Source organism: Rhodococcus sp. BE178, assembly GCF_050433545.1.
Taxonomy (GTDB): domain Bacteria; phylum Actinomycetota; class Actinomycetes; order Mycobacteriales; family Mycobacteriaceae; genus Prescottella.
The window spans coordinates 227,888-278,178 of the sequence record NZ_JBNPXA010000006.1 but is presented as its reverse complement, the minus strand read 5'-3'; the positions used below and the strand labels follow the sequence as shown (position 1 = coordinate 278,178).

Here is a 50,291-nt window from a genome sequence, read left to right as displayed (position 1 = left end):
ATCGACGAAAGCTGGAAGTGCGGCTGGATCCCCGCCGCCTGCAGACGACGCAGGTGCTCCTCGACCCACTCGGGGCCGGCGGGAACCGTCATCTCGCGGTAGGTCGAGGCGAGCTCGGCGTTCTCCAGCGAGGTGCCCTTGATGTCACCCGGCGTCATCAACTCCATGATGTTCATCTGGCTGGTGTTGATCGCGATCGTGACCTGGTCCGGCTTCGGATCCAGCTCGGCGAGCATGTGCCGGACATCATCCGAGAGCCACTTCGCATCCGCGCCTTCACCTTCCGGCGCGAACGAGATCGAACCGCCGACCTGCAGGATCATGTCCGGCACCGCCTCGCGCAGGCGACCGAGGAGCTCGTTGAACTTCGACAGCCGCTTGGAGCCCTTACCGTCCTCCTCACGGACATGGATGTGCAGCACCGTCGCGCCGGCCTCGTAGCAGTCCACCGCCTGCTGGACATGCTCGTCCATCGTCAACGGCAGATCCTCCGGGAAGTCCTCCACCGCCCACTCCGGGCCGTACGGCGCGACAGTGATAACCAGCTTCTCCTGGTTCTCCGGGAACAGTGCGTCATCGTGGAAATGCATTGTGTAACTCCGTTTCTGGACAGATGTGAGGTAGGGAAAGCGGATATCAGAAAGTGCGGTCGCCGATGATCCCGGCGCGTTCCATCTTTCGAACGGCGGGCCAGTAGTCCTGGACCGCGTAGTGCTGGGTCGATCGGTTGTCCCAGATCGCGACGCTGTTCTTCGTCCACCGCCAGCGCACCTGGTACTCCGGGATCGTCGCCTGGCTCTGCAGGTACCGCAGCAGATCACCGGCGCCCGGGGCGTAGTCGATGCCACACCGGACGTTGTCGGCGGTGTGGTAGTTCGTCAGGTGCGTGGTGAAGCTGTTGACGAAGAGGATCTTCTCCCCCGTCTCCGGGTGGGTACGGACCACCGGATGCTCGGCGTCCGGGAAGCGTTCCTTGAGCTCGAGGCGCCTCTCCATCGGCAGTCGCGCGCCGAACGACGCCTCGATGCTGTGCCGCGCGCGCAGCCCCTCGATCCGCTCCTTGACGCGCTCGGGCAGCCGCTCGTAGGCCAGAGCCATGTTCACCCAGATCGTGTCTCCACCGACGGCAGGGCCCTCGACACAGCGGAGGACGCACCCCATCGGAGGATTCACACGCCACGTCGCGTCACAGTGGAAGGAGTTCTCGAACGCCTCCGGCGGGCTGTCGAGGTCCTTGTAGATCTGCACGAGACCGGGATGATCAGGGTCGCTGCCGACCACCGGATGGTCCTCGAGCGAGCCGAAACGCTCCGCCAACGCGACGTGCTCGGCCCGGCTCATGTCCTGATCCCGGAAGAAGAGCACCTTGTGCTTCAGCAGCAGCGACCGCAGTTCGGCGAAGAGGTCGGCGTCACGGGACACATCGGCAAGGTCGACACCGTGGAGTTCCGCACCGATGCTGCAGGTCAGCGGGCGGGCGTCCATGGGCGAGACGGTCGTCCGGGCTCCGGGCGCAAGTTCGACAGTGGTCATGACACTCTCCTGTACAAGCTGGAAGTGGTAGGTCGTAGCGCCGTCACGTGCTACGTCGGCACGCCGAACGACGTTGGCTGAATGGGTGTTTCAGGTCAGAACGAGAACACCGACGAACCGATGCTCTTGCCGGACTCGAGGTCTCGATGGGCCGCCTCGGCCTCTTCGAGCGCATAGTGCTGGTTGATCTCGATGGAGATACGGCCGGCGGCGACATGGCCGAACAACTCGTTCGCCAACTCGGCGCGCTCCGCCGGATCCGCAATGTAGTCGGCCAGTGCCGGGCGGGTGACGAACAACGATCCCTTGACCGCCAACTGCATGGCGTTGATGGGCGGGATCGGTCCCGATGCGGTGCCGAACGCGACGAGCAGACCGCGGCGTGCCAGCGAGTCGAGCGAGGACTCGTAGGTCGATTCACCGATGCTGTCGTAGACGACCGGGACACCCGCGCCGTCGGTGAGCTCACGCACCCGCTCGGCCACGTTCTCACGCTTGTAGACGATCACCTCGCTGCAGCCGTGCGCCTTGGCGACAGCCGCCTTCTCGTCGGTCGACACCGTCCCGATCACATTGATGCCCAGCAGCTTCGCCCACTGGCAGAAGATCAGTCCCACGCCTCCCGCTGCGGCGTGCAACAGGACCGTGTCACCGGCCTTCAACGGGTAGATCCGGCGCAGCAGGTACGACGTCGTGAGCCCGCGCATCGTCATCGCCGCGGCGGTCTCGAACTCGATTCCGTCCGGCAGTGCGATCAGATGCTCGGCCGGCATCACGCGTTCGGTGCTGTACGCACCCAGCGGGCTGCCGGTGTAGGTGACCCGGTCACCCTCCTGGAAGCCGGAGACGCCCTCGCCCACGGCCTCGACGACGCCGGCGGCCTCGACACCCATACCGGCCGGGAGTGCGGCCGGGTAGAGGCCGGTCCGAAAGTAGGTGTCTGCGAAGTTCAGGCCCACGGCCTCGTGCCGGATACGCACCTCGCCGGGGCCGGGATCGCCGACCTCCACCGTCTCCCACTTCAGGACTTCCGGACCACCGGTTTCGTAGAAGCGAATCGCCTTTGCCATTGCTATCTCCTTGTTCGCGAGTTCGTCCGAGTGGACGAACTCGCACACACGGCTGCCGGATCTTCCGGACCGCAACCTTTTCGAACATGTACCCCGCCTCCCCGGGGACGATCCATGCCGTCCCGGTTCGACTCGGCGCTGGAACCGGAACTCGGTTCCGATGTGATTCAGCTGACACGACAGTATCGACTCGGAGGGCATCACACTTACCTCTCAGGGACATATTTCTTGTCATTTCGGGACAGCCGGGATCCAGACCACACCGTCCGTGACACGTGACCCGCCGCACACTTACCCTTGCGGGGCAGTCGGGCACAGTCGAGACGAGGTGACAAGCGTGGCCAGACCCCTCGCGCGATATGCCGCGTTGACCGGATACATCGAGGTCAGCCGGACATTGGGCATCGATCCGGTCCAACTCCTGCGGGCCGTCGGCCTGGATTCGGCCAGCCTCGACCTCCAGGATCGGTGGATTCCGGCATCGTCCGTCGCTCGCCTCCTGGAATTGTCGTCAGCGGCGACCGGGCGCCAGGATTTCGCCCTCAAACTCGCCGAGCGCCGCCGGTTCTCCACACTCGGCCCCCTCAGCGTGAGCATCCGGGAGGAACCCGACGCACGCAGCGCACTTCGCATGCTGATCCGCTACCAGCACATGTACAACGAATCGCTTCACATCCGCATGTCGGAGAAGGACGGGCTCACCGCGATCAGGATCCGGATCGAACCCGGTGAACCGATGATCGTCCGACAGGCAGTCGAACTGGCAGTGGCGGTCACCCACCAACTGCTCCGCAACATGCTCGGCGAGCGCTGGCGCCCCGTGTCGGTCTGCTTCGACCACACCCGGCCGATCGACGATTCGACGCACCGACAGATGTTCGGCGCACCACTGACATTCGACAACGACTTCAGCGGAATCATCACCTACACAGCCGATCTGAACGAACCCAACCGGATGTCCGACCCGCACCTTCGCTCGTACGCGCAACAGTTCCTCGACACTCTGACGACGCCCGAGGAACCCACGATCGCCAACCGTGTGCGCGAACTCGTCGAACTTCTCCTACCGACCGGCCGGTGTTCCATCGACCAGGTTGCGCGCAGCCTCGGCGTCGACCGCCGGACGGTCCACCGCCACCTCGCGAAGTCGGGGCAGACGTTCTCGTCCGTGCTCGATGCCACGCGAACCGAACTCGCGAATCGCATGGTCAGCGGTCAGCGGTACTCGTTCACCGAGATCTCGGAGATGCTCTCGTTCTCGACGCCGAGCAGCTTCTCGCGATGGTTCCATCAGCAATTCGGCGTCAGCCCACGCGAATGGCGCAGACAGTCCCTCACGCCGGCAGAAGCGCCGGCAAACGGCTGACAGCGCGCGACAAATCCGACATCTGTCCCGAAATGCAAAGAACTGCGTCCCCGAGGGATAACCACGAACCGCCAAGTCCGGATAACGTGATCTGCGCCACCTTTCGAGCGAGCCGTATCTCGCATCACATCCATTTCGACCGCCGTGAAACGAGTGCCGCCATGACCACGAACCCCGAGCCGACACCCCCTCCGGCGATCGGCCGTATGCAGCAGCTGGCGGCTTTCGAGTCCGCAGCCGATACCGCCGCTCCCGTGCCCCCGCCGACGTAACCGTCCGTCGTCGCGCACACCCGCCTCCACCACTCCTGTCGCTTTAGGAGCACCCATGGGACTGCCTCCCACTCTGACCGACCAGCCGGTCGAAAGCACCAACGCACCGCACACCGAGACCGTCGACTCCGGACTTAGCAATCGCCGCAGCCGGATGTACCCGTGGATCGTGGCCGGCCTCGCCTTCGCGTTGCTGCTGTCGGACTACATGTCCCGACAGGTCCTCAGCGCTGTCTTCCCGATGCTGAAGGCCGATTGGTCGCTGTCCGATTCCCAGCTCGCCTCGCTCACGAGCGTGGTTGCTCTGATGGTCGGGCTCCTGACCTTCCCGCTGTCGCTGCTCGCCGACCGGTGGGGACGAGTCAGAAGCCTGGTGCTGATGGCCGTGATGTGGAGCATCGCAACCCTCTGCTGCGCGATCGCGTCCAACTTCGAGCAGATGCTGGCGGCGCGGTTCTTCGTCGGGGTGGGCGAGGCCGCATACGGCAGCGTCGGTATCGCGGTCGTCCTGAGCGTGTTCTCCCCGCGTCTGCACTCGTCGTTGAGCGGCGCCTTCATGGCCGGCGGATCCTTCGGTTCCGTGGTCGGCGTCTCGCTCGGTGGTGTGATCGCCGTCAACGTCGGGTGGCGCTGGTCGTTCACCGCGATGGCTGTGCTGGGACTCATCCTCGTCGCACTGTTCCGGGCCGTGGTCACCGAGTCCCGGCTCGCAAAGTACGCCGTGCACGACGAACCCGTCGCCCCGTCCGACGGCTCCGCGCCGTCCGCCCCGGTGATCCGGGTCCCCGTGTCCACGCTGTTCACGAACCCTGCCGTGTGGTGCGCTTACCTCGCCGGCGGATTCCAGATGTTCACCGCGGCCGTCCTGCTGTCGTGGACGCCCAGCTTCTTCAACCGGTACTACGGTATGGCGCTCGACAAGGCGGCCGGGGTCGCCGCACTGTTCGTCCTGTTGGTCGGCACGGGAATGGTCGTGTGCGGCATGATCACCGACCGGGTGAGCCGTAGCAACCCGGCACGCAAGTGGATGACCGCCGTCGTGTTCTGCGCGATCTCGCTCGTCGCACTCGGTATCGGATTCCGTCTGGGCACCGGTGCGCCGCAGCTGATCCTGCTCGGTATCGGCGCCTTCTTCTCCGCGGGCTGCTCGGGCCCGACTGCGGCCATGGTCGCCAGCCTCACCCACGAATCGGTCCGCTCGTCGGCACTCGGTACACTCACCATCGCCAACAATGTTCTCGGATTGGCGTTGGGCCCCTTCGTCATCGGCATCCTCGCCGATCGACTGGGACTTCTCGAGTCCCTCAGCCTGGCCCCGCTCTTCTACATCGCTGCCATCGTCGCGCTGCTCGTCGGCAAGCGCCTCTACCCGGCAGGAATGCGCAAGCTCGCATCGCAGAGCACTGCGTCCGCCTGACCCAGCGACCACCGAGACAGTCGGAGACGGAAAGGTACTCATGACCAAGATCTACGCATCGGCGGCCGACGCTGTCGCCGACATCCCGTCCGGGGCGTCCCTAGCCGTCGGTGGATTCGGACTGTGCGGAATCCCGGACGTGCTGATCGCCGCCCTCGCGGCACACACGGCAACGGACTTCGAGGTGTTCTCGAACAACTGTGGAACCGACGGGCACGGACTCGGGATACTCCTCGAAGACAGAAGGATTCGGCGCGTCACGGCGTCCTATGTCGGGGAGAACAAGGAGTTCGCACGGCAGTACCTGTCCGGTGAACTCGAGGTGGAGCTGACCCCGCAGGGCACCCTCGCGGAGAAGCTCCGTGCCGGCGGCGCCGGAATCCCGGCCTTCTTCACACCGTCCGGGGTAGGCACGCCGATCTCCGAGGGTGGGCTGCCGTGGCGGTACGCCGCCGACGGTTCCGTCGCGATCGCCTCTCCCCCGAAGGAGGTTCGCGAGTTCGGTGGCGCCTTCGGCAGCAAGCAGTTCGTGCTGGAGGAGTCCATCGTCGCCGACTTCTCGTTGGTGCACGCCATGGTCGCGGACACGGAAGGCAACCTCGTCTTCAACAAGGCCGCGATGAACTTCAACCCGCTGGCTGCGATGGCGGGCCGGGTGTGCATCGCGCAGGTGGAGGTCATTGTCGAGGCCGGCGAGCTCGACCCCGAGCAGGTACATCTGCCGGGCATCTACGTCGACCGCATCGTGCATATCGGACAGCAGGACAAGAAGATCGAGAAGCGGACCGTCTCGGCCGTGAAGGAGGACGCACGATGACCGCAGTCGTGGAGACCGTCGGGTGGACCCGCGAGCTGATGGCCGCGCGCGCCGCGCAGGAACTGACCACCGGTGAATACGTCAATCTCGGGATCGGTCTGCCGACCCTGATCCCGAACCACCTGCCCGACGGCGTCGAGGTCACCCTGCACAGCGAGAACGGCGTCCTGGGCACCGGCCCCTACCCCACCGAGGACGCCGTCGACGCGGACCTGATCAACGCCGGCAAGGAGACCGTCACCGTCAACGACGGTGCGTCGTTCTTCGACTCCGCTACCAGCTTCGGCATGATCCGCGGCGGGCACATCGACACCGCCGTGCTGGGCGGGATGCAGGTCTCCGCCACCGGCGACCTGGCGAACTGGATGGTGCCCGGGAAGATGGTCAAGGGCATGGGCGGCGCGATGGATCTCGTGCACGGCGCGCGCCGGGTCATTGTGCTCATGGAGCACACGGACAAGGAAGGCTCGTCGAAGATCGTCGAACGGTGCACGTTGCCGCTGACTGGGCGTGCGGTGGTGAACCGGATCATCACCGACCTCGCGGTGATCGACGTGACCGAGTCCGGGCTGGTTCTCGTGGAATGCGCTCCGGGGGTCGACGAGGAGCAGGTTCGCGCCGCGACGGACGCGCCGCTCGCGTGACGTCAGGGTGGGCGGCGATCCCTCGCCGCCCACCCTGCGCGCGTTCAGCTCGTGGCGCGACTGCGCATCGCGTCGACGAAGACCCCGGGGATCTCGGCCGGGGTACGCGCGATGTGGCTGGTTCCGCCGGTCGCTGCCGAGATCTTCTGCAGGACCGCCGCATCGGCGTCGTCGGTGATGCCGATCGTGACGATGATGACCGGACGCGCAGGATCCTGCTCCCGCTTCAACGTCGCCAGCAATTCGTCGAGCGAGATGCTCGACGGATCCTCGTTGGCGCCGTCGGTGAGGAGGATGACGCTGTTGATCGCGCTCGGGTCGTACCCCTCCTTGACGTTCCGGAACGCCGCGAGTGTGGTGTCGTAGAGCCCGGTCCCGCCCTTGACCAGAGACGGCAGCATCCGGACGGCGTCGGTCATCCGCTGCCGGTGACTCACCCCGTCGACCATCTCGTCCATCCGCCGGATCGGCGCCAGTTCCTTGTAGTCCTTCCCGTTTCCGCCGAGCCCGATCGAGAACGCCCACAGACCCAGCTGCGCGTTGTCCGGGAACAGCATGGCGCCGGTCTCACTGGCCTGCACCGTCAATGCGATCCGGGTGTCGGGGCCGGCCGTCTCGGCCATCGAACCCGAGACGTCCTCGACCACCAGTGCGCGCGACGGCAGCGCCAGCACGGCGTAGCGCCGGAGCACCTGGGCCGTGGCGGCGGGATCGGAGACGGTCAGTACGGTGGCCTCCCCGACGCCGCGACCGGCGTCGAGCGGAGCCCGGTCGGGTCCACGGAACCCGCTCTGCGACAAGGCGACCCGTCCCGATTCCGTCCCCATCACCTCGGCCAGCGCGACTCCGGCCGCTCGCGCGTCGGCGTGCTCGGTGCCCGATGCCGTCGCCACCACCGGGTAGTCGAGGAACACCGCGCCCGTGTTCGGGACCGTCACCGCCAGCTTCGTCGACGCGTCGTCCTGGTTGTGCGCCGCCACCTGCTGTTCGGTAGCGATCGCGATGCCGCCGTCCGCGGTGACGGCCGCGAACCGCGCGGAGGCGTCGGTCTGGTGCATGTTGGCGGCCTGCGCCTGCGCGATCGGGACGAGTGCGCCGGGCACGGCGTCGGCGGCGACGGTACCGGCGGCCGCCTCCGAGAGCGCCCCGACGATGGGCGCGACCGAGACGCTGCTCGTCAGCGGATCACCGATCCGCAGCCCGGGCAGTTGCAGCGCGCTCGTCCACGTCGCGAAGAACGGCATTTCCGACTCGCGCGCCGCGATGACCACCGGAGTGGCCGCGACGGATGTGGCCGCGACGTCGAACAGGGTTCCCGTTCCGCTGCTGGCCTTGGCGACCCACTGCGTCGAATCCGGAATCCACAGATCCGGTCCGCCCTGCTGTCCGGGCGCCCCGAGCGGATCCATGCCGGACGCCGCTTCGATTCGAAAGCTGCGGCAACCGAGGTCCTCCGCGGACGCCTCGGTGGTGACGGCGGTGAGCACGGGGGCGATCGACGGGTCGGCCGCCACCACGTACTCGGTGGTCGAGTCGCATCCGCCGCCGCCCAGTCGGTCGAATACGAAGTAGCCGCCGGCGCCCACGACGAGCAGCGCGGCGAGACCGACCGCGCCGTACTTGACGACGGGCGATGTCGATTTCGATTTCGATTTCGTGCGCGACGCGCTGTGACGACCGGCCATGGCTTCGAGACCTCCAGGGAAAGCACAGGGAGCGCTGGTGGGCGGGGTGAACGGACGGGTACCGCCGAATCAGGCGTACAGGGTGACGAACTTCTGCAGGGAGCTTTCGATGTCGCCGCGCAGCGCCTTCGCCACGCCGGAGCCGATGGGGCCGAACAGCGGCGCACCGCCGAGATCGATGTCGAGGGCGACCTTGGCACCCGCGGCCGCCTGATCGACACTCAGGACCAGCCCCAGCTTGACGCCGCCCTTGCCGTCCCCCTTCAGGACCAGGCTGCGTGGCGGGTTGTACTGCTTCAACGTCCACTTCACCCGATTGCGCAGTCCCTTGACCGTGACGACCGAACTGATCGTGGTGCCGGCGCTCAGCTCGGCGGGCAGTTCGCTGCGCCATCCCTCGTGGATGCTGAGCCACTGCTCGAATCCGTCGAGATCAGACGCCTTGGTCCACGCGTCCTCGGGACTCATGGGGACGTCGATCGACACCTTCAGCTTCGCCATTGACGGATCGTAACCAATCAGAAAGGTGACGTACACGACAGCTGTGCCTCGTGCCGCGAGCGCGACACGAGGCACAGCGGGGTGGAACTAGTGCGAGACGGCCTTCTCGACGCCGACGCCGGTGAGCGAGCGGACCTCCATCTCGGCCTGCTTGAACGGGTCCTCGAGCTTGTTGCGGCCGACGTAGGTGCCGACGATGCCGAGGACGAACGCGAGCGGGATCGACACGATGCCGGGGTTGGCCAGCGGGAACCACGCGAAGTCGGCGTCCGGGAACATCGACGACTTGGCACCCGAGACCGCCGGGGAGAACACGATGAGCAGCAGGCAGCTGACGAGTCCGCCGTAGATGCTGAACAGCGCGCCGGTGGTGTTGAACTTCTTCCAGAACAGCGAGTACAGCAGCGTCGGCAGATTCGCGGAAGCGGCGACCGCGAAGGCCAGGGCGACGAGGAACGCGATGTTCTGCCCCATCGCGAGGATGCCGAGGACGATCGCGACGACGCCGATGACCACCACGGTGATCCGCGAGACCCGGACCTGCTCCTCCTCCGACGCCTTGCCGCGCTTGATGACGCTGGCGTAGATGTCGTGCGCGAACGATGCGGCCGCGGTGATCGCAAGTCCGGCGACGACGGCGAGGATCGTCGCGAACGCGACCGCGGAGATGATGCCGAGGAAGATCGTGCCGCCGAGTTCGAAGGCGAGCAGCGGCGCCGCCGAGTTCTCCTTGCCCGGGGCGGCGAGGATCTTGTCCGGGCCGACCATCTTCGCGGCGCCGTACCCGAGGACGAGCGTGAACAGGTAGAACGCGCCGATCAAGCCGATCGCCCACGTCACCGAGCGCCGGGCCTCCTTCGCGGTCGGCACCGTGTAGAAACGCATCAGCACATGCGGCAGACCCGCGGTGCCGAGGACCAGCGCGATGCCCAGCGACAGGAAGTCCAGCCGCGACATGTCGCTGATGCCGTACTTGGCACCGGGCGCGAGCACGTCCCGGCCGGCGACGGCCTCGTTGGCCGAGCCGTTGACCATGTTCTGCGCGTCGGCGAGCAACTGCGAGAAGTTGCCCTTCACCGCGAACAGCACCAGCACGAACATGATTCCGGCGCCGGCGATGAGCAGGACGGCCTTGACCATCTGCACGTACGTCGTGCCCTTCATGCCGCCGATCAGCACGTACACGATCATCAGGACACCGACCACCGCGACCACGACCGCCTGGCCCGCGAAGTCCTTGATGTTCAACAGGAGTGCGACCAGTCCGCCCGCGCCGGCCATCTGGGCGAGCAGGTAGAACAGCGAGACGACGAGCGTCGACAGCGCCGCCGCCATCCGCACCGGTCGCTGCTTCAGCCGGAAACTGAGCACGTCGGCCATCGTGAAACGTCCTGTGTTGCGCAGCAGTTCGGCCACCAGGAGCAGCGCGACCAGCCATGCGACGAGGAAGCCGATGGAGTACAGGAAGCCGTCGTAGCCGTACACGGCGATCGCGCCGGCGATACCGAGGAACGACGCCGCCGACAGGTAGTCGCCGGCGATCGCGAATCCGTTCTGCGGGCCGGAGAACTGGCCGCCGCCGGTATAGAAGTCCGACGCCTTCTTCGTGGTCCGACTGGCCCGGATCACCAGCGTCATGGTGCCGACGACGAACGTCACGAAGATCGCGATGTTGAACAGCGGGTTGCCGACATCGGCGGCCGGTGCCGCAGGCGCCGCCTGGACGAGGGTGGTGATCACTGTGCCGGTCCTTCCAGTTCCTCGCGGATCGCTGCCGAGCGCGGATCGAGTTCCCGGTTCGCGAACTTCACGTACAGGGCGGTGATGACGAACGTCGTCACGAACTGGCCGAGGCCGAGCACGATGCCGAGGTTGACGTTGCCGAAGACCTTGGTGGCCATGAAGTCCGACGCGTACGTCGCGAGCAGGACGTACACGAAGTACCACGTGAGGAAGAACGCGGTCAGCGGGAAGACGAAGCGCCGCAGGCGGCGTCGCAGATCCTGGAACTCGGGGCTCGCCTGCATCTCGACGAAGGCCTGCGCATCGGGGGCAGGCCGTTGCGGCGGCGCTCCCGAGCTGAGATCTGTTGTGGTCACTGCGCGCTCCTAGTTCGTGCGGGGTGTGCGAAGCGACGCTAGTGAGAGCCAGGTCACAGGAGAAGCATGTGGCGCCAGTCACACGCCGAGCTGTCGGCGTGTGCGCCGAACGGTCGCCCGGGCGCGACGAACGGCGGGGCGCCGCGCGCTACATTGCCATCGGCATCGCGATCCGCGCTCGGTGTCGTCACCGCGGCGCTCACCACCAGGCGTTGGAAGCCCTGACCGGCCGACCGGTCGGCGCAGCGTCGGACTTCTGCACGTACAGCAGGCCCTCCCGCTCCTCCGTCGTCCACGAGCGAATCGGGAGGAGCTTGGGCGAGCCGCCGACGCACTTCCCCTTGCCGTTCCAGCGCCAGAGATGGGCCGGGCAGTCGATGTTGTCGCCGACGACCCGGCCTCAGCTCAGATCGGCGCCCATGTGCGGGCAGCGCGAATCGAGGAGGTGGATGACGCCGGCGCGGTCGGAGAAGGCCACGAGGTCGGTGTCGAATGCCCGCACGGCGTGCGGCTTGCCGTCGCGATAGTCGTCGGCCGATCCGAGGCAGTACCAGTCCGACACAGGGTCTCCTTCTTCCGGGCGTGCACACCCGAGCGCACGCAGACTCGGCCACGCTCGCCGATACCGACGATGCACGTCAATCGCGAGACCCATCCACCGGAACCGGCGTCACAACGAACGAAGGTCGTCCTCTCGGTCGCGGCCCATCCCCAGCCGCTCGGGCGCGTGCATGCGGGTGAAGACCCGGCCGATATCGGCCGACGCCTGCCGTCGGGTCGCGATACTCACGAACACCATTGCCGCGAACGACAGCGGGACGCTCACCGCCGCCGGATACCCGATCAGCACGGACGGCCACCCGTGCCACACGTCGTCCGACGGCACCCCGAGCACCGCGAGCATCGCCGCTCCCCCGCCCACCACGAGACCGACCATCAGTCCCGCCGCGGCCCCGGCGGCCGTCAGCCCGCGCCACCAGATGCCGAGGATCAGCAGTGGGCACAGCGTGGACGCCGCGACCGCGAAGACCAGGCCCACCGAACGCGACAGGTCCAGCGACGTCGCGCCCAACGCCAGCACGAGCGGCACCGCACCGGCCAGGACGGCGGCCACCCGGAAGTCACGGATCCGGCCGCGCAACACGTCGGTGCTCAGCACGCCGGCGATGCTCACCAGCAGTCCCGACGACGTCGACAGGAACGCCGCGATCGCGCCGGCCGCGACGAGCGCCGCGAGCAACTGGCCACCCCATCCCGAGAACACCGACACCGGCAGCAGCAGCACCGCGGCGTCGGACGTCCCGGTGATGAGCAGTTGCGGCACATACAGCCGGGCGAACACCCCCAACAGCACCGGGAACAGGTAGAACACACCCACGAGCGCGATCACCACGAGCGACGTCAGCCGCGCCGCCCGCCCGTCCGGGTTGGTGTAGAAGCGGACCAGCACGTGCGGCAGGCCCATCGCGCCGAGGAAGGTCGCGAGGATCAGCGAGTACACCTGGAACAGCGGGTGCGGACCACCGAAACCGCCGCCCGGATCGGCCCACCCGGCGCCGTCGGCTGGAGCGCCCGCGACGACGGGCACCGGCGATCCGGCGGGCAGCACCAGCGTCGTCCCCTTGCCGAATTCGTGCCGGCCGGTGCCGAGTTGGACGTCGCCCGCCACCTCTCGGCCGTCGAGTTGTCCGTGCACCGTGACGTCGGTCGGGGTCGCCACCTGCACCACCACATCGGTGGTGATGTCCACCGACGTCTGCGCGGCGACGGTCGGTGGTGCGGGCGCGCCCACCGGCCGCGCGTCGGCGAAGTAGTGCACCGAGAGCACCAGCGCCGGGACCGCGACGGCCGTGAGCTTGAGCCAGTACTGGAATCCCTGCACGAACGTGATGGAGCGCATGCCGCCACCCACGACGTTGGCGATCACGATCACCCCGACCACGACGACGCCCACCCAACCGGGCACGCCCAGCAGGATGTTCAGCGTCAGCCCGGCCCCCTGCAACTGCGGCACCATGTACAGCCCGCACACCAGGGCGACCACCACCATCGCGATCCGGCGGACCCGCACCGAGCCGAGCCGGAACTCCGCGAAGTCGGGCACCGTGTACGCACCGGACCGGCGCAGCGGGGCCGCGACGAACAGCAGCAGCCCCAGATAGCCGGCGGTGAAGCCGATCGGATACCACAGCGCGTCCGCGCCGTACTTCGCGATCAGGCCTGCGACTCCGAGAAACGATGCCGCCGAAAGATATTCACCCGATATGGCGGCCGCGTTCCATCCCGGACCGACGCTGCGGGACGCGACGAGGAAGTCGGATGTGGTGCGCGCCAGGCGAACCCCGTAGATACCGATGCCGACGGTGGCCACCGCCGCGGCGACGAGCGCCAGCACCGTCAGGAGCGGAATGGGCTGTCCGGTCATCGGCGCCGCGGCTCAGTCGTCGACCAGGTCGGTGAAGTCCTGCTCGTTCCGCTCGGCGGCGCGGATGTAGAACCAGCCCGCCGCCAGCAGGATCGGGAGCGGCGCGGCGGCGAGGAACCACGGCAGACGGATGCCGAACACCGCGACATCGGCGACGCGGGGAAACAGGAGCAGCAGCACCGGGACGGCGCCGAACGCCAATCCGACCGCGACCGCGACCCGCAGCGCCAGGCTGAGCTGGGCCCGGACCAGCCCGCGGATCATCGCGTCGCCGACCTCGGTCTGCTCCTGCACCTCGACGCGCGTGCGCACGATCCGGGCCCCGCGCCGCTGCGCGAGCACCACCCGCTCGCGTGCGGGTGGGACGGCACCCGGCGATGTCACCTCGACATCCAGTTCTGCCGCGGGCCGCGAATCAGCTTGTCCTTCAGTTCGCGCGTGTGCCGGCGACTGACGGGGAGTTCGACGGCGGGAGCGCCGCCCTGCGGACGCAGACACACCACGAGGCCCGAGCCGACACTCCGGATCCCCGTCACCTCGGACAGCGACACCAGATACGAGCGGTGCACCCGCAGGAATCCGGCGTCGGTCCAGCGGCTCTCGAGCGACGAGATCGGGATCCGGACGAGGTGCGATCCGGTCGCGGTGTGCAGGCGGGCGTAGTCACCGTCGGCCTCCACCCACTTGACGGTCGAGCGCGGCACCAGCGTCGTGACCCCGCCCAGTTCCACCGGGATCACCTCGTCGGCCGCCGACGTGTCGTCGGCCTCCCCGCGGGTGCTGCGGCGGCGCTCGACGATCCGACGCACCGCTTCCGCGAGACGCTCCTCGCGCAGCGGCTTGAGGAGGTAGTCGACGGCACCGAGATCGAAGGCCGCCACCGCCCGGTCCTCGTGCGCGGTCACGAACACCACCGACGGCGGATTCGCGAACTGCGTCAGGATGCCGGCCAGCTCGAGTCCGTCGAGGCCCGGCATGTTGATGTCCAGGAACGCGGCGTCGACGGCGCCGTCACGCAGGATCCGCAACGCGGTGGTCGCATCCCCGGCGGTGAGGACCTCGCCGATGTCCTCACGGGCGCGCAGCAAGTACGCCAGCTCGTCGAGGGCGGGGCGCTCGTCGTCGACTGCCAGCACGGTCAGGAGGCCATCCGAGGGCCCGTCAGAGGTCTCTTTCACAACGAATCCATCGTGCCATGTCGCCGCGGCGAGTCGGACCATGGCGGGCCGATCGACTCGTTCGTGATCAGGCCCGAATGCCGGGCCGGAACTTCGGCACCCGCATGCTGACCTTGGTGCCCGCCCCGGGCGCGGTCTCCACCACCAGCCCGTAGTCGTTGCCGAACGCCGCCCGCAGCCGGTCGTCGACGTTGGCGAGGCCCACGTGGGCGGCCTCGGACACACTGGGCCCGCCGGGACGGGCCTCGACGGCGTCGAGTTCCCCCGAGCGCAGCAACTCGGGGTCCATGCCGACCCCGTCGTCCTCGACGCTGATCACGCAGTCGGTGCCCTCGTCGGAGGCGACGATCGTGACCGTTCCCCCACCCCGTTTACCCGACAGCCCGTGCCGCACCGCGTTCTCCACGAGCGGTTGCAGCGCGAGGAACGGGAGCACGACGCTGAGCACTTCCGGCGCCACCTGCAGTCGCACCTGCAGGTTGTCGCCGAACCGCGCGCGCTCGAGGGTGAGATACCGGTCGACGTTGCGCAGCTCGTCGGCCAGAACGGTGTACTCGCCCGCCGACCGGAACGAGTAGCGCGTGAAGTCGGCGAACTCGAGCACCAGCTCCCGCGCGCGGTCGGGGTCGGTGCGAACGAACGATGCGATGGTCCCGAGCGCGTTGTAGATGAAGTGCGGGCTGATCTGGGCGCGCAGCGCCCGGACCTCGGCGCGGTCGATGCGCGCGCGGGACGCGTCCAGTTCGGCCAGTTCGATCTGGCTGCACGCATACCGCGCGACTTCGGTGAGCGCCCCGAGCATCGCCGGCCCGGGTTCGGTGGTTGTCACGACCCCCAGCACCCCGACGACGCCGGTGCTCTCGACCGACAGCGGCTGCGCGATCAGTGCCCGCACGTCGTGGTCGTCGCCGTTCCGGTCGAGGTCGGTGCGGTCGACGAGAACCCGGCGTTCGCCGTCGATCGCGCGGGCGGCGGCGGCCACGAACTGCCCCGACAGCCCGTCGTGCGGGCCGTTCCACGCCAGCAGATGGCCGTCCGGGCCGGCGATGGCGAGCGACTGCGCTCCGGTGAGCAGCCGCAGATGCGGCGCCGCCTCCCGCGCGGACGTCTCGTCGAGACCGCGCCGCAGCGGTCGTGCGGCCAGCGACGCCGTGTGCAGGGTGTCGTGGACCGCGCGTTCGGCCGGTGTGGTGAGCACGCGTCTGGTCCGCATCGCGACGATCGTGAGGGCAACGGCGAGCGCGACGACGGTCACCGTCCACACGATGGCGGTCACGGCGCCGCCTGCCCGGCGCACGTGTTCACGACCGGTGCGCCGGCGAAGCGGTCCGCGACCCAGTCGATGGCACCGGGCAGAGCCTTGGAATCGGCGTGCACGTCGTCGGCGCGGTACCGCAGTTCGATCGCATCCCCCTGCCCGCATGCGCGCCCGACCGCGGCGACGGTCCAGTCGGGCCGGATCAGGTTGTCCCGGCCCGCGACCACCACCAGCAGTGGTGCCGCGGCCGGCTGCTGGGGCAGGGCGTCGTGTGCCAGCCACTGACGCATCCGCGCGACGTCGCTGGTGCTGCGCGGCAGCGTGTCGGCGGGTGTCAGATTGAGCGCCACGGACAGTTTCCGTGACGCCAACTCCCCGGTGCAGGACCTGATGACGTCGCGGTTGTCGGCGAGGGTGCCCCGGATGTAGGCGCTCGCGTCCAGGTCGGGGTGGGACACCGACAGACCGTCGAGCAGCATCGGCAGGAAGAACTGTTGCGGCACGTCGAGGGTGACCGGGCCGTCGGAGACGATCGGCGTGAGGTCCGCGGGCGGGGACAGGCTCGCGGCGCCGAGGAACTCGAGTCCGTCGCCGTACCGCGCCGCCTGTTCCGCGGCGGCCCACGACGCCTGACCGCCCTGCGAGACCCCGATCGCAGTCCATCGGGTCGAGGTGTCGGGCACGAGGTTCCGCGCGGCACGGACCGCGTCGATCAGGTTGCGTGCGGCCGTGACCGGCTCGAGGTAAGGGTGCGGGCCGTCGGTGCCGAGGCCCTCGTAGTCGGTGACGGCGACGACGAATCCGCGCGCGAGCAGATCCCGGACCAGCCCGTCGGAACCCAGCAGGTTCGGATGCCCGGACGGCGCACACTCGTCGAGCAGGCCCGTCGTCGGATGCCCCACCGTCACAATCGGCCAACCACCGGGCGGCGCCTGCCCGGGCGGCGCGAACACTGTCCCCGACACCTCGGTGCCGCGGTCGTCGATGCCGGAGGTGGACCGGTAGAGGATGCGGTGGCCGGACAGCCCGGTCCCGGCGAAAGGTTCGTCACGGGTCACGTTGCCGCGGTCGGCGGGATCGGGCAGCGCGATCGCGGAGGTCGTCGGGGCCGCCGACGGGGTCACGCGTTCCGGGGAGTCGGCGGTCGCCGAGCAGCCCGCCACCAGCACCGCGCACGCGAGCGCGGTGAGCGCCATCCGGGTTCGGGTCACGGCTCGATTGTGCCCGTCATCCACGCCTGCGGCGCACTCTCTGCTCCGCGGCGGCTTCCTCGATGTCCCTCGATTCGAGTTCCGCGCGCAGCACCTCGTCGTCGAGGACACCGTCGTCGCGGGCCGTGATCAGCGCGCTGCGCTGCGCCTGCAGCGCCCGTCGCCGGACCGCGTCGAACATTGCGCCGGCGCGCTCGATCTTGGACGCGGTGCCGGTGTCGTCCTCTTCGGCCTCCTCGACCTGGGCCTGGGCGCGGACCGAGACCCGGACGCGATTGAGCGCCTTCTCGAACTGGTCGGGATCCGCACCGGCCGGCGGCCTCGCGGCGACCTCGGCGAGCGCACGGTCGGCCGCGTCGGCGGCGATCGTGCGCGCGAGCAGTGTCTGCTGCCGCCCGCGTTCGAGTTCGGCGGGGTCGGCGACGTCGAGGCGCCGGATCATGAACGGGATCGTCGACCCCTGGATCAGCAGGGTGCCCACCGCGACGACGAACGCGATCGCCTGGATGACGCCGCGCCCCGGGAACGGCTCCCCCGACGCTGTCAGCACCGGGACACCGCCGGCGGCCGCGAGGGTGACGACACCGCGCATGCCCGCCCACGACACGACGAGTTTCTGACGCCAGTTCATTCCGGTCTGTGCGGTGGTGCCGTGTCGTGGATCGAACCGCATCCGTATCCCGCCCCAGTTCAGGAACACCCACATAGGGCGGACCAGGATCACGACGACCAGCACCGCGAACCCGTACGCGAAGACGTGGTGGACGGGCAGTCCCTCGTCGGCGACGTCGTCGATGACGAACTCGAGTTGCAGGCCCATGTAGGCGAAGACGAACATCTCGAGCAGCATGTCGAGCGTCGCCCACAGCGAGCGTTCCTGCAGCCGGGTCGGGATCGACACGTTGGTCGCGTGGTGGCCCATGACGAATCCGGCGACCACGACGGCGAGCACCCCGGAGGTGTGGATCTCCTCGGCGGCAAGGTAGGCCGCGAACGGCAGGACCAGTCCCAGAACGGTTTCGAGCGGTGAGTCGTACATCCGCGCGCGCACGAAGCGCACGACGGTGGCCGTCACGAGGCCGATGACGACACCGCCGACCACCTCGTAGAGGAAGAACAGCACCGGTTGCTCCACGACCACGCGGGTCCCCGCGACGGCCGCGACACCCACGGTGAACAGGGTCAGCGCGGTCGCGTCGTTGAGCAGGCCCTCACCGGTGAGGATGGCGAGCAGGCGTTTCGGCAGCCCGAGCCTGCGTCCCACGGTGACCACGCTGACGGCGTCGGTCGGCGATACGACGGCTCCAGCCGGGGCATGCCCGGGATGAACGACGCCGCCGAGCCGACGGCCACGAGGATGAGGGGAACCTGCAGGTCCCGCCGCTTGGCCAGGCTCGTCACCGCGATCGACACGATGATGACGAGCAGTACGAGGGTTCCGTTCACACGACGATTGTGCCGCCGACCGGGCCCCCGTCACTCGCTGCCGCGCCGCCCTGCGCCGGCAGGCCGGCTCACACCGTCATTCCTTCGGGGGCACAACCTTCTTGGCCGCCTCGGCGGCCTTGTCGATCTTGTCGCTGTACTTGCCGCCGGTCTTCTCGTCGGCGATGTCGGCCGCCTTGTCGATCACGTCCTGCACCTTGTCGGAGTGCTCGGCAGCCAGCTCCTGCCCCTTGTCGACCAGTCCCTTGACCGAATCCATGAATCCCATACCGACATCCTCCTCGGGTTCGTCCACGGCCACTGCGCCGCGCAACCAGTTTCACACCCTGGTCGCGGTGTTTTCCACAGCGGGTGCCGTCACCGGCCGCTCAGGCCGGTCCCGGCACCGGCACCGGCACCGGCACCGGACCCGATCCGTCGCCGCCACGCGCCCAGCGCGGCAGGATGAAGATGCCCTCGGCCTCGATGCACACGCCGTCGGGACCCGCCAGGTGGCCGGTGACGAAGGTCTTGACCCCCTCGACCCGGTCGATGCGCGCCTCCGCGTGGAGCTTGCCCAGCGGGGTCGGCCGGAGGTAGCGCAGGGTCAGGGTCGCGGTCATACCCGGGGCGCCGCCGGCCTCCGCAGCCTCACCGAGAACCTGGTCGAGCACGAGGGCCGACACACCTCCGTGGGTCAGGCCGGCCGGACCCTCGTACGGCATCCCGAGGTGGAAGTCCGCCCACACGCGGCCGTCGGGGTCGCGGTTCACGGTCAGCGGCGGCGCGACGGCGTTGCGCAATCCGACCGCGGCGTTGCCCCACGTCCGCTTCGTCCCCGACGCACCCCACCGCACGCCGAACGGGGTGGGCCGGGTGCGCTTGCCCAGCAACTCCTTCGCCGCCTCGATGTGCTCGCGGGCCCGGGCGATGTCCGCGGCCTCGACCTCGGTGGCGAGGGTCAGTTCGATCAGTTCACGGACGCTGTCGGTCAACGGGCCGTAGAGATCCGCCTCGCGGGCGATCTCGTCGTCGGTCAACCCGTCGAAGACGTAGAGGAGCTTCTGCTGCTCGGTCGAATCGGTCACTCTGCCTCACTCCCACTACGGACCACACGCGATATGCATCATGCACGTGATGTGAGCGACACCGTCGACCGGCTCCCCGTCAGTCGAAGCCGAGCCACGAATCCGGGGCGAACACCTCGTAGTGGATGCGCTCTGGACGGACCCCCTTGACCACCGCGATCTTGCGAACCTGCCGCATGAACTGGGGCGATCCGCACAGGTACACGTCGGCGTTGCGATCCCAGTCGTGTTTGCGCAGCTGCGCGATGCCTTCCTCGAGGGCACCGGCGTAGAAGGTCTCGATCGACGTCCTGCCCGCGTACGCAGACAGCAGTTCCCGAACCTGGCCACGGTGGCCGAAGGACGCCTCGCCGGAGTCGACATGGAAGACGTGCACCGGGCGGGTGTCCCCATCCTCGACCATCTTCTGGAGGACGGCGACCGTCAGCGCGGAACCCACACCGGACGAACCGAGCACGATCGGACCGTCCGCCGGAATCGGATACGACGTCCCCGACGGGATCGACACCACGAGGGGGTACCCGACGCCGATCTCGGCGATCAACTTGTTCGACACGCGGCCGCCCGGCACCGCACCGACGGTGAACTCCCAGGTTCCCGGATCCTGGCCCTTCATCGCGGTGTACTGACGGATCTGGCGACTGCCGTCCTCGTAGATCACCGACACGGAGATGTACTGGCCGGCCTCGAACTGATGCATCGGGGAGTTCTCGTCTCCGGCGAGGGTGAACGTCCACACGCCCGGGGCGACCTCGCGGCGACCGACGACGGTGAGCGCGGACCAGATCTGCGCGGTGGGCACCCCGGCCCTCTCGTAGACCGCGGCTTCCTGCCTGATGAGCGAGTTGGCCATGAGCCAGTAGACCTCGTCCCACGCCGCGGCGACCTCCGCGGTCACCGCGTCCCCGAGCACCTCGACGATGGCCTTGAACAGCGCGCGGTGAACCATGTCGTAGTGCACCGGGGCGATGCCCAGCGAGGCGTGCTTGGCGGCGATTCGCGACATGACGTGGTCGACCGGCGGCGCATCCTCGGTGACCAGCAGGGTGGCGAAGGCCGCGATCGCGCCGGCCAGTGCCTTCTGCTGCTCCCCGCTCTCCTGGTTCGTCTGGTTGAAGAGGTCCTTCTCCAGCGCAGGGAGACTGTCGAACAGGTTCTTGTAGAAGACACTGCTGATCCGGCCCAGATTCGCGCCCACCACGGGCAGCGTCGCCTCGATGACGGGCAGGGATGCAGGCGAAAGGAGCGACGAATTCGGCGCAACAACGGCTTCGGACATCAGATAGTCACGACCTTTCGAGACCAATGAAGAACGGCGGACAATCCATCGCCGACCCCCTGATGAAAGGCGACCTCCACGGACGAGTCGGAAACCCCATCGTGGAATCGAGGACCGAACTTGTCCTGGAGGGCGATGATCAGACGGGTGACCGGCCCGGAAACGTCGGGCGAGGCGACATGGGGGCGGTACAGGGCGTCGGATTCCTGGAAGACACCCAGAACCCCCTTCAGGTAGTACTGGAGCTCCATGGATTCCAGGTACGAATCGAGGTCGGACGTCGTCGAACCCCACATTTCCGCGTCCCGCATCAGCGACGCGACCTCGCGAGTTTTCGTGAACGGTTCGTAGCGAAGGGATTCTCGATGATCTAATTCCGCACCCACCCCAGACCGGGTCAGGGTCATCCTTCTAGTCCTTCGTTCTCTGCCACAAAGAGCTTCCACCCCTGCTGGAAAGGGCTGAACAGAATACGGGTGGGGCCATACGGGAATGGCCCCACCACGTATTCACGCCTATGGAGTGATCAGGATCGGAGCCAGGAATCCGGCCCGAAGACCTCGTAATGGATCCGGGAGTCCGCGACGCCGGCGACGTCGAGCAGCTTGTGGGTGGCGGCGACGAAGTCCACCGAGCCACAGATGAGAGCGCTGTCGGTGTCCTCGACGGCGAGGTCCTCGATCGCTCGAGCGAATGTGTCGTCGGACTCCGAGTAGCAGAAGACGTGTTCCCCACCCAGCTTCTCGACCAGGTCCGCGGTGGTGTCGGCGAAGGCGTGGGATGCGCTGTCCGGATCGGCATGGATCACGACAACCGGATTCTTCCGGCCCTGGGCGACCATACCGTGGAGAATCCCGACGAACGGGGCGTTGCCGATGCCCTTGGACAGCAAGAAGACTCGGCCGTCGCCCTCGGGGAGGGCGACATCGCCGAAGGGCGGCGACGCGATCACCGTGGATCCCCCGGCGACATGGTCATGGACGAAGTTGGACACCTCGCCCCGCGGATCGCTCTTGTCCCGCTTGACCGCCACCTCGATCCTGCCGTTGCCGAAGTCGACGATGGAGTACTGGCGGATCTGACGCGCGCCGTCGGGCAGTTCCACGCCGATCGACAGGTACTGACCGGGAACGGGCTCCTGGAACCCACTGGCATCGAGGACGAGCGAGACCACGTCCTCGGTACGCCTGACGACCTCCAGGACCTGAACCTCTCGCAGGACGGTGTCGGGGTCGACGTCGGTGTCCTTGTAGAGCTGCTTCTCGGCGTCGATCAGGGCATTGGCCAGGAGCCAGTACACGGCGTCCCACGCTTCCGCGACCTCGGGAGTCACCGCGTCGCCGAGCACCTCCACGATGGCCTCGAACAGGAAAGTGTGCACCACGTCGTACTGGGGTTCGCTCACGCCGAGCGAAGCATGCTTGTGCGCGATCCGACCGATCGTCGTACGAGGATCCTCGTCGGTCTCCGAGATCAGAAGCGTCGCGAAATTGGCGATGGAACCGGCCAACGCCTTCTGCTGTTCGCCCCGAGCCTGATTGCTCCTGTTGAACACGTCGCGCTCGAGCGCCGGAGCCGCATCGAACAGCTTGGTGTAGAACAGCCCAGTGATGGCGCCGATGTTCTCGCCCACCACGGGCAACGTCGCCCGAATCACTTCGGCATGCTTCTCCGACAACAGTTGCGCTGAAATGGCTGTCCCCTTCATCCCGACCGAAATCCATTGGTCCGTCGTGTCTGCGCGGTGGACTTTACGACAGAGATCACGGAATTTGTCGGGATTGCGCAACATAGTTCGAACAGCCGGTCCGACGGTTCCCGAGACGCACTCGGGAACCGTCGTGTCACCCTCCGATCACGCTGCGTGCACGCCGGGAAGATCGTCGCTCGACGCGAACAGGCGCCGGTGCTCACCGTGGATCCGGCCGGTCACCCACCAGGCGATCTCGACCAACACGACACCGACCAGCCCGATCCCGAGCGCACCGGTCGTGGCCGCCACGTTGGAGGGATCCAGCTTGAAGAACTCGCGGGTGAAATCGAATCCGAACAGGACGACGTACCCGAGCACCGAGCCCACGAGCAGCACGATCTTCCACCACGTGTACGGGCGGGCGACCACGGCCAGCACCCACAGCGCGATCATGATGAGGGTGATGAGAGCGGTGGTGCCGGCCTGCTCCACCTCCTGTTCGGTGGCATTCACGCCCTTGTAGGCGAGCAGGTACGACACGTACGTCGCGACGCCGATGATGACGCCGGACGGGATCGCCAACCGCATGACCCGCCCGACGAACCCGCTGCGGGCGCGCTCGTTGTTGGGTGCGAGCGACAGGATGAATGCCGGGATACCGATCGTGAACCAGGCCGCGATCGTCACGTGCCGCGGCAGGAACGGGTACGGCAGCGGATCGAAACCGAAGATCTGTGCCACCACGCCGGAGATGCCGATGAGGAACGCCAGCAGCACCGAGTACACGGTCTTGGTCAGGAATAGATTCGAGACGCGCTCGATGTTGCCGATCACCCGCCGGCCCTCACCGACGACGTACGGCAGGGTCGCGAACTTGTTGTCCAACAGCACGATCTGCGCAACGGCACGGGTCGCGGGACTGCCCGAGCCCATCGCGACTCCGATGTCGGCGTCCTTGAGTGCGAGCACGTCGTTGACGCCGTCGCCGGTCATCGCGACCGTGTGCCCGCGCGACTGCAGCGCGCCGACCATGGCGCGCTTCTGATCGGGTCGCACCCGACCGAAGGTGGTGGACTCGTCGAGCACGTCGGCCAGCTCGTCCTGGTCCTCGGGCAGCTGCCGGGCATCGATTGCCTGCTCGCCGCCGGCCAGTCCCAGCGAGCTCGCGACGGCACCGACCGACACGGCGTTGTCGCCCGAGATGACCTTGACATCCACCTTCTGGCTCGCGAAGTACTCGAGGGTCTCGCGGGCGTCGGGGCGCACCTTCTGGTCGAGAACCACGAGGGCGCGCGGGGTGACGACGCCGGGCGCGTCCGCAGCGTCGACGGCCCGGTCACTGCTGCCGAGTAGCAGCACGCGCAGGCCCTGGGCGCCGATCTCCTCGGCCTGCCGGGCCATGTCGCTGTCGGGGTCGAGCAGGACGTCGGGGGCGCCGAGCAGCCAGTTGCCGTTGTTGCCGTAGGACTGCCCGCTCCACTTCTTCGCCGACGAGAACGGTGCCACCGCGGTGGGCTCCCAGCCCGGATCGTCGGAGAGCGCCTCCTTGATCGCGAGCATGCTCGCGTTGGGGCGCGGATCGTCGGCCGCCATCGCCGCGAGTGCGCGCGACGCCTGGGTGTCGTCGGATCGGGCGGTGCGCACCTCGGACAGCCGCATACCGTTCTCGGTGAGCGTGCCGGTCTTGTCCGCGCAGACGACGTCGACCCGGGCCAGGCCCTCGATGGCCGGTAGCTCCTGGACGAGGCACTGGCGCTGACCGAGCCTGACGACACCGACCGCGAACGCGATCGAGGTCATCAGCACGAGTCCCTCGGGGACCATCGGCACGAGCGCCGCGACCATGCCGTTGAGGGCGGGACCGATGTCCTGACCGCTCGAGAACAGCTGGTTGTAGATGATGAGCAGACCCGCCGGAATCATCAGGTAGGTGATGAACTTGAGGATCTTGTCGATACCCGAACGCAGTTCGGAGTGCACCAGCGTGAACTTGCTGGCTTCCTCGGCGAGCTTCGCGGCGTACGCGTCCCGGCCCACCTTGGTCGCGCGGTAGGCGCCGCTGCCGGCGACGACGAAGCTGCCCGACAGCACAAGCGAACCGTTCGGCTTGTGCACCGGGTCGGCCTCGCCGGTGAGCATGGACTCGTCCACCTCGAGCGCCGACGCCTCGACCACGACGCCGTCGACCACGATCTGGTCGCCGGGCCCGAGCTCGACGATGTCGTCGAGCACCACATCGCGCGGGGCGAGAGCGGCGGCCGTGCCGTCGCGGCGCACGATCGGCTTGGCCTGGCTCACGATCGCCAGCTGATCGAGGGTTCGTTTGGCACGAATCTCCTGGATGATGCCGATCCCGCTGTTGGCGACGATCAGCAGACCGAACATTCCGTCCACGATCGAGCCCGTCGACAGCACGATGATCAACAAGACACCGAGGATCGCGTTGATCCGGGTGAACACGTTCGAGCGGATGATGTCCTTGACCGAGCGACTCGCTCGGTCGGGAACGTCGTTGGTCTGCCCGTTCGCGACCCGCGTCGCCACCTCGTCGGCCGTGAGACCGTTCTCGATGTGCCGGGGGTCGGTCTCGAGGGTGCCGACAGCGCCGCCTTCGGTGGGGTCGTCCGTTGCCATGACACGAAGGCTATTCCAAGCCGTCCCGTTTGCCACACACAGTCCGCTGTGTGAGGCGCCACGGGCATGCTGGTCACATGACGACACACGAGCAGGTATCCCTCACATCGGGTGCCGACTTCTGGAACACCCAGGCTCCCGCCGGGACGGGACTGCCCGCCATCATGCTCACCGACGGGCCGCACGGCCTCCGCAAGCAGCGCACCGATGCCGGGTACGCCATGGAATCCGTTCCGGCGACCTGCTTTCCCACCGCATCTGCCCTCGCGGCGACGTGGGACGTCGAACTGCTCGAGGAGGTGGGTGTCGCGCTCGGCGCCGAGGCCCGCAGCGAGGACGTCGGCGTCCTGCTCGGCCCGGGCGCGAACATCAAGCGCAGCGCGCTGTGCGGGCGGAACTTCGAGTACTTCTCGGAGGATCCGTTCCTGTCGTCCCGGATGGCCGCGGCCTGGATCCGGGGCGTGCAGTCGACCGGCGTCGGCGCCTCCCTCAAGCACTTCGCCGTCAACAACCAGGAGTTCCGCCGCTACAGCGTCGACGCGCTCGTCGACGACCGCGCGCTGCGGGAGATCTACCTGGCGAGCTTCGAGCACGCCGTCGTCTCGGCCCGGCCGGCGACGGTGATGGCGGCCTACAACCGGGTGAACGGCACCCACTGCGCCGAGCACCGCTTCCTGCTGACCGACGTCCTGCGCGACGCCTGGGGGTTCGACGGTCTGGTCGTCTCCGACTGGGGCGCGGTGACCCGGCGGTCCACCTGCCTCGAGGCGGGCCTGGATCTGGAGATGCCCGGCTACGGCGGGCGCGGCGACGACGCGGTGCTCGAGGCGGTGCGCACCGGCGAACTGAGTGCCGCCGCCCTCGACCGGGCCGCCGAGTCGGTGCGGCGGCTGATCGAGCGCACGGTCCCGGCGCGCACCGCAGAGAAGGGCTACGACCATGCGGCCCACCACACCCTCGCGCGGCGTGCGGCGCAGGCGGGCACGGTGCTGCTGAAGAACGACGGCGTGCTGCCGATCGGCTCCACCGAACGCATCGCCGTGATCGGCGAGTTCGCCAAGCAGCCGCGCTACCAGGGCGCCGGTAGCTCCGGGATCAACCCGCATCGCGTCGACGACGCATGGACCGACCTGACGGAGCAGGTCGGCGCGGACCGCCTGTCCTACGCGCCGGGCTACGTGCGCGGCTCGGGCCGCACCGAACCCGCGCTGCTCGACGAGGCTCGCCGGGTGGCCGGGGCGGCGGACGTCGCGGTGGTGTTCGCGGGCCTGCCCGACAGCTACGAGACCGAGGGTGTCGATCGCGCGAACCTGGATCTGCCGGCCGGTCACGACGCACTGATCGCCGCGGTCGCCGAGGCCTGTCCGCGCGTGGTGGTCGTGCTCGCGAACGGCGCCCCGGTGACGATGCCGTGGCACGACGACGTCGCCGCGATCCTCGAGGGGTACCTCGGCGGACAGGCCTCCGGTAGCGCGGTCGCCCGGGTCCTGATCGGCGACGCCGAGCCCGGCGGCCGACTGGCCGAGACGTTCCCGCTGCGAGTGACCGACAACCCGGTGCACGTGTGGCCCGCGGGGCCGGCGCAGGTGGAGTATCGGGAGAGCGTGTACGTCGGGTACCGCTACTACGACGCCGCCGACGTCGACGTCCGCTACCCGTTCGGCCACGGACTGAGCTACACGACGTTCGACTGGACCGAACTCGAGATCATCGAAGTGGAGAACGACGACGCGTCCGAGCAGCGCTTCGATGTCAGCGTCCGGGTGACCAACACCGGCGACCGGCCGGGCAGCGACGTGGTCCAGGTTTACGTGCGGGACGTCGAGTCCACCGTCTTCCGGCCCGATCAGGAACTCGCCGGGTTCACCAAGGTGCACCTGGTCCCGGGCGAATCACGCCGCGTCACAGTGCAACTGGATCGCCGAGCATTCGCGTTCTGGGACACGACGGTCGACGACTGGTCGATCGAATCCGGCGATTTCGAGATCCGCGTCGGAGCGTCGTCCCGCGACATCCGGGCGTCGGCGACGGTGACGCTCGAGTCGGACCGCACGGGCTTCGCACCCGGCCCGGCCGGGTATCACGGGTCACCGGCGTTCGACCGCGACGCGTTCGCCGAACTGTACGGTCGCCCGCTGCCCGACAACGTCGTCGACGCGCCCGGGCACTACACCGTCGACACCCCGCTCGCCGACATCCGCCACCCCGCGGCGACACTGCTGACGACGGTGATGCGACGGAAGGTCGCGGCGATGATCCCGGCCACCGACGAGGACGATCCGCTGTCGCTGCTGTTCGCACGGTCGCTGCAGGAGCTGCCGCCGCGGATGATGACGATGCTCTCGCAGGGCGCCGTCACGCCCGAGGCGACGCGGGCCTTCGTCGACATCTGCAACGGTGGACTGCTGCGCGGTACCCGGAAGCTGGTGTCGGCCCTGCGCCGCAAGTAGCCCCGCGTCCGGGCCGGGGTCAGCCCAGTTCGTCCCACCACGTCTTCTGGGTCGGCGGCCGGAGCGCGTCGATGCGCTGCCCCACCATGGGCACCGCCATCGTGACTTCGGCCGCCGCGGCCGCATCCGCGACGCGGGCGATCGGCTCCCCCCACGGGTGGAAGGCGAGATTGAAGGTGGCCCAGTGGATGGGGATCAGCAGCGCGCCGCCCACGTCGAGGTGGGTCCGCACGGCCTCCTCCGGGTTCATGTGGATGTCGGGCCAGCGTTCGTCGTACGCGCCGACCGGCAGCAGCGTCACGTCGAACGGTCCGTACGCGCGGCCCAGATCCGCGAAACGCGGCGTGTAGCCCGAGTCGCCGCCGAAGAACACCTTCCGCTGCGGCCCGGCGATCACCCAGGACGCCCACAGCGTCGTGTCGCGGGCGATCCCGCGTCCGGAGAAGTGCCGGGCCTCGGTACAGGTGAGGGTCAGTCCCGCAACCTCGGCCTGCTCGTCCCAGTCGAGTTCGACGATCCGTTCGTCCGGGACGTTCCAGCGCCGTAGGTGCGCCCCGACCCCGAGCGGAACCACGAACACGGTCTCCTGTGTGCGGGCGAGGGCGGTGACGGTGGCCTGGTCCAGGTGGTCGTAGTGGTCGTGCGATATCACCACGGCGTCGATCGCGGGCAGGTCCGCCAACGACATCGGCACCGGATGCATGCGCGCCGGGCCCACGACGGACGACGGCGAAACCCGTTCGCTCCATACGGGGTCCGCCAATACACGACGACCGTCGACCTCGACGAGCACACTCGAGTGCCCGAACCACGTCACCGCGAGTTCGCCCGCGGCGGCCGGCGCGAGAGGCGTCGCGAGCGGGATCTCCCGGCGCGGGCGTCCCGTGGTTCCGCGTGTGAGGAACGCCTTCGCGAGCCCGGACTGGGAGCCCGCCGGCAGGGATGAACTGGGATCGGAGTTGTGGAACCGGCTGTCCCGGTACCGCGGTGACGCCGCGGCATACGGCTTGATCGCGGCTCGCGACGCACCCAGCGCCGGCACCGCTCCCCACGCGGCCCGTGCCACCCATCCCGCGGCCGCTGCCGCTGCCGCGACCAGGACACCTCTGCCGATCATGACCATTCCGCTCCCCTGCCTGCGCTGGTTCTACCTACCCCGAAATTCCGGTGCGCGCTTCTCCGCGCGGGCCGCGCGGGCCTCCTGCGCGTCGTCGCTGCCCCAGGCCGCGAACAACGCGGCGAGCTGCTCCTCGGTCTGCGGCTCGCGGGTCCCGTCGTCGTTGAAAACGAGCTTGAGGTGCCGAACCGACAGCGGAGCGAGCTCCGCGATGGTGCGCGCCCACTCCTGCGCCGCGACGAGGTCACCGATCTTGTTCGCCAGTCCGCGCGCGAAAGCCTCTTCCGCCGAGAGCATCTCGGCGCCGAGCAGCATGGTCCGCGCCGGTCCGCCGCCGACGAGCGACACCAACCGGCGCACCGTCCACTTGTCCACCGTGATCCCGAGCTTCGCCGCCGGGATCCCGAAGCGCGCCTCGGACGCGACCACGCGCAGGTCCGACGCCAGTGCGAGCTGGGTACCGGCCCCGATCGCGGGGCCGTTGATCGCGGCGATCACCGGGATCGGGATCGAGTCGATGGTGTGCAGCATCTCGAGCAGCGTGTCGGTGAATCCCTCGGCGTAGACGTCGCCGGACAGGTCGGCACCCGCACAGAACGCGGTGCCCTGACCGGTGAGCACCACCACCCGGGCCTCCTCCGCGACCGCCTTCTCGAGGCCCTCGCGCAGCGCGATGCACAACTCGGAGTTGAGGGCGTTGCGTCGATCCGGACGCTGTAGCTCGAGCGTGACTACGTGGCCGTCACGGCTGGTCCCGATCATGTGGCTCCACTCGCTTTCTCGGGTGCGGGGACCCCGTCCGCGTGTGGACGGGCCCCGGCGGGTGCGCTCCGAACAGTACCTGTCACGCAGCATCCACAGACACACCGAGTTCGATGGAACAACGGACCCGTCGGAGGCGTTGCGGCAGATTCAGGCTATGACAGATCGGAGCGTGATGGACACCGACCTCGAGGTTGTCGTGATCGGGGCGGGGCAGGCGGGCCTGTCCACCGCGTACCACCTGCGCCGTTTCGGGCTCGCCCCCGAACGGGAGTTCGTGGTGCTCGACCATGCGCCCGGACCGGGCGGGGCGTGGCAGTTCCGCTGGCCGTCGCTGACGCTGCGGACCGTCAACGGGGTGCACGACCTCCCGGGGATGCCGTTCGCGGACACCCTCGGGCCCGACACCGACACGGTCCGGGCGGCCGACGCCGTCCCCCACTACTACGGGCTCTACGAGAAGCGCTTCGAGCTGCCCGTCCACCGCCCCACGCACGCCACCGTCGTGTGCGATCGCGGCGAGCGGCTGGCCGTCGAGACACCCGACGGCACCTATCTGACCCGCGGGCTCGTCAACGCGACGGGCACATGGGAGCGTCCGTTCGTGCCCGCCGTCACCGGCGCCGAGCAGTTCACCGGACGCCAGTTGCACACCCGCGACTACCGGTCGGCGCGCGAGTTCGAGGGGCAGCACGTGATCGTGGTCGGCGGCGGCATCTCCGCGGTGCAGTTGCTCGACGAGATCTCCTGCGTCACCACCACCACCTGGGTCACCCGCCGGGAGCCACAGTTCCGCGAGGAACCGTTCACGCCCGAGATCGGCAGGGCCGCAGTAGCGCTCGTCGAGGACCGGGTGCGCCGCGGACTGCCGCCAGGATCGGTGGTGTCGGTGACCGGACTGCCCGTCACACCCGCGATCCGGGCCGCGCGCGAACGCGGCGTACTGGACCGACTGCCGATGTTCGCCGAGATCACCGGGACCGGCGTGCGCTGGCCCGACGGCTCCGAGCAACGCGCCGACGTCATCCTGTGGTGCACCGGTTTTCGGTCCTCGCTCGACCGCCTGGCACCGCTGCGCCTACGCGGCCCCGGCGGCGGCATCACGATGACCGGCCGGCTCGCGACGCAGGTGGCAGCCGATCCCCGCGTGCACCTGGTCGGCTACGGGCCGTCGGCCTCCACGATCGGAGCCAATCGCGCGGGGCGCGCCGCGGCCCGGGAGCTGACGCAATACCTGAAGGGGTGAGTCAGCCGCGGTCGGACTTCACGATCGGCGGTATCCGGTAGCTGCCGTCGAGCACTGCCTCGTCGGGGATGTACATGCGCAGCAACGGCCGGAACGAACCCGTCGGCGTGGGAAGCCAATTCGCACGCGCCGTCGGGTCGGCCGGTTCGGTCGCGCTCAGGGTCACCGTGAGCGAACCGTCCTCGCCGTAGACGAGGCCGTCGGTGCGATCACCGATCGAGTACCGCTCCAACGGGTTCGCCACCAGGTAGTAGTTCGGCATGCTGTACATGGTGATCGACCAGAACGCCTCCACCGGCGGGGTGGGCGCGAAGGTGATCGTGTAGGTGTGGTCGCCGGTCAACTGGTCGCCCTCGGAGTCCGTGTAGATGGGACTGTAGGCAGCCTCGTACCCGTGGTTACCCCACAGCCCACCCATCGCCGCCGCCGCACGCAGCCCGATCGCCTTGGCACGATCCGAGATTCGCCATTCCGGCGCGTCGATCGTCCCGATCTCGAAGAAGTCGTCGTTGTAGTCGAAGACGTGGAAGGTCTGGTGCCAGCCGTTCACCACGGCGTCGCCGGCACCCGACTTCAAGGCGTCCTCCACCTTCGCGCGGCCCTGCGCGGCGCCCTCGATCAGGATCTGGGCGAGAGCCGGGTCGGCGCCGACGTAGGGCGACGGTCCCGTCTGGAGCAGTCCCAGCGGCGCGAAGGCGTGTTGCAGCGCCAGGTCGCGCGGTGCCGGTGGGAAGGCCTGCAGATACAGCCGCAGCTTCTCCCAGAACAGAAGCTCTTCCGGCACTGCGGGATCCGGCTCCGGCAGTCCCTCCGGATCGGTGGACGTCATCGCGCTGAGTGAAGTCTGCTCCTGCAGCTTCTGCACCCGCGGCAGATCACCGGGTCCGTCGCACGCCCACCGGCCGACGACCGACACGATGCGCGTCGAGCAGTGCACGGGCGTCGCACCCGCCGGCAGTTCGCCGGGCCAGCCCGGCGGAACCAGTACGTAGGTTCCCGCCTGCGTTCCGGTCGCCCGCTTACCGATGTACGCGAAGTTGTTGGTCCACGCATCGACGAACTGGAGGACGAAGTACGCGTCCGCCGTGTCGGGCACGTCCAGCAGGAGCGGCCCCACACCGAGATCGAGTTGCGCAATCGAATAGACGGTGTCGTTGTTGATCGAGACGAAGGTGTCCTCGGGACCCGCCAGATCCGTCGCATGGCTGAAGGAATTGAACGGGGCCGCCGCGTTGGCCCCGACCCCTGTCGTCACGAATCGTTGCACTTGGGACAGGTTGAACACCGGAGCGAAACCGTAGATGAACGCCATGACTGCCGACTCGACGTTGACTGCCGAATCGCTGCTCGGATTGGTCATGGCTCATTCCACCACCGTTGGCGCACCTTCGCTCGCGATCCGCGAACTTTGGGTTCATCATGGTCTGGTGACCGAATTCCCCGCATGGGCACGCTCGCTTAACCTCGTTCCCCATCCGGAAGGCGGCTGGTACCGCGAGACGTGGCGCAGCGATATCGATTTACCGGGCGTCGCGCTGCCGAACATGTACGGCGGCGCACGCTCCGCCGGGACGGCGATCCTGTTCCTGCTCGAGCCCGGACAGCAGTCGGCGTGGCACTGTGTGCGCGGCAGCGAGATCTGGCTGTACCACCGCGGTAGTCCGATCCTCCTCGAGCTCGGCGGCGACGGTGACACACCCGGCACGGTGACCCCACACGTCGTCGGGCCCGACATCGCGGCCGGGCAGAGCCCGCAGATCGTGGTGCCGCCACGCACATGGCAGCGGGCCCGCCCAGCCGACGACGAGGCCGGCCTCGTCAGCTGCGTCGTCGTTCCCGGCTTCGATTTCGCAGACTTCCGCCTCGAAGGCCAGGAGTACCCGATGTCTTCTCCCGCACAGTATTAGGAGAGAAGCCGCGTCAGAACTCGAGCGCCCCGACCACGTCCTCCACAGCTCGGACGATGCTGCCGTCGAAGACCCGTCGCTCGATCCGCTCGATGTCGTCACCGAAGAATCGATCCTCGTCCACGGTCGGTACCACCTCTCGGACGGCCTGTCGGACCGCGCGCGAGGCCGCGGACCCCTGTTCGGGTCCGAGCAGGTCGTGCGCCTGCGCGGCGCACATCAACTCGATGGCGAGGACGTAGCGCAGCTTACCCACGATCCGGTACGCCTTGGTCACCGCGAGGTAGGCGTTGCTGACCGGATCCTCTTGGTTGGCAGAGGTGGGCACCGAATCGACCGAGGCGGGCTGGGACTCCGCCTTCATCTCCATGTACAGCGCGGCCGCGGTGTACTGCGGGATCATGTAGCCGTTGTTCAGGCCGGGATTCGGTGCAAGGAAGGCGGGCAGCTCACTGAATGCACTGTTGACCATGCGATCGGTGCGTCGTTCCGAGACCTTCGCGAGGACCGTCAGAGCGGTCGCCATCAGGTCCGCCTGGATGCCGACGAACGTGCTGTCGAAATTGGCACCCATCAGCGCGACACCATCGTCACCCTCGGGGAAGAGAATCGGATTGTCCCCGACCGAATGCAATTCGTCCTCGATCACCTGCCACGCGTCCTTGATCGCCCGCTTGGCGGCCCCATGGATCTGTGGGATGCCACGCAGGCTGTAGGCGTCCTGGACGCGGTAGTCGCGATACTTCTCGACGATCTCGCTGCCCTCGAGGATCCGGCAGAGATTCTTGGCGACCGCTGTCTGCTCCGGGTGCTTCTTCATCGACTGCAGTCGCGGATCGAAGGCCTTGATCGTTCCCTTCAGCGCCTCGACCGACAGCGCCGCAACAGTATCCGCGACCGTGGCCGCCCGCGCTGCGTCGTAGGCGAGCAGCACGCCGATCGCCGTCACCGAATGAGTTCCGTTGGTCAGCGTCAGTCCCTCCTTACATCCGAGGGTGATCGGCTCGAGCCCGTTGTCGCGCAGCACCCGGTTCGCCGGCGCGGAGGTATCGCCGTCGAGGAAGCGTCCCTCGCCGATGAGGACCATCGCCATGTGCGCTTCGGTGCTGAGGTATCCCACCGATCCGCTACCGGGAACGTACGGCGTGAGCTGCTTGTTGAGCAGATCCCGGATCAGCCCGAGCACCTCGAGGCTCGTACCCGAGTAGCCCTGCCCGAGACCGACGAGCATCATCAGCTGGATCGCCCGGACGACTTCCACCGTCAGCGGCTCCCCCACCGAGACAGCATGCGAGAGCACGATGTTGCGCTGCAGTTGCTCGGCATCTTCCGGCGAGATGACCTCGGTGACATTGTTCCCGAATCCCGTTGTGACTCCGTAGATCAGCCGGTTCTCGGATAGGAATCGCTCAATCAGCTTGCGCGAGTTACGAACCCTGTCGACGTACGAAGGTGAGAACTCGACTCGCGCACCGAACCGGGCTACAGCAATGAACTCGTCCACCGTAATGGGTTGGTCCCCGAGGGTGACCTCGGTGATCGTCTCAGCGTGCGTCGTCATGGTGATATTCCTTCGTGGTCACGAGATTCGGGCTGGGGTGGACATGCTGCGCAGAAGTGCTCTGAACAGAGCCACGGCCGCTTCGGGGCGCACTCCGGGGTGTCCGGTCCGGAAGCCCTGGGCCAGCGCGCAGCGGCAGATTCGACGATATTTCACCGAGCCGTCGGTCAGCGTGACAAGTTCTTATGGAATCCATTAGCAATCGTGGCGACCGACGGGTCCAAGAGATTCGGGCGGGCCACCGGGCCACCGGGTCGAGAGGCCGTGCGCGCCGCGAGAGTCGCCTGGTCAGCGCTCTGCTCACGGACCAGGACGACCTCGGCATCAGTCAACCCAGCAACACCACCGCCTATTCCACACCGCTCGTCGGCTCGGCGTGCGATACCTACTCGATGATCAGTGCGGGATCGCGGACCTTGCCGGCGCCGCCGCAGGGAGTAGCGGAGTGATGCTCCTCGAATACATCGCGGCGGCGGCGCAGTCGAGGCTTCGGGCGTCGGCTTTCCCCGCGACACTCGGCACGACCGTGATCTCCCGAGGAACCGAGACCATGCGAGCTTCAATTCACAGGCCACGGAGCAACTACACGAGTGCATTGTCCACGCCACCGAAGTGCTGGCGTGTGAACTGCAGGCGGCTTTCCGGGCGCTCGAGCTACGCGAGGTTGCACTCGACCACTTCACGCCACTCGGGGGATATCTCCGGAAGGCGAATTCGCGCTTGAACTCTGACATGTCCGACCGCCCGCTCGGAGACGACCATGCCGCTGCCGTCAGATTCCTGGAAGAGCCGGCCGGACTGAAAGGCAACGACGATGACTGAGAATGCCCTGACGGCCGAGGTTGGCAGCCCGGCGAGGCCTACTTCCCTGGACCAGGTTCCGTTCAGCCGATTCCACGCCACGATCACGGCAATGGCATTCGGCGCGAACCTCTCCGACGGCTATGCGCTGGGAATGATCGGAGCAGTTCTCCCCAGTGTGAGCGCCCAGCTGGGACTCACCTCGTTCGGGGAGGGCATGATCGCAAGTTCCGCGCTCATCGGCCTGTTCTTCGGAAGTATGATCCTCGGGCGCGGCGGCGACATCATCGGCAGACAACGCCTGTACGTACTCAATTTCGCCCTGATCGCCGCCGTGTCCCTGCTGCAACTTTGGACGCCGAACGTCCTGATCCTCTTCGTTCTTCGCGTCCTCATCGGTTTCGGACTCGGCGCCGACTATGCGGTCGGCGCCGACATTGATGTCCGAATTCGCGCCCCGGAAGCAGCGCGGAGCCATGCTCGCGTCGCTGACGGTTGCATGGACGGTGGGATACGTCGCCGCGAATGTACTGGGCACGTACCTCAATTCGGGCCCGGATGCGTGGCGTTGGTTGCTGGCGAGTGGCACGATTCCCGCCCTGATAGTTCTCGTCGTTCGCATCGGAACACCGGAATCCCCTAGTTGGCTGATCAGCCAGGGCCGAGTGGAGGAGGCACGCGGGATCGTCCGAAAACACTTCAAGATCGAGCTCGATCCGAGCGAACTCGTACCGAGTACGGAGTCGTCGCGTTACAGCGAGTTGTTCAACTCGGAGAACCGGACCAAGACATGGTTCGGGGTGATCTTCTTCAGCGCACTGGTGCTTCCCTACTGCGCCATCTACACGTTCCTGCCCACAATTCTGGCAGACCTCGACATCGAGGATGCAGACCTTCAGTACCTGATCCTCAACATCTTCCTCCTGATCGGCGGCATCGCCGGGATCTGGTTCGTGGCGAAGATGCCACGCCGCTCCTTCACAATATGGTCCTTTCTCATTCTCGCGGTGTCACTCGTTGCGCTCGGGACGCTGAGCGATATGCCCGTCGCGGTCTTGATGATTCCTTTCGTCGTCTACACCTTCGTCATGTCGGCTGCTTCGAACATCACGCAGGTCTGCCCTCCGGAGCTCTTCCCGACTCAGTTGCGTGCATCCGGCGTCGGTCTGCTGAACGGATTGAGCAGGATCGCTTCTGCTGTCGGCACATTCGCATTGCCCGTCAGTCTCGCCAACCTGGGAGTACCGACGACGATGTACCTGCTGACGGGCGTACTACTGCTGGGAATGGTCGCGACGGTGCCGTGGGCTCCCGAGACGAGAAGCAAGAACCTCACCTGAACGTCTTTCCCATCGTCCGCCGGCAGAGCGGCCCCGCCCGTGACCACGCCCGCTCTCGGGCGAGACGTCGGTCGGCTCCTACCCGATCCAGACGGTCCGCACGATGGACCGCATACTCGCCGCCGTCGAACGCGAGTCCAGCTGGGTCCCACCGCTTGCCCACCCGCCACGCACAAAGGCCCGCGTGATCTCCCAGGCCGCCCGCGACATCGGAGAGCAACTGAACGCCCGAGCGTGCGGCGCTGAACCTCGACGCGAGCGCGGCGGTGCTCGAGCGCTTCGCCGCCGACCGGTTCTGGAGCGTGCGGATCGCGGTCGCCGAGCATCCGAACGAGACGCGGAGCACAGTGATCGGGCTGCTCGAGCCCGATCCGCGCCGCCGCGGGGTGGTGCACCACGCAGCTCGGAAGCGGCTCGAGCGCGAGGGCGTGGAGTTCGGCGACGGCGGGATGCCAACCGATTACGCGGCCAGACTGGGCCCGTGCACAAGAAACAATAGGATGTGACACACGGGCCGGATCCGCCGGGCGAAACGAAGGGCGAAACGCATGGGAGCATGGGGAAGCGCGCCGTGGCACAACGATGCGGCGGCCGACTGGTTCGGAGACGTCTTCGCGGGCATCGACATCGATGTGCGCATCGGCGATGCCCTCGAACACGACGACGATTACGATCGGGTGCGCGCCGCGTGCTACCTGCTCGCTGTGCTCGGGCACAGCACGGTGTGGCCGGGCGATCTCGAGCGCCTCGACGGTCACCTCGAACGGGGGGTCGAGCTGCTCACTGAGATGATCGAGCCGGAGTCGGAGTTCCGTGAGCTCTGGGAAGACGACCCCGAGGTCATCGAGGCCGTTCGCGCGGAGATCGCGGAACTCGAGGCCCGCCTCGACGGCGAGGGCGACGAGGGCGACGAGGGCGACGAGGGCGACGAGGGCGACGAAGACTAGAGCATGTCTCCTATTTGGTGAGGTGCCTCAGCCAAGTGCATACCGCTGAAAGGGCTACTCCGGCCGCGTCGGGGAGCGCGAGTTTGTAGTAGCGGGTAGCCAGTCCGCGCCACTGCTTGATAGTGGCGAAGGATCGTTCGACGACGTTGCGGCCCTTGCATTTCGCGGCATTGAACCCGATGGGGCGGCCTCCGCGGCGGCCGCGTCGGAGACGGCGGCTCGAGGAGGAGGTTCGTGTAATTCGACAAATCCCCCTGTGTCACGCGCGAGATTGGTGCCGTGTTGGTGGGCCCGGCAAATGGTTGAGTCCGCGGACACGGTCCAGTCGACCAGCCCGTTCGCGTCGGCGTGAGCGAGCAGCGCGGTGAGAATCTTGTCCCAGGTACCGGCGCTGGCGTAGCGGCTGTCGTTGCAGTACTAGCGGAGGCATGCGCCGCAAAGGAGAACGGGGCGTGACAGGGTCTACCCGAACTGTTCCTCCCCAGCAGCTCGTCGGGCATCGTCGTCGGAGAGAGCGGCCCGCATCTCCACCTCCTCGTCCCGGGCGACGGCGTGCGCCAGATCGATAAATGCATGCGCGGCCGGGATCTGGTAGCGATCGCGGTGCCACGCAATACCGATGATTCGCCGGCTGACCCCCGAGATGGTGAGTATCCGAAGCCCTTGCCTGTGCGGGTCGACCGAGAGCCAGGGAATGACTGCAGCACCCACGCCTTCCGCGGCGAGGCCCAGGATGGTCCCGTTGTCGTTGGACCGGAACACGATCCGTTCGCGGAGCGCGGGATGCCCCAACCGGTTCTCGATCAGGTGTGCCTCGCGAATCTGGGCATAGCTGATGAGCGGTATCCCCTCGATGTCTCTGAGGGACACGCGGGTGCGGTCCCGAGCGAGCGGCGAATCCGCGCGCACCACTACTACATACGGATCCTCGAGAAGTTCCTCCGACTCGAAGGGGCCCTTCGGTAACGGGGCTACGATGAAGGTCAGATCCAGCTCCCCCCGTTCGACCTGGCGGAGTAGTTGACCGTCGTCCTCGTTCTCGACCAACTGGACGTCGACGTCGGGAAATCTCTCCGCGAACTCGCGAAGCACTCGGGGCAGGATACGAACTCCGACGCTCTGGTAGCAGCCGATCCTGAGCGTGCCCGCCGTACCGGCATCCAGAGCGTCGAGATCCGCGGCTGCACTCGTCAATCGGGCCACGATCGCCTCAGCGTGCCGGAGCAGGGCCTGGCCTGCCGCGGTGAGGGAAACCGGGCGCGGTCCACCCGGACGTTCCACCAGTTGGTGTCCGATACTGCGTTCCAACCGCGCGATCTGCTGGCTCACCGCAGATTGTGTGTACCCGAGCTGTTCGGCGGCTCGACTGAACGAGCCCTCGCGGCTGACGGAGATCAGCGCCGACAAGTAGCGCAGGTCGATGCTGTTCAAATCCCGACTCACGACCTCATAGTAGTGAGGAGTCTCGTGGAAGCCGGGACGGATCTCTCGAGCCGCGCCGACGGACCGCGCATCGCGCGCAATCACACTGCATGATCGGTTCTTTCCATCGGCTGCCATCGCAGCGGGGAACCCGCCTCCGTCGACGACCAGGACGGGCAGGGCGGAAGTCCTTCGCGGCCTTTACAAATGGGACCCGATAGGTCCGATCGCCGCCAAAGTCGTTCGCCCTTCGAAGCAGAACAGATGCTAATGCAAACCAGTATGAACATGAATTGTCCTGATGTGACGTAGCTGACACTCTCTATTCAGTTCCGGCCGTGCTGCTGCTGGATGGCTCGGCGGAGCTGATCTCTGAAACGCGAAATCCAGGAGGAAACTGATGTCTCAGGCAACCGCGCCCAGCTATGCGGACGTTGTCGATCTGACGCGCTATCCGATCAACGACCTCGACGGCGACCGCGGCCGCGCATTCATCGCGGCCTGCCGTGAGGAACTTCTGCGTACCGGCGTTTGCCAGTTGTCCGGATTCATGGTTCAGGACGCGGTGGATCGGATGGTGGAACAGGCAATCGCGCTCGCTCCGTCGGCATTCCGAACCGACAACACTCACACCGTCTACTTCGAGTCGACCGACGAGTCGGTGTCGCCCGACCATCCGCGATCGGCGCAGCAGCGCTCGGCGAAGCAGACCATTGCCTGCGACCAGATCCCTATGGATTCCCCGATCCGACGACTCTACGAATCCGACGACCTCGTGCGGTTCATCGCCGCGGTTCTGAGGAAGGACAAGCTGTACCGAAGCGCCGATCCTCTCGATGCCGTGATGATCGCGATGTTCGAGGACGGCGACGAACTCGGATGGCACTTCGACCGCAGCGAGTTCGCGGTGACCGTGATGTACCAGGATGCCGACGAGGGCGGTCACTTCGACTACTACCCGGCCCTGAGATCCGCAGAAAGCGAGAACTACGGCGGTGTCGCGCGCGTGCTGGAAGGCAACTCCGACGGCATCATCCGCCTGACGAGCAGCCCCGGGACCCTGGCCATCTTCCACGGTAGGCACGCACTGCACCGCGTCTCCCCCACCGCCGGCGCCAAGCCGCGGATCAACTCGGTTATCACCTACGGCGAGGACGCGGATATGCGACTCAATGAACTCACTCAGGACCTCTTCTACGGTCGCGCCGAGTAGGTCCGGTCCGGCCGAATACGCCGTCACTCGCGTGTCGCGGCTCGCTTCCGACTGCGGGATCGATCCGCGACACGCGCGTCGACCGCGATCGCTCTCCGAGAACACCTGTCTGCCAATGCATCAGATACATCAACGTGACCAGGCCCTGGTTCGTCAACAGCAACACGGTTGACGGTCGCAGAACAGTGACGGACCTCGGCGATGTTGCGGACTTCCATCGAACGAACGAACGGAGCCAGGGATATGCATGCCACCAATCTGACGACATCTCCGATCGGCGAACCACTCGGCGACGGACGATCCCCACCAGGTCGCGACCGTGACGACGAGCCGCTGAGCCGGTTCCACATCAAGATCACAGCGTTGACGTTCGGTGCGAACTTCTCGGACGGCTACGCACTCGGGAGCATCGGCATTGCACTCACCGCGATCGCTCCGCAGATGGGCCTCGGTCCCGCCTGGCAGGGTGTGCTCGGCGCGTCCATGCTGATCGGCATCTTCTTCGGCAGCATCATCCTCGGTTGGCTCGGCGACAAGTTCGGCAGGAAGCGGGTATACCTGCTCGACTTCCTGCTGATCGCCGTCGCGTCTGCGGCGCAGTTCTTCGTGGACGGGCCGGTCATGCTGCTCGTGCTCAGGCTCCTCATCGGTTTCGGAGTAGGCGCCGACTACGCACTCGGTCCGACGCTCGTCGCCGAGTTCGTGCCGCGTCGTTTCCGGGGCGGCATGCTCGCGTCCCTGACGGTGATGTGGACCGTGGGCTACGTCGTGGCCTACTTCGTAGGGACGTATATCGTTCAGATCTCCGACGACTCATGGCGCTGGCTGCTCGCGAGCGGAACGATTCCAGCGGTACTGGTGCTGCTCCTCCGGATCGGCACGCCCGAATCGCCACGGTGGCTGATCAGCAAGGGGCGACTCGCCGAGGCACGAGAGATCGCCGCAACGTACCTGGGTGGACACCTCGATGTCGAGCAGATTGCGAGCAAGGGACCCGAGTCGCCCGCCCGATACCGTGACTTCTTCGGACGTAAGTACCGCAGGCGCACAGCATTCGGCATGCTCTTCTTCAACTGCCAGGTGATCCCCTACTTCGCGATCTACACGTTCCTCCCCGTCCTGATGGTGAAGATCGGACTCGACGACCGCGAATTCCTCGGCGGGGCTATCCTCAATGTCTTCCTGCTGCTCGGCGGGATCGCCGGCCTCTGGTGGGTGGCCAGGATGTCGAGACGAACCTTGCTGATCTCCTCGTTCGCCGTCATGGCTGCGACGCTCTCGATCGTCGCTATCGGGCCCAACGGACCACTCCCGCTGGTACTCGGCGCGTTCGTCGTCTTCACCTTCGTCATGTCGGGTGCCTCGAATCTGGAGCAGGTCTATCCGCCCGAACTCTTTCCGACCGAACTGCGGGGTTCGGGCGTGGGGCTGCTCAACGGAGCCAGCCGTATCGGGTCAGCAGCAGGCACGTTCCTCCTGCCCATCGCGCTCTCGTCCTTCGGACTCACTGCCACCATCATGGGCCTGGTCGTGGTCCTCGTGATCGGCCTCGTCAGCTCGGCCCTGATGGCGCCGGAGACAGCACACCTGTCGCTCGAGGACTGCGCCTGACACAACCGCGCGAATCACGCGCTCTGCGTGGGAGATCCCCGCCCGCTCGGCCGGGCGGGGATCGGCGTCCACCGGATCGGATGCGAGGCAGTCGGACCCGGCGAGGCCTTCCGGCGATCTGACCTAGAATCCCCGCTGGAGAAGCAGATATGGAGTTCGATCGAGCTGCGCCACTTCATCGCATTGGCTGAAGTAGGTCGAACAGGGTCATTCACCGCTGCTGCATCTTCACTCGGCTACACACAGTCTGCTGTGAGCCAGCAGATCAAGCGCCTGGAGACAGGTATCGGCCACCAGCTCGTGGAGAGATCAGCCGGCTCACAACCGGTTGCCCTCACCCCCCCGCAGGTCAGATACTCGTCTCACACGCGGAGTCGATCGAAGCGCGTCTGGCAAGTGCCCAAGCAGATCTGCAGGCCTTGTCCGACGGCGCCGCAGGACAGCTCCGGGCTCGTACGAAAGCGTCGGTTCCCGGATACTCCCGCGCACACTCGAAGAGTTCTCGAACTCGTGGCCTCACATCAATGTGATGGTGGTCGGAGACTCGGCCGGAGACTCGACGTGACGAAGTCGGGACCTCGCGGACTACCGCCGTCTCACGTCTGAGTCAGCGCGCCCAACCACAGCCGAATCGTCGAACGTAGCTGCGCGACACGGCTCTCCTCATCCAGTTCGACCGCTGATCGTGAACCGTGGATCAGGTCGAACAGCAGGCCCTCGAGCAGGCTGACGAGATCGTGGGCCGCGCGGTGCGGGTCGCTCGCGCCGAGGGCCTCCATCAGCTCGGCGGCCAGTGGAACCGAGAACAGGCAGGCCCCGAGCGCGCCGCGCAACTCCGGATCTCCCGCGGCGTCGACCGCCAGGGCGTATCTGGCCAGCGCGTCGACCCTGCGCGAGGTGAGCAGGATGTGGAGTTGGCCGGCGATCAACCCCGCAGCGGCATCGGCGGAGGGCACCTCCCGCTGTCCGTAGGCGTGGACGAACTCCTCACGCGAGCGGTCGGCGAGCCGCGTCACCGCGGCGGCGACGAGGGCGTCGCGCGTGCGGAAGTAGTACGACGTGGACCCCTTCGCGAGCCCGAGCCGCCTGTCGATCGCCTGGTGCGTGACGGCGTGGTTGCCGCCCTCGGCGGCGAGCTCGAGCGCGGCGTCACAGATCGATTCGCGGCGTGAGGGACGGTGATTCATGTCTCCCATTCTCCCAGACTCTACGATGCTAGAGTTTCGGCCGTGAGATGGTTCCGGCGCGCGCCCCTCCCCGCCCTGCACGTTCCCGCCGCAGTGTTCGAGACTGCGGCCGCCGATCGCGGATTCGCACTCGATCACGCTCAGCGGCAAGCGATCTCCGACCTGATTGCAGCCGACGGCCGCAGCGTGTATCTGTGGGGACCCGTAGGCCGCGGGAAGAGCTGGCTGTTGAACACGTACTTCGACGGCCTGCCGACGGAGCACAAACTGCGCGTGCACTTCCACGAGTTCTTCCGCGACCTCCACGTCGCCATCCGCCGACGCGGCCACAACCTCGACGCCGCGCTCGACGACCTGCTCCGTGACGTCCGGGTGCTGTGCTTCGACGAGTTCCACGTCCACGACGTCGGCGATGCCACATTCGTCGCGCGACTGCTGCCCGCGCTCCTCGCCCGCGACGTCACCCTCGTGGTGACGTCGAACTATCCGCCGCACCGCCTGATGCCCAATCCGCTGTTCCACGACGCTTTCGTTCCGACCATCGAGTTGATCGAACGGTCGCTGGCCGTCGTCGCGGTCGACGGGCCCCGTGACTATCGCACCGGCTCGGACCACGCCGCCGGATTCGCGGCCGGGCACTGGGTGGTCCCTGCAGACGCTGAGCAACTCGCTCTGCTCGGGCTCGAGCGCCCCGATCCGACCGAACGACGGACGATGTCACCGTGTGGGCACCCGCTCGTTGCGCTCCGCGCCGACGCGCACTGCCTGTGGTTCGACTTCGCGGACCTGTGCGGCCACACCACCGCGCCGGCGGACTATCTGGAGCTCACCGCACGGCACGAACGCTGGGTGATCAGCGACATCCCCGATCTCGTGAACGCGGGAAGTGAACCGGCGCAACGCTTCGCCAATCTCGTCGACGTCCTGTACGACCGCGACGTCGAGGTGACGTTCCTCGCCGCCCGAACGGTCGACTCGCTCGCCGGCGCCGAGCATCTGCCCGTCGACATCGACCGGATCCTGAGCCGGCTCGGACAGTTGCAGACGCTGCCCACAGAGACGGCTCCGGCCGCCGCCGGTGCGAAAGCACCGTCGACGGCCGGAACGACGACCGAATCCGTCAGCTGGGAGTAGCGGCCGACTCGGTGTCGGCCACGACCTCGCGCACCGGCTCGCCCTTGCGCGGATTGACGAAGAACAGCACGACGGCGAAGCCGAGCATCAGCACGGCCGCGGGCAGCATCGCCGACTGGGCCATCGCGGTCGCAAACGGTTCGCGGACCATCTCGGGCAGCTGTCCGCCCATGAAGTGGCCCTCGCCTGCCGAGGCACCGCCGCTGATTCCGACCGAGGACAGCTCGGCCGTGATCCGCGACGTCATCAACGCGCCCATCGCGGCGCTACCGAGCACGGCTCCGACCTGGCGGGTGGTGTTGTAGACGCCCGAACCGGCACCGACATGCGCCATGGGCAGGTTCCGGGTCGCGGTCGCGGAGACCGGAGCCCAGATGAATGCGTTGGACGCACCGATGACGGCCATCGGGACCAGGATCTGCCAGATCGGCGTGGTCGGGGTCAGTCGCGTCGCCAACCAGGCGGTGGCGAGGGCGAACGTCAGGAAGCCCGGTCCCGCGATGAAGCGCGGATGCGCCTTGTCGACGAGCCGTCCGACGAACGGGGCGAGGATGCCGGTGACGATCGCCATCGGTGCCATCAGCAGGGCCGACCGCGTCGGCGACAGACCGGTGACGCTCTGCGCGTAGTACATGAACGGCAACATGACTGCGGTGATGGAGAAGCCCATCGTCATGATGCCGAGGTTGGCGACCGAGAAGTTCCGATCGCGGAACAGGGCGAGCGGTACCAGCGGTTCGCTGCGATTGACCCTCTGCCACCACACGAACGCGATCATGACCACGACGCCGACACCGATCAGCACCCAGGTCCGTGCGTCCCAGTCGTAGGAGTTGCCCTCCTGCAGGCCGAAGACGATGCAGAACAGGCCGATCGCGCTGAGCGCGACACCGACCAGGTCGAACTTGTGGTTGCTGGTCGGCAACACCGGGACCAGACGCCACGCGAGCACGAACGCGACGACACCGACGGGGACATTGACGATGAAGATCCACTCCCAGCCGAGGTTGTCGACGAGGACTCCACCGAGGATCGGACCCACCAGAGTCGCGACGCCGGCCACCGAGCCCCACAGGCCCATCGCGGCTCCGCGCTTGTCCGGCGGGAAGATTCGTGTGATGACGGCCATTGTCTGCGGCGTCATCATCGCCGCGCCGAGGCCCTGGAAGACGCGGGCGACGATCAGCATCTCGATGCCGCCGGACAGACCGCACCACAGGGACGCGAGGGTGAACACGACCAGGCCGATGAGGTACATGTTCTTGGGGCCGAACCGGTCACCGAGCCGACCGGTCACCAGCAGCGGCACCGCGTACGCGAGCAGGTAGGCGCTCGTCACCCAGATGACCGCGTTGACGTCGGCGTCCAGTTCGGCGGTGATGACCGGGTTGGCGACCGCGACGATCGTGCTGTCGACCAGGATCATGAAGAACCCCAGACACAGGGCCCACAGGGCCGGCCAGGGCTTGACTTCGGTTTTCATTGGTTGCCCTTCTGATCTGCGAGTTTCTGGTCCGCACGTAACTGGTCCGCACGTTTCAAGATTTCGAGGTGTTTGTCGGTCACCCACGGGATCTCACCGCTGTGGACCCGGGCCGCGAACGCGCGCAGCCAGTCGAGTTCGGCCTGTGCCATGGCCCGGGTGTACGAGAACGGGATGGTGAACAGGTCGGGAACCTCGCGCCCCCGAGCAGCCTCGGCGAAAGCATCGAGCTCCTCGATTTCGGTTGCCAGCGTGGCGATCCGACGTTCGAGCAGCGCGAGGGCCTCAGCCGATCCGAGGTTGTGCAACTCGGCCAGGCCGAGGGTGAACTGCGGGTACTCGGAGGCCCGGACTTCCACCATCTCGGCCACGCGCTCACGGACCGCGGCACGTCCGGCCGGGGTGATCTCGTAGGTGGTCCGCTCGGGGCGGTTGCCCTGCCTCTCGATGCCCACCACCGCCACCAATCCGTCGCGCTCGAGACGGTCGACGGCGTGGTACAGCGAGCCCGGCCGGACCTTGACGATCCGGTCCTTCCGGCGGGTGACGAGGAGCTGGTACATCTCGTACGGATGCATGGGCCGCTCGAACAGGAGCGCGAGGACGGACACCCCGAGGGGTGTGACTGATCGCGGCAGCAATTCCTGTCACCCCACTTCCGCGCCAAATATTCCGCGTGGAATATACGGCCGTGGAGGCCTCACCGGCAATGCCCTGCGAGGCCTGTGACCAGGAACACTGCCGCGAGTCGCCGTCAGCCGAACGTCGCCGGGTCCGGTCCGAGACGACCGTCCGGGGAGTCCAGGGAACCGATCGCGAACATGTCGTCGGCGGTGAGTTCGAAGTCGAACACGTCGAAATTGCTCGCGATCCGCTCGGGCGTCACCGACTTGGGGATCACCACGTTGCCCAACTGCAGGTGCCAGCGCAGGATCACCTGCGCGGGGGTGCGACCGCGTGCCTCGGCGATCGCACCGATCGTGGGGTCGCCGATCGTGGTCCCCTGTCCGAGCGGGCTCCACGCCTCGGTGACGATGCCCATGTCCGCGTGGACCGAGCGCAGGTGCGCCTGCCCGAAGCCGGGGTGCAGTTCGATCTGATTGAGAACGGGCGCCTCTCCGACCTCCTCGACCAGGCGCTCGAGATTCTCCGCGGTGAAGTTGGAGACACCGATCGACCGCACCCGCCCGTCGGCCTTCAACTGCTGGAGCGCCTTGAACGTGTCGATATACCTGTCCTTCGCCGGGGCCGGCCAGTGAATGAGGTACAGGTCGAGGTACTCGAGTCCCATTCGCGCGAGGCTGTCGTCGAACGCGCGCAGCGTCGAGTCGTAACCCTGGTCGTCGTTCCACAGCTTCGTGGTGACGAACAGGTCGTCGCGGGCGACGCCGGAGTCGGCGAGGGCACGTCCGGTACCGGCCTCGTTGTCGTAGATGCGGGCGGTGTCGATGCTGCGATACCCCACCCGTAGCGCCTCACCGACGGCGTCGTACGCCTGATCGTCGGGCACCTGGAACACCCCGAAGCCCAGTTGCGGAATCGTGTTGCCGTCATGGAGAGCAACGGCAGGTACAGAACTTGTGGAGGTCATATCGGGGCAACCACGGCGGCGCGCCGACATGTTCCCGGCGTCCCAGAACGTGGACACCGCGATGTCGTTGCGCGGCGCGCACGGGCAGGCATACGTTCGATCCAGGTGGTCTGATCTCCCGGAAGGGGCGGGCAATGAACCTCGGGTACCGGCTGGCGTATCGGCTCGGCTTCACACCGTGGGAGAACGCCGGGCGCAGTGTCTTCGGGGACCAACTGGGCCAACTGTTCGACGCAGCACCTGCCCCGACCGACGCGACCGCCGCGAAGGCCCTCGACCTCGGCTGCGGCACGGGCGACCATGCCATCGAGTTGGCGATCCGCGGGTGGTCGGTCACCGCCGTCGACACCGTCCCGCTCGCGATCGAGCGGGCCCGCGCGAAGCTGCCGATCGCGAACGCGGATGTGACGTTCGCGATCGGCGACGTCACGAATCTGCCCGCGTACGTGGACAGCGGGTACGTTCTGGCGCTCGACGTCGGCTGCTTCCACGGGCTCGGTGAGGCGCAGCGCAGGGTGTACGGCAACGGCCTGACCGCTGTCACCGAATCCGGCGCGCAGTTGCTGATGTTCTCGTTCTCGCCCGGCCACCGCGGTCCACTGCCACGCGGCGCGTCCCGCTCCGACGTCGAGCGGGCGCTCGGCAAGTGGACCGTCGTCGGGGACGACGCCATGGACACCACGGCCGCGCCGGTAATCCTCGCGAAGACAGAGCCGCGGTTCTTCCGACTCGTCCGCGACTGACCACCGTCGACCGGAACGAGACCGGAACGATTCGCAATGCAAACGGGTTGCCGTCGGGGTGATGCCGAAGCTTTCCGTACTCGACCTGTCCCCCATCGCCGAGGGTTCCACCGCCGGCCAGGCCCTCCGCAACACGCTCGAGCTGGCCCGACGCGCCGAGGAACTCGGCTACCACCGGTTCTGGCTCGCCGAACACCACTCCATGCCCGGCATCGCCAGTTCGGCACCCGCGGTGATGATCGGCCAGGTCGCGGCAGTAACCGATTCCATTCGCGTCGGCTCCGGCGGGGTGATGCTGCCCAACCACGCACCGCTGGTGGTGGCCGAGCAGTTCGGCACGCTCGACGCCCTGTACCCGGAGCGGATCGACCTCGGCATCGGCCGCGCACCCGGCACCGACCAGGTGACCGCGCACGCGCTGCGCCGCCAAGCCGACGCGCTGGGCGCCGACGAGTTCCCGCAGCAGCTCGCGCACCTGCGCGCGTTCTTCGACGACGGCTTCCCCGCCGACCACCCCGTACGCAGCGATCACCGCCGTCCCGGGGCTGGGCGCGAAGGTGGCGGTGTGGCTGCTCGGCTCGAGCACGTACAGCGCGCAGGTCGCCGGGGTCCTCGGTCTGCCGTTCGCGTTCGCCCGGCACTTCTCCCCCGCCCAGACGATGCCGGCACTGCGCGTGTACCGGGAATCGTTCCGGCCGTCGGAGGTACTCGACGAGCCGTACGCGATGCTGACGGTCACGGTGATGGCCGCCGACGACGACGAGCGCGCCCGCTACCTCGCCGCCCCGATGAAGCTGTCGATGGCGCGGTTGCGGGCGGGCGATCCCGGCCGGTTCCCGAGCCCGGAGGAGGCTGCCGCGAACCCGCTGACGCCGGAGCAGGAACGGCTGATCGCGGCGTAGTCGCGTCCGCAGCAGCCTCGAGCCGATCGGTCCGGAAAGTCCCGGCCGGTGGAATCGGCGATGTGATCCAGGCCACGTCGACGGATACTCGCAGTGCTCGACCCGCCTTGCGCCGTTGCCGGCGCCCACCGGGTCGCGGACAGTTCCACGAAAGATGCTGTCGCACAGGATACGAACGACGAGGAGATCGATACATGATCGACAAGACCAAGTACGGGCCGTGGGCCGTCATCGCGGGCGGCTCGGAGGGCGTCGGCGAGGAGTTCGCCGTCCAACTCGCGGAGGCCGGTCTGAACCTGGTGCTGCTGGCGCGCAAGCCGGAGCCGCTCGAGGCGACGGCGGAGAAGGCCCGAGCCAAGGGCGTCGAGGTCCGGACGCTGTCCGTGGATCTGACCGCGGCGGACATGCTCGACCAGATCCGCAGTGTCACCGACGATCTCGAGGTGGGACTGCTGGTCTACAACGCCGGCGCCAACACCTACGGCCACGAGTTCGTCACCGGCGACCTCGACCGCTTCCAGCAGGTCATCGATCTCAACATCACCGGCCAGCTCGAGCTCGTCCAGCACTTCGGCGCACCGATGAAGGACCGCCGGCGCGGCGGTCTCCTGCTGGTCGGTTCGATGGCGGGCTTCCTCGGCTCCGCCCAGATCAGCATCTACGCAGGCGTGAAGTCGTTCTGCCGCACCTTCGCCGAGGGCCTGTGGCTCGAGATGCGCGAGTACGACGTCGACGTCCTCGAGATGGTCCTCGGTGTCACCCGGACCCCCGCGATGGCCCGCGCCGGGCTGAACATGGACATCCCCGGCCTGAACGTCTCCGAGCCCGCGGACGTGGCGGCGCAGGCTCTCGCAAACCTGTCGAACGGCCCGGTGGTGGTCGCGAAGGGCAACGAGGGCGCGGTGGAGAAGCGCAGTGGTGGCAACCGGGCCGAACTGCTGCTCGCCGCCCAGGCCGCATCGAAGGCGATGCTGCCGCCGGAATCCGAGTAACACAACGCGATCCGGGGTCGACTTCGTGGGCGACCCCGGATCGGCGCTCGGTCAGCGGGCCGTCAGGCGTTCCGACAGCTCCCACAGCGCGGCCGCGGTGACCGGGTCGGCGGCATGGGCCGACGCCCGGCCGATGCCGCAGTCGGCGAGGTACGCCCCGCCCGCGCCGTCCAGGTCGGCGGACGTCGCGGCCCACACCGAGGTGGCCGCCGCGGCCGGGATCGATTTGAGATTCGCGAGCAGGCCGGGCTTTCCGGCACTCATCCGCTTCATCTCCGCGAAGTCGT

Annotated in this window: 46 protein-coding genes and 4 pseudogenes (1 of these 50 cut by a window edge); 20 read left to right on the top strand and 30 right to left on the bottom strand. The window is 67.5% G+C overall.

Translation table 11 applies throughout. The features are described 5' to 3' along the window. From J2X34_RS14175 to J2X34_RS14165, 3 genes are all read right to left on the bottom strand, one after another. On the bottom strand, window positions 1-590 hold a 590-nt coding region (locus J2X34_RS14175; protein ID WP_429517861.1), incomplete at its 3' end, for a 3-keto-5-aminohexanoate cleavage protein. Window positions 591-636: 46 nt separating this feature from the next. Then, entirely contained in the window at window positions 637-1,533 is an 897-nt protein-coding gene (locus tag J2X34_RS14170) for a TauD/TfdA dioxygenase family protein (RefSeq protein WP_429517859.1), read from the bottom strand. 95 nt (window positions 1,534-1,628) lie between these two features. Beyond that, window positions 1,629-2,603 carry a quinone oxidoreductase family protein gene (locus J2X34_RS14165; protein ID WP_174908607.1) on the bottom strand — a complete coding sequence of 325 codons (975 nt, stop codon included), beginning with the start codon at window positions 2,601-2,603 and terminating at the stop codon, window positions 1,629-1,631. Window positions 2,604-2,940: 337 nt separating this feature from the next. Here J2X34_RS14165 and J2X34_RS14160 point away from each other — a divergent pair, with 337 nt between their 5' ends. The 4 genes from J2X34_RS14160 to J2X34_RS14145 all read left to right on the top strand — a co-directional run bounded on the left by J2X34_RS14160 (window position 2,941) and on the right by J2X34_RS14145 (window position 7,119). After that, window positions 2,941-3,969 carry an AraC family transcriptional regulator gene (locus J2X34_RS14160; RefSeq protein WP_114722997.1) on the top strand — a complete coding sequence of 343 codons (1,029 nt, stop codon included), beginning with the start codon at window positions 2,941-2,943 and terminating at the stop codon, window positions 3,967-3,969. A 327-nt stretch (window positions 3,970-4,296) separates the two neighbouring features. Next, a complete protein-coding gene (locus tag J2X34_RS14155; RefSeq protein ID WP_114722996.1) occupies window positions 4,297-5,658 on the top strand; it encodes an MFS transporter in 1,362 nt (453 codons plus the stop codon). Window positions 5,659-5,698: 40 nt separating this feature from the next. Further along, window positions 5,699-6,475, top strand: a complete 777-nt coding sequence (locus J2X34_RS14150) for a CoA transferase subunit A (protein WP_174908603.1) — start codon at window positions 5,699-5,701, stop codon at window positions 6,473-6,475. After that, entirely contained in the window at window positions 6,472-7,119 is a 648-nt protein-coding gene (locus J2X34_RS14145; protein WP_114722994.1) for a CoA transferase subunit B, read from the top strand. Before J2X34_RS14150 ends, J2X34_RS14145 begins: the two co-directional genes overlap by 4 nt. Window positions 7,120-7,163: 44 nt before the next feature. Here J2X34_RS14145 and J2X34_RS14140 read toward each other — a convergent pair whose 3' ends face one another. The 17 genes and pseudogenes from J2X34_RS14140 to J2X34_RS14060 all read right to left on the bottom strand — a co-directional run bounded on the left by J2X34_RS14140 (window position 7,164) and on the right by J2X34_RS14060 (window position 25,595). Further along, window positions 7,164-8,804 (bottom strand): VWA domain-containing protein, encoded by a 1,641-nt coding sequence (locus tag J2X34_RS14140; protein ID WP_429517855.1) that lies wholly within the window; start codon window positions 8,802-8,804, stop codon window positions 7,164-7,166. Between the two features lie 69 nt (window positions 8,805-8,873). Beyond that, entirely contained in the window at window positions 8,874-9,305 is a 432-nt protein-coding gene (locus J2X34_RS14135; RefSeq protein ID WP_114722992.1) for a type II toxin-antitoxin system Rv0910 family toxin, read from the bottom strand. Window positions 9,306-9,392: 87 nt separating this feature from the next. Continuing rightward, window positions 9,393-11,045, bottom strand: coding sequence for a solute symporter family protein (locus J2X34_RS14130; RefSeq protein WP_429517853.1), 1,653 nt, complete (start codon window positions 11,043-11,045; stop codon window positions 9,393-9,395). Beyond that, complete coding sequence (locus J2X34_RS14125) at window positions 11,042-11,404, bottom strand: DUF485 domain-containing protein (RefSeq protein WP_114722990.1); 363 nt, start codon at window positions 11,402-11,404, stop codon at window positions 11,042-11,044. Before J2X34_RS14125 ends, J2X34_RS14130 begins: the two co-directional genes overlap by 4 nt. A 400-nt stretch (window positions 11,405-11,804) precedes the next feature. Further along, complete coding sequence (locus J2X34_RS14120) at window positions 11,805-11,966, bottom strand: Rieske 2Fe-2S domain-containing protein (RefSeq protein WP_429517851.1); 162 nt, start codon at window positions 11,964-11,966, stop codon at window positions 11,805-11,807. 108 nt (window positions 11,967-12,074) lie between these two features. Beyond that, window positions 12,075-13,829 carry a cation acetate symporter gene (locus J2X34_RS14115; protein ID WP_429517849.1) on the bottom strand — a complete coding sequence of 585 codons (1,755 nt, stop codon included), beginning with the start codon at window positions 13,827-13,829 and terminating at the stop codon, window positions 12,075-12,077. A 12-nt stretch (window positions 13,830-13,841) separates the two neighbouring features. Further along, window positions 13,842-14,213: a hypothetical protein gene (locus J2X34_RS14110; RefSeq protein WP_114722987.1), complete on the bottom strand. Its 372-nt coding sequence runs from the start codon at window positions 14,211-14,213 to the stop codon at window positions 13,842-13,844. After that, complete coding sequence (locus J2X34_RS14105) at window positions 14,210-15,007, bottom strand: LytR/AlgR family response regulator transcription factor (protein ID WP_114723019.1); 798 nt, start codon at window positions 15,005-15,007, stop codon at window positions 14,210-14,212. Before J2X34_RS14105 ends, J2X34_RS14110 begins: the two co-directional genes overlap by 4 nt. A 67-nt stretch (window positions 15,008-15,074) precedes the next feature. Beyond that, window positions 15,075-16,304: a sensor histidine kinase gene (locus tag J2X34_RS14100; protein WP_429517846.1), complete on the bottom strand. Its 1,230-nt coding sequence runs from the start codon at window positions 16,302-16,304 to the stop codon at window positions 15,075-15,077. Continuing rightward, window positions 16,280-17,461 carry a lipase family protein gene (locus J2X34_RS14095; protein WP_114722985.1) on the bottom strand — a complete coding sequence of 394 codons (1,182 nt, stop codon included), beginning with the start codon at window positions 17,459-17,461 and terminating at the stop codon, window positions 16,280-16,282. The genes J2X34_RS14100 and J2X34_RS14095 overlap by 25 nt, the downstream gene beginning before the upstream one ends. A 31-nt stretch (window positions 17,462-17,492) precedes the next feature. Beyond that, window positions 17,493-18,922, bottom strand: a pseudogene (locus J2X34_RS14090) (cation:proton antiporter). A 76-nt stretch (window positions 18,923-18,998) separates the two neighbouring features. Continuing rightward, entirely contained in the window at window positions 18,999-19,190 is a 192-nt protein-coding gene (locus tag J2X34_RS14085) for an antitoxin (RefSeq protein ID WP_031938790.1), read from the bottom strand. Window positions 19,191-19,290: 100 nt separating this feature from the next. Next, complete coding sequence (locus J2X34_RS14080) at window positions 19,291-19,989, bottom strand: PaaI family thioesterase (RefSeq protein ID WP_114722983.1); 699 nt, start codon at window positions 19,987-19,989, stop codon at window positions 19,291-19,293. A 79-nt stretch (window positions 19,990-20,068) separates the two neighbouring features. Beyond that, entirely contained in the window at window positions 20,069-21,268 is a 1,200-nt protein-coding gene (locus tag J2X34_RS14075; RefSeq protein WP_174908585.1) for a globin domain-containing protein, read from the bottom strand. Continuing rightward, complete coding sequence (locus J2X34_RS14070; RefSeq protein ID WP_429517842.1) at window positions 21,268-21,675, bottom strand: hypothetical protein; 408 nt, start codon at window positions 21,673-21,675, stop codon at window positions 21,268-21,270. The genes J2X34_RS14075 and J2X34_RS14070 overlap by 1 nt, the downstream gene beginning before the upstream one ends. Before the next feature lie 119 nt (window positions 21,676-21,794). Continuing rightward, window positions 21,795-22,925: a globin domain-containing protein gene (locus tag J2X34_RS14065; RefSeq protein ID WP_429517840.1), complete on the bottom strand. Its 1,131-nt coding sequence runs from the start codon at window positions 22,923-22,925 to the stop codon at window positions 21,795-21,797. Between the two features lie 198 nt (window positions 22,926-23,123). Continuing rightward, entirely contained in the window at window positions 23,124-25,595 is a 2,472-nt protein-coding gene (locus J2X34_RS14060; RefSeq protein ID WP_114722981.1) for an HAD-IC family P-type ATPase, read from the bottom strand. A 77-nt stretch (window positions 25,596-25,672) separates the two neighbouring features. Between J2X34_RS14060 and J2X34_RS14055 the strand changes: the two genes are divergently transcribed. After that, window positions 25,673-28,045, top strand: coding sequence for a glycoside hydrolase family 3 C-terminal domain-containing protein (locus J2X34_RS14055; protein WP_429517838.1), 2,373 nt, complete (start codon window positions 25,673-25,675; stop codon window positions 28,043-28,045). Between the two features lie 19 nt (window positions 28,046-28,064). On the opposite strand, the gene J2X34_RS14050 is transcribed toward J2X34_RS14055, so the two are convergent. Continuing rightward, window positions 28,065-29,162, bottom strand: coding sequence for an MBL fold metallo-hydrolase (locus tag J2X34_RS14050; protein ID WP_429517836.1), 1,098 nt, complete (start codon window positions 29,160-29,162; stop codon window positions 28,065-28,067). Between the two features lie 30 nt (window positions 29,163-29,192). After that, window positions 29,193-29,924: an enoyl-CoA hydratase gene (locus J2X34_RS14045; RefSeq protein WP_114722979.1), complete on the bottom strand. Its 732-nt coding sequence runs from the start codon at window positions 29,922-29,924 to the stop codon at window positions 29,193-29,195. A gap of 175 nt (window positions 29,925-30,099) precedes the next feature. Here J2X34_RS14045 and J2X34_RS14040 point away from each other — a divergent pair, with 175 nt between their 5' ends. Further along, a complete protein-coding gene (locus J2X34_RS14040) occupies window positions 30,100-31,170 on the top strand; it encodes an NAD(P)-binding domain-containing protein (protein WP_429517890.1) in 1,071 nt (356 codons plus the stop codon). Window position 31,171: 1 nt separating this feature from the next. On the opposite strand, the gene J2X34_RS14035 is transcribed toward J2X34_RS14040, so the two are convergent. After that, window positions 31,172-32,530: a DUF1254 domain-containing protein gene (locus J2X34_RS14035; RefSeq protein ID WP_114722977.1), complete on the bottom strand. Its 1,359-nt coding sequence runs from the start codon at window positions 32,528-32,530 to the stop codon at window positions 31,172-31,174. Window positions 32,531-32,597: 67 nt separating this feature from the next. On the opposite strand from J2X34_RS14035, the gene J2X34_RS14030 reads away from it, so the two are divergent. Continuing rightward, entirely contained in the window at window positions 32,598-33,077 is a 480-nt protein-coding gene (locus J2X34_RS14030; RefSeq protein ID WP_429517833.1) for a cupin domain-containing protein, read from the top strand. Between the two features lie 13 nt (window positions 33,078-33,090). Here the strand turns inward: J2X34_RS14030 and J2X34_RS14025 are convergent, their stop codons facing one another. Beyond that, window positions 33,091-34,638, bottom strand: a complete 1,548-nt coding sequence (locus J2X34_RS14025) for an HAL/PAL/TAL family ammonia-lyase (RefSeq protein ID WP_429517831.1) — start codon at window positions 34,636-34,638, stop codon at window positions 33,091-33,093. An 814-nt stretch (window positions 34,639-35,452) separates the two neighbouring features. Between J2X34_RS14025 and J2X34_RS14020 the strand changes: the two are divergent. From J2X34_RS14020 to J2X34_RS14000, 5 genes and pseudogenes are all read left to right on the top strand, one after another. After that, window positions 35,453-35,857: pseudogene (locus J2X34_RS14020) on the top strand (MFS transporter); the annotation flags it as partial. 1 nt (window position 35,858) lies between these two features. After that, window positions 35,859-36,779 (top strand): MFS transporter, encoded by a 921-nt coding sequence (locus J2X34_RS14015; RefSeq protein ID WP_429517830.1) that lies wholly within the window; start codon window positions 35,859-35,861, stop codon window positions 36,777-36,779. Between the two features lie 52 nt (window positions 36,780-36,831). Beyond that, window positions 36,832-37,014: pseudogene (locus tag J2X34_RS14010) on the top strand (pyruvate kinase); the annotation flags it as partial. 31 nt (window positions 37,015-37,045) lie between these two features. Next, on the top strand, window positions 37,046-37,285 hold the full coding sequence (locus J2X34_RS14005) for a hypothetical protein (RefSeq protein ID WP_429517828.1): 240 nt from the start codon (window positions 37,046-37,048) through the stop codon (window positions 37,283-37,285). A 42-nt stretch (window positions 37,286-37,327) separates the two neighbouring features. Further along, window positions 37,328-37,726: a hypothetical protein gene (locus tag J2X34_RS14000; protein WP_429517826.1), complete on the top strand. Its 399-nt coding sequence runs from the start codon at window positions 37,328-37,330 to the stop codon at window positions 37,724-37,726. Between the two features lie 462 nt (window positions 37,727-38,188). Here J2X34_RS14000 and J2X34_RS13995 read toward each other — a convergent pair whose 3' ends face one another. Beyond that, window positions 38,189-39,169 carry a LysR family transcriptional regulator gene (locus tag J2X34_RS13995; protein ID WP_429517824.1) on the bottom strand — a complete coding sequence of 327 codons (981 nt, stop codon included), beginning with the start codon at window positions 39,167-39,169 and terminating at the stop codon, window positions 38,189-38,191. Window positions 39,170-39,548: 379 nt separating this feature from the next. Here J2X34_RS13995 and J2X34_RS13990 point away from each other — a divergent pair, with 379 nt between their 5' ends. The 3 genes from J2X34_RS13990 (at window position 39,549) to J2X34_RS13980 (ending at window position 42,578) form a co-directional block, all read left to right on the top strand. After that, window positions 39,549-40,361, top strand: coding sequence for a HalD/BesD family halogenase (locus tag J2X34_RS13990; protein WP_429517823.1), 813 nt, complete (start codon window positions 39,549-39,551; stop codon window positions 40,359-40,361). A 243-nt stretch (window positions 40,362-40,604) separates the two neighbouring features. Continuing rightward, the gene (locus tag J2X34_RS13985; protein ID WP_429517822.1) at window positions 40,605-41,972 is read left to right on the top strand and encodes an MFS transporter; all 1,368 of its coding nucleotides are present in this window, start codon (window positions 40,605-40,607) and stop codon (window positions 41,970-41,972) included. Between the two features lie 27 nt (window positions 41,973-41,999). Then, a complete protein-coding gene (locus J2X34_RS13980; protein ID WP_429517820.1) occupies window positions 42,000-42,578 on the top strand; it encodes a helix-turn-helix domain-containing protein in 579 nt (192 codons plus the stop codon). Here the strand turns inward: J2X34_RS13980 and J2X34_RS13975 are convergent. Beyond that, window positions 42,569-43,159 carry a TetR/AcrR family transcriptional regulator gene (locus J2X34_RS13975; RefSeq protein WP_429517818.1) on the bottom strand — a complete coding sequence of 197 codons (591 nt, stop codon included), beginning with the start codon at window positions 43,157-43,159 and terminating at the stop codon, window positions 42,569-42,571. The two genes, J2X34_RS13980 and J2X34_RS13975, sit on opposite strands and share 10 nt — an antisense overlap. A gap of 42 nt (window positions 43,160-43,201) precedes the next feature. On the opposite strand from J2X34_RS13975, the gene zapE reads away from it, so the two are divergent. Further along, a complete protein-coding gene (gene zapE / locus J2X34_RS13970; RefSeq protein ID WP_429517816.1) occupies window positions 43,202-44,293 on the top strand; it encodes a cell division protein ZapE in 1,092 nt (363 codons plus the stop codon). Here zapE and J2X34_RS13965 read toward each other — a convergent pair. The 3 genes from J2X34_RS13965 to J2X34_RS13955 form a co-directional block, all read right to left on the bottom strand. Continuing rightward, a complete protein-coding gene (locus J2X34_RS13965) occupies window positions 44,280-45,776 on the bottom strand; it encodes a DHA2 family efflux MFS transporter permease subunit (RefSeq protein ID WP_114722971.1) in 1,497 nt (498 codons plus the stop codon). The two genes, zapE and J2X34_RS13965, sit on opposite strands and share 14 nt — an antisense overlap. Next, the gene (locus tag J2X34_RS13960) at window positions 45,773-46,387 is read right to left on the bottom strand and encodes a PadR family transcriptional regulator (protein ID WP_429517814.1); all 615 of its coding nucleotides are present in this window, start codon (window positions 46,385-46,387) and stop codon (window positions 45,773-45,775) included. The genes J2X34_RS13965 and J2X34_RS13960 overlap by 4 nt, the downstream gene beginning before the upstream one ends. A gap of 143 nt (window positions 46,388-46,530) precedes the next feature. Beyond that, window positions 46,531-47,367: an aldo/keto reductase gene (locus J2X34_RS13955; protein WP_429517812.1), complete on the bottom strand. Its 837-nt coding sequence runs from the start codon at window positions 47,365-47,367 to the stop codon at window positions 46,531-46,533. 134 nt (window positions 47,368-47,501) lie between these two features. Here J2X34_RS13955 and J2X34_RS13950 point away from each other — a divergent pair, with 134 nt between their 5' ends. From J2X34_RS13950 to J2X34_RS13935, 4 genes and pseudogenes are all read left to right on the top strand, one after another. After that, window positions 47,502-48,110 (top strand): class I SAM-dependent methyltransferase, encoded by a 609-nt coding sequence (locus J2X34_RS13950; RefSeq protein ID WP_429517810.1) that lies wholly within the window; start codon window positions 47,502-47,504, stop codon window positions 48,108-48,110. Window positions 48,111-48,171: 61 nt separating this feature from the next. Next, window positions 48,172-48,600: pseudogene (locus tag J2X34_RS13945) on the top strand (MsnO8 family LLM class oxidoreductase); the annotation flags it as partial. 67 nt (window positions 48,601-48,667) lie between these two features. Continuing rightward, entirely contained in the window at window positions 48,668-49,012 is a 345-nt protein-coding gene (locus J2X34_RS13940; protein WP_429517892.1) for a hypothetical protein, read from the top strand. 194 nt (window positions 49,013-49,206) lie between these two features. Continuing rightward, complete coding sequence (locus J2X34_RS13935; RefSeq protein WP_429517888.1) at window positions 49,207-50,004, top strand: SDR family NAD(P)-dependent oxidoreductase; 798 nt, start codon at window positions 49,207-49,209, stop codon at window positions 50,002-50,004. A gap of 51 nt (window positions 50,005-50,055) precedes the next feature. Here J2X34_RS13935 and J2X34_RS13930 read toward each other — a convergent pair whose 3' ends face one another. Next, window positions 50,056-50,291, bottom strand: the 3' end of a protein-coding gene (locus tag J2X34_RS13930) for an SDR family NAD(P)-dependent oxidoreductase (RefSeq protein WP_114722965.1). Its footprint extends 694 nt past the window's final position; only the last 236 of its 930 coding nucleotides appear in the window; its start codon lies beyond the right edge, outside the window; its stop codon occupies window positions 50,056-50,058.

Bases quoted from the DNA above. Each gene is read 5' to 3' on its own strand.
- J2X34_RS14145 (WP_114722994.1), top strand. From the start codon at position 6,472: ATGACCGCAGTCGTGGAGACCGTCGGGTGGACCCGCGAGCTGATGGCC.
- J2X34_RS14035 (WP_114722977.1), bottom strand. From the start codon at position 32,530: ATGACCAATCCGAGCAGCGATTCGGCAGTCAACGTCGAGTCGGCAGTC.
- J2X34_RS14165 (WP_174908607.1), bottom strand. From the start codon at position 2,603: ATGGCAAAGGCGATTCGCTTCTACGAAACCGGTGGTCCGGAAGTCCTG.
- J2X34_RS14085 (WP_031938790.1), bottom strand. From the start codon at position 19,190: ATGGGATTCATGGATTCGGTCAAGGGACTGGTCGACAAGGGGCAGGAG.
- J2X34_RS14155 (WP_114722996.1), top strand. From the start codon at position 4,297: ATGGGACTGCCTCCCACTCTGACCGACCAGCCGGTCGAAAGCACCAAC.
- J2X34_RS14060 (WP_114722981.1), bottom strand. From the start codon at position 25,595: ATGGCAACGGACGACCCCACCGAAGGCGGCGCTGTCGGCACCCTCGAG.
- J2X34_RS13935 (WP_429517888.1), top strand. From the start codon at position 49,207: ATGATCGACAAGACCAAGTACGGGCCGTGGGCCGTCATCGCGGGCGGC.
- J2X34_RS14170 (WP_429517859.1), bottom strand. From the start codon at position 1,533: ATGACCACTGTCGAACTTGCGCCCGGAGCCCGGACGACCGTCTCGCCC.
- J2X34_RS14135 (WP_114722992.1), bottom strand. From the start codon at position 9,305: ATGGCGAAGCTGAAGGTGTCGATCGACGTCCCCATGAGTCCCGAGGAC.
- J2X34_RS14075 (WP_174908585.1), bottom strand. From the start codon at position 21,268: ATGTCCGAAGCCGTTGTTGCGCCGAATTCGTCGCTCCTTTCGCCTGCA.
- J2X34_RS14115 (WP_429517849.1), bottom strand. From the start codon at position 13,829: ATGACCGGACAGCCCATTCCGCTCCTGACGGTGCTGGCGCTCGTCGCC.
- J2X34_RS14140 (WP_429517855.1), bottom strand. From the start codon at position 8,804: ATGGCCGGTCGTCACAGCGCGTCGCGCACGAAATCGAAATCGAAATCG.
- J2X34_RS14045 (WP_114722979.1), bottom strand. From the start codon at position 29,924: ATGATCGGGACCAGCCGTGACGGCCACGTAGTCACGCTCGAGCTACAG.
- J2X34_RS13990 (WP_429517823.1), top strand. From the start codon at position 39,549: ATGTCTCAGGCAACCGCGCCCAGCTATGCGGACGTTGTCGATCTGACG.
- J2X34_RS14150 (WP_174908603.1), top strand. From the start codon at position 5,699: ATGACCAAGATCTACGCATCGGCGGCCGACGCTGTCGCCGACATCCCG.
- J2X34_RS14040 (WP_429517890.1), top strand. From the start codon at position 30,100: ATGGACACCGACCTCGAGGTTGTCGTGATCGGGGCGGGGCAGGCGGGC.
- J2X34_RS14000 (WP_429517826.1), top strand. From the start codon at position 37,328: ATGGGAGCATGGGGAAGCGCGCCGTGGCACAACGATGCGGCGGCCGAC.
- J2X34_RS13955 (WP_429517812.1), bottom strand. From the start codon at position 47,367: ATGACCTCCACAAGTTCTGTACCTGCCGTTGCTCTCCATGACGGCAAC.
- J2X34_RS13965 (WP_114722971.1), bottom strand. From the start codon at position 45,776: ATGAAAACCGAAGTCAAGCCCTGGCCGGCCCTGTGGGCCCTGTGTCTG.
- J2X34_RS14050 (WP_429517836.1), bottom strand. From the start codon at position 29,162: ATGATCGGCAGAGGTGTCCTGGTCGCGGCAGCGGCAGCGGCCGCGGGA.
- J2X34_RS14055 (WP_429517838.1), top strand. From the start codon at position 25,673: ATGACGACACACGAGCAGGTATCCCTCACATCGGGTGCCGACTTCTGG.
- J2X34_RS14095 (WP_114722985.1), bottom strand. From the start codon at position 17,461: ATGGCGCTCACCGCGCTCGCGTGCGCGGTGCTGGTGGCGGGCTGCTCG.
- J2X34_RS13975 (WP_429517818.1), bottom strand. From the start codon at position 43,159: ATGAATCACCGTCCCTCACGCCGCGAATCGATCTGTGACGCCGCGCTC.
- J2X34_RS14015 (WP_429517830.1), top strand. From the start codon at position 35,859: ATGCGGTCGGCGCCGACATTGATGTCCGAATTCGCGCCCCGGAAGCAG.
- J2X34_RS13985 (WP_429517822.1), top strand. From the start codon at position 40,605: ATGCATGCCACCAATCTGACGACATCTCCGATCGGCGAACCACTCGGC.
- J2X34_RS14070 (WP_429517842.1), bottom strand. From the start codon at position 21,675: ATGACCCTGACCCGGTCTGGGGTGGGTGCGGAATTAGATCATCGAGAA.
- J2X34_RS14025 (WP_429517831.1), bottom strand. From the start codon at position 34,638: ATGACGACGCACGCTGAGACGATCACCGAGGTCACCCTCGGGGACCAA.
- J2X34_RS13950 (WP_429517810.1), top strand. From the start codon at position 47,502: ATGAACCTCGGGTACCGGCTGGCGTATCGGCTCGGCTTCACACCGTGG.